General features: G+C 67.1%; 48 protein-coding genes (2 of these 48 running past the window's edge). 27 read left to right on the top strand and 21 right to left on the bottom strand.

Annotation, left to right across the window (positions count from 1 at the left end; translation table 11 throughout):
* Nucleotides 1-3,083, bottom strand: the 5' portion of a protein-coding gene (recC, locus tag EYF70_RS09380; protein ID WP_131145159.1) for an exodeoxyribonuclease V subunit gamma. It extends 361 nt beyond the left edge of the window; only the first 3,083 of its 3,444 coding nucleotides appear in the window; it begins with the start codon at nt 3,081-3,083; the stop codon falls past the left edge of the window.
* Between the two features lie 121 nt (nt 3,084-3,204).
* Complete coding sequence (locus EYF70_RS09375; RefSeq protein ID WP_131145158.1) at nt 3,205-6,390, bottom strand: CHASE domain-containing protein; 3,186 nt, start codon at nt 6,388-6,390, stop codon at nt 3,205-3,207.
* A 165-nt stretch (nt 6,391-6,555) separates the two neighbouring features.
* Between EYF70_RS09375 and EYF70_RS09370 the strand changes: the two genes are divergently transcribed.
* The gene (locus tag EYF70_RS09370) at nt 6,556-7,467 is read left to right on the top strand and encodes an MOSC domain-containing protein (protein WP_229420781.1); all 912 of its coding nucleotides are present in this window, start codon (nt 6,556-6,558) and stop codon (nt 7,465-7,467) included.
* Between the two features lie 15 nt (nt 7,468-7,482).
* Here EYF70_RS09370 and EYF70_RS09365 read toward each other — a convergent pair whose 3' ends face one another.
* On the bottom strand, nt 7,483-7,902 hold the full coding sequence (locus EYF70_RS09365) for a response regulator (RefSeq protein WP_131145157.1): 420 nt from the start codon (nt 7,900-7,902) through the stop codon (nt 7,483-7,485).
* Nucleotides 7,902-9,095 carry a sensor histidine kinase gene (locus tag EYF70_RS09360; protein ID WP_229420780.1) on the bottom strand — a complete coding sequence of 398 codons (1,194 nt, stop codon included), beginning with the start codon at nt 9,093-9,095 and terminating at the stop codon, nt 7,902-7,904. The genes EYF70_RS09365 and EYF70_RS09360 overlap by 1 nt, the downstream gene beginning before the upstream one ends.
* A gap of 531 nt (nt 9,096-9,626) precedes the next feature.
* Between EYF70_RS09360 and EYF70_RS09355 the strand changes: the two genes are divergently transcribed.
* Nucleotides 9,627-9,824 carry a hypothetical protein gene (locus tag EYF70_RS09355; RefSeq protein WP_131145155.1) on the top strand — a complete coding sequence of 66 codons (198 nt, stop codon included), beginning with the start codon at nt 9,627-9,629 and terminating at the stop codon, nt 9,822-9,824.
* 111 nt (nt 9,825-9,935) lie between these two features.
* Here the strand turns inward: EYF70_RS09355 and xth are convergent, their stop codons facing one another.
* Complete coding sequence (xth, locus tag EYF70_RS09350; protein ID WP_131145154.1) at nt 9,936-10,751, bottom strand: exodeoxyribonuclease III; 816 nt, start codon at nt 10,749-10,751, stop codon at nt 9,936-9,938.
* A 124-nt stretch (nt 10,752-10,875) separates the two neighbouring features.
* Between xth and EYF70_RS09345 the strand changes: the two genes are divergently transcribed.
* The 14 genes from EYF70_RS09345 (at nt 10,876) to EYF70_RS09285 (ending at nt 32,345) form a co-directional block, all read left to right on the top strand.
* Nucleotides 10,876-12,912 (top strand): prolyl oligopeptidase family serine peptidase, encoded by a 2,037-nt coding sequence (locus EYF70_RS09345; RefSeq protein ID WP_131145153.1) that lies wholly within the window; start codon nt 10,876-10,878, stop codon nt 12,910-12,912.
* Between the two features lie 694 nt (nt 12,913-13,606).
* Complete coding sequence (locus EYF70_RS09340) at nt 13,607-15,202, top strand: amino acid adenylation domain-containing protein (RefSeq protein ID WP_165497601.1); 1,596 nt, start codon at nt 13,607-13,609, stop codon at nt 15,200-15,202.
* A complete protein-coding gene (locus tag EYF70_RS09335) occupies nt 15,199-16,695 on the top strand; it encodes a hypothetical protein (protein WP_131145151.1) in 1,497 nt (498 codons plus the stop codon). The genes EYF70_RS09340 and EYF70_RS09335 overlap by 4 nt, the downstream gene beginning before the upstream one ends.
* Nucleotides 16,695-16,949 (top strand): phosphopantetheine-binding protein, encoded by a 255-nt coding sequence (locus EYF70_RS09330; RefSeq protein ID WP_131145150.1) that lies wholly within the window; start codon nt 16,695-16,697, stop codon nt 16,947-16,949. Before EYF70_RS09335 ends, EYF70_RS09330 begins: the two co-directional genes overlap by 1 nt.
* Before the next feature lie 247 nt (nt 16,950-17,196).
* Nucleotides 17,197-19,113: a putative bifunctional diguanylate cyclase/phosphodiesterase gene (locus tag EYF70_RS09325; RefSeq protein ID WP_131145149.1), complete on the top strand. Its 1,917-nt coding sequence runs from the start codon at nt 17,197-17,199 to the stop codon at nt 19,111-19,113.
* Between the two features lie 30 nt (nt 19,114-19,143).
* Nucleotides 19,144-24,045, top strand: coding sequence for a HAMP domain-containing protein (locus tag EYF70_RS09320; protein ID WP_131145148.1), 4,902 nt, complete (start codon nt 19,144-19,146; stop codon nt 24,043-24,045).
* 83 nt (nt 24,046-24,128) lie between these two features.
* Nucleotides 24,129-24,989, top strand: coding sequence for a CheR family methyltransferase (locus tag EYF70_RS09315; protein WP_131145147.1), 861 nt, complete (start codon nt 24,129-24,131; stop codon nt 24,987-24,989).
* A gap of 671 nt (nt 24,990-25,660) precedes the next feature.
* The gene (locus tag EYF70_RS09310; RefSeq protein ID WP_131145146.1) at nt 25,661-27,736 is read left to right on the top strand and encodes a methyl-accepting chemotaxis protein; all 2,076 of its coding nucleotides are present in this window, start codon (nt 25,661-25,663) and stop codon (nt 27,734-27,736) included.
* Nucleotides 27,737-27,754: 18 nt separating this feature from the next.
* The gene (locus EYF70_RS09305; RefSeq protein WP_131145145.1) at nt 27,755-28,552 is read left to right on the top strand and encodes a YceI family protein; all 798 of its coding nucleotides are present in this window, start codon (nt 27,755-27,757) and stop codon (nt 28,550-28,552) included.
* Between the two features lie 172 nt (nt 28,553-28,724).
* Nucleotides 28,725-29,318, top strand: coding sequence for a phosphohydrolase (locus EYF70_RS09300; RefSeq protein ID WP_131148994.1), 594 nt, complete (start codon nt 28,725-28,727; stop codon nt 29,316-29,318).
* Between the two features lie 341 nt (nt 29,319-29,659).
* Nucleotides 29,660-30,364, top strand: a complete 705-nt coding sequence (locus EYF70_RS09295) for a PleD family two-component system response regulator (RefSeq protein WP_229420779.1) — start codon at nt 29,660-29,662, stop codon at nt 30,362-30,364.
* Between the two features lie 522 nt (nt 30,365-30,886).
* Nucleotides 30,887-31,051 (top strand): hypothetical protein, encoded by a 165-nt coding sequence (locus EYF70_RS31020; protein ID WP_165497600.1) that lies wholly within the window; start codon nt 30,887-30,889, stop codon nt 31,049-31,051.
* 134 nt (nt 31,052-31,185) lie between these two features.
* Nucleotides 31,186-31,749: a chromate transporter gene (locus EYF70_RS09290; protein WP_131145144.1), complete on the top strand. Its 564-nt coding sequence runs from the start codon at nt 31,186-31,188 to the stop codon at nt 31,747-31,749.
* Complete coding sequence (locus EYF70_RS09285) at nt 31,746-32,345, top strand: chromate transporter (RefSeq protein ID WP_131145143.1); 600 nt, start codon at nt 31,746-31,748, stop codon at nt 32,343-32,345. The genes EYF70_RS09290 and EYF70_RS09285 overlap by 4 nt, the downstream gene beginning before the upstream one ends.
* A gap of 7 nt (nt 32,346-32,352) precedes the next feature.
* Here the strand turns inward: EYF70_RS09285 and EYF70_RS09280 are convergent, their stop codons facing one another.
* The 8 genes from EYF70_RS09280 to ssuE all read right to left on the bottom strand — a co-directional run bounded on the left by EYF70_RS09280 (nt 32,353) and on the right by ssuE (nt 40,142).
* Nucleotides 32,353-32,757, bottom strand: a complete 405-nt coding sequence (locus tag EYF70_RS09280) for a DoxX family protein (protein WP_131145142.1) — start codon at nt 32,755-32,757, stop codon at nt 32,353-32,355.
* An 18-nt stretch (nt 32,758-32,775) separates the two neighbouring features.
* The gene (locus tag EYF70_RS09275) at nt 32,776-34,536 is read right to left on the bottom strand and encodes an amidohydrolase (RefSeq protein WP_131145141.1); all 1,761 of its coding nucleotides are present in this window, start codon (nt 34,534-34,536) and stop codon (nt 32,776-32,778) included.
* Between the two features lie 67 nt (nt 34,537-34,603).
* A complete protein-coding gene (locus EYF70_RS09270) occupies nt 34,604-35,170 on the bottom strand; it encodes a YceI family protein (RefSeq protein WP_131145140.1) in 567 nt (188 codons plus the stop codon).
* A 554-nt stretch (nt 35,171-35,724) separates the two neighbouring features.
* Nucleotides 35,725-36,549: an ATP-binding cassette domain-containing protein gene (locus tag EYF70_RS09265; RefSeq protein ID WP_131145139.1), complete on the bottom strand. Its 825-nt coding sequence runs from the start codon at nt 36,547-36,549 to the stop codon at nt 35,725-35,727.
* Between the two features lie 20 nt (nt 36,550-36,569).
* Nucleotides 36,570-37,382, bottom strand: a complete 813-nt coding sequence (ssuC, locus tag EYF70_RS09260; RefSeq protein ID WP_131145138.1) for an aliphatic sulfonate ABC transporter permease SsuC — start codon at nt 37,380-37,382, stop codon at nt 36,570-36,572.
* 1 nt (nt 37,383) lies between these two features.
* Nucleotides 37,384-38,532 (bottom strand): FMNH2-dependent alkanesulfonate monooxygenase, encoded by a 1,149-nt coding sequence (ssuD, locus tag EYF70_RS09255; RefSeq protein ID WP_131145137.1) that lies wholly within the window; start codon nt 38,530-38,532, stop codon nt 37,384-37,386.
* Between the two features lie 33 nt (nt 38,533-38,565).
* Nucleotides 38,566-39,543: a sulfonate ABC transporter substrate-binding protein gene (locus EYF70_RS09250; RefSeq protein WP_131145136.1), complete on the bottom strand. Its 978-nt coding sequence runs from the start codon at nt 39,541-39,543 to the stop codon at nt 38,566-38,568.
* The gene (gene ssuE, locus EYF70_RS09245) at nt 39,540-40,142 is read right to left on the bottom strand and encodes an NADPH-dependent FMN reductase (protein WP_131145135.1); all 603 of its coding nucleotides are present in this window, start codon (nt 40,140-40,142) and stop codon (nt 39,540-39,542) included. The genes EYF70_RS09250 and ssuE overlap by 4 nt, the downstream gene beginning before the upstream one ends.
* Before the next feature lie 204 nt (nt 40,143-40,346).
* Between ssuE and EYF70_RS09240 the strand changes: the two genes are divergently transcribed.
* The 8 genes from EYF70_RS09240 to EYF70_RS09205 are packed head-to-tail and all read left to right on the top strand — an operon-like array spanning nt 40,347 to nt 46,889.
* Nucleotides 40,347-41,582, top strand: a complete 1,236-nt coding sequence (locus EYF70_RS09240; protein WP_131145134.1) for an acyl-CoA dehydrogenase family protein — start codon at nt 40,347-40,349, stop codon at nt 41,580-41,582.
* A 14-nt stretch (nt 41,583-41,596) separates the two neighbouring features.
* Nucleotides 41,597-42,397 (top strand): methionine ABC transporter ATP-binding protein, encoded by an 801-nt coding sequence (locus tag EYF70_RS09235; protein ID WP_131145133.1) that lies wholly within the window; start codon nt 41,597-41,599, stop codon nt 42,395-42,397.
* A complete protein-coding gene (locus tag EYF70_RS09230; protein ID WP_131145132.1) occupies nt 42,390-43,076 on the top strand; it encodes a methionine ABC transporter permease in 687 nt (228 codons plus the stop codon). The genes EYF70_RS09235 and EYF70_RS09230 overlap by 8 nt, the downstream gene beginning before the upstream one ends.
* A 2-nt stretch (nt 43,077-43,078) precedes the next feature.
* Nucleotides 43,079-43,906: a MetQ/NlpA family ABC transporter substrate-binding protein gene (locus EYF70_RS09225; protein ID WP_131148992.1), complete on the top strand. Its 828-nt coding sequence runs from the start codon at nt 43,079-43,081 to the stop codon at nt 43,904-43,906.
* A gap of 34 nt (nt 43,907-43,940) precedes the next feature.
* Entirely contained in the window at nt 43,941-44,924 is a 984-nt protein-coding gene (locus tag EYF70_RS09220) for an aliphatic sulfonate ABC transporter substrate-binding protein (protein WP_131145131.1), read from the top strand.
* A 2-nt stretch (nt 44,925-44,926) separates the two neighbouring features.
* Nucleotides 44,927-45,790: an ABC transporter permease gene (locus tag EYF70_RS09215; RefSeq protein ID WP_131145130.1), complete on the top strand. Its 864-nt coding sequence runs from the start codon at nt 44,927-44,929 to the stop codon at nt 45,788-45,790.
* On the top strand, nt 45,787-46,512 hold the full coding sequence (locus EYF70_RS09210; protein WP_131145129.1) for an ABC transporter ATP-binding protein: 726 nt from the start codon (nt 45,787-45,789) through the stop codon (nt 46,510-46,512). Before EYF70_RS09215 ends, EYF70_RS09210 begins: the two co-directional genes overlap by 4 nt.
* 50 nt (nt 46,513-46,562) lie before the next feature.
* Nucleotides 46,563-46,889: a putative signal transducing protein gene (locus tag EYF70_RS09205; protein WP_229420778.1), complete on the top strand. Its 327-nt coding sequence runs from the start codon at nt 46,563-46,565 to the stop codon at nt 46,887-46,889.
* A gap of 356 nt (nt 46,890-47,245) precedes the next feature.
* On the opposite strand, the gene epsC is transcribed toward EYF70_RS09205, so the two are convergent.
* On the bottom strand, nt 47,246-48,166 hold the full coding sequence (gene epsC, locus EYF70_RS09200; RefSeq protein WP_131145128.1) for a serine O-acetyltransferase EpsC: 921 nt from the start codon (nt 48,164-48,166) through the stop codon (nt 47,246-47,248).
* Between the two features lie 358 nt (nt 48,167-48,524).
* On the opposite strand from epsC, the gene EYF70_RS09195 reads away from it, so the two are divergent.
* On the top strand, nt 48,525-49,691 hold the full coding sequence (locus EYF70_RS09195) for a multidrug effflux MFS transporter (RefSeq protein ID WP_131145127.1): 1,167 nt from the start codon (nt 48,525-48,527) through the stop codon (nt 49,689-49,691).
* A 189-nt stretch (nt 49,692-49,880) separates the two neighbouring features.
* Here the strand turns inward: EYF70_RS09195 and EYF70_RS09190 are convergent, their stop codons facing one another.
* The 6 genes from EYF70_RS09190 to EYF70_RS09165 all read right to left on the bottom strand — a co-directional run bounded on the left by EYF70_RS09190 (nt 49,881) and on the right by EYF70_RS09165 (nt 54,131).
* Nucleotides 49,881-50,141 (bottom strand): hypothetical protein, encoded by a 261-nt coding sequence (locus tag EYF70_RS09190; protein ID WP_131145126.1) that lies wholly within the window; start codon nt 50,139-50,141, stop codon nt 49,881-49,883.
* Nucleotides 50,142-50,461: 320 nt separating this feature from the next.
* Entirely contained in the window at nt 50,462-51,085 is a 624-nt protein-coding gene (locus EYF70_RS09185; RefSeq protein WP_131145125.1) for a helix-turn-helix transcriptional regulator, read from the bottom strand.
* Nucleotides 51,085-52,296, bottom strand: a complete 1,212-nt coding sequence (locus EYF70_RS09180; RefSeq protein WP_131145124.1) for an MFS transporter — start codon at nt 52,294-52,296, stop codon at nt 51,085-51,087. The genes EYF70_RS09185 and EYF70_RS09180 overlap by 1 nt, the downstream gene beginning before the upstream one ends.
* 87 nt (nt 52,297-52,383) lie before the next feature.
* Nucleotides 52,384-52,830, bottom strand: coding sequence for a thioredoxin TrxC (gene trxC / locus EYF70_RS09175; protein WP_131145123.1), 447 nt, complete (start codon nt 52,828-52,830; stop codon nt 52,384-52,386).
* On the bottom strand, nt 52,827-53,075 hold the full coding sequence (locus tag EYF70_RS09170; protein WP_131145122.1) for a hypothetical protein: 249 nt from the start codon (nt 53,073-53,075) through the stop codon (nt 52,827-52,829). The genes trxC and EYF70_RS09170 overlap by 4 nt, the downstream gene beginning before the upstream one ends.
* Before the next feature lie 465 nt (nt 53,076-53,540).
* Nucleotides 53,541-54,131: a phasin family protein gene (locus tag EYF70_RS09165; protein WP_131145121.1), complete on the bottom strand. Its 591-nt coding sequence runs from the start codon at nt 54,129-54,131 to the stop codon at nt 53,541-53,543.
* A 45-nt stretch (nt 54,132-54,176) separates the two neighbouring features.
* Between EYF70_RS09165 and EYF70_RS09160 the strand changes: the two genes are divergently transcribed.
* Entirely contained in the window at nt 54,177-54,476 is a 300-nt protein-coding gene (locus EYF70_RS09160) for a hypothetical protein (protein WP_131145120.1), read from the top strand.
* A 410-nt stretch (nt 54,477-54,886) separates the two neighbouring features.
* On the top strand, nt 54,887-55,318 hold the full coding sequence (locus tag EYF70_RS09155) for a hypothetical protein (RefSeq protein WP_131145119.1): 432 nt from the start codon (nt 54,887-54,889) through the stop codon (nt 55,316-55,318).
* On the opposite strand, the gene EYF70_RS09150 is transcribed toward EYF70_RS09155, so the two are convergent.
* A protein-coding gene (locus EYF70_RS09150; RefSeq protein ID WP_131145118.1) for an excinuclease ABC subunit UvrA crosses the window boundary here: on the bottom strand, nt 55,303-57,465 show its 3' portion. The gene runs 372 nt beyond the window's last position; only the last 2,163 of its 2,535 coding nucleotides appear in the window; its start codon lies off the right edge, out of view — the gene reads right to left on this strand; its stop codon occupies nt 55,303-55,305. The genes EYF70_RS09155 and EYF70_RS09150 overlap by 16 nt on opposite strands.

Here is a 57,465-nt window from a genome sequence, read left to right as displayed (position 1 = left end):
ACGGGCACGCCCTGCGCCGCGGCGGCCAGCTGGCGCAGCCAGGCGGCCGCCAGCTTGTCGCCCCGCGGCTGGCCGGACTTGTCCAGCGCCTTGGACGACATCTGCGCCAGCCATACCTTGGCGTTGCCGTCGGCGCGCAGGCCGTCGATCCAGTCTTCCAGCACCACGCCGTCCAGTTCCAGGCCGACCGGCAGCTTGGGCGCCGCCTCCGGGAACGCGCCGCGCAACTGCAGCCAGGCGCGGCGCACCGGCAGCAGCGCTTCGATCAGGTTGTCGCGCACGCGGTCGCCGATCACGCCGATCGGCAGCACGCCTTCGCGCTGCAGCCGGGCCGCCCGTTCCACCAGGCTGGCGCGCACGTCCTCCTCGTCCACGGCGCCGTCGTCCTCCAGCATCTCGTCTTCCAGGAAGTAGCGGTCCAGCGCATCGAGCACGAACGGTTCCTCGTCTTCGCCGACCAGCGCCGAGTCGGCGAACCGCACGCCGAAGCGCTGGGCGAAGAAGTATTTCACGGGCTGGCGCAGGAAGGCCACCAGGCCGGCCAGCTTCAGGCGGAAGCGCTCGTCGAGTTCATACGGCGGCAGCGCGGGGGCTTGGCCATCCTGTGGTTCGGCATGCGGCGGCAGTGCCGGCGCCTCGCCCGGCGCGTGGGCCGAGCGCCATTCGGCCGCGTAGGTGAGCAGGCCGCCCCGCTCGAAGTAGCGGCGCGAGAATGGCTGCAGCGCGTGCTCGGTGGTGCGTTCGTGCAGGTCGAGATGCCAGCCGGCCTTCAGGTAGTCGAGCAGTTGCGCCACCAGTACCGACGGCGGCTGCTCGCTGTTGTCGCGGGCGTTGCGGCCGCACCAGCTCACGTACAGCACGTCGCGCGCGGCCAGCACCGCTTCCAGCATCAGGTAGCGGTCGTCGTCGCGGCGCGAGCGGTCGCCGGGGCGCGCCATGCCGGGCAGCGCCAGCAGGTCGAAGTCGGCGCGGCTGGCGCGGCGCGGGAAATCGCCATCGTTCATGCCCAGCAGGCAGACCATCCGGAACGGCACGGCGCGCATCGGCATCAGCGTGCAGAACGTCACCCCGCCGGAGACGAACTGGTGTTCCAGCGACGGTTCGTCCAACGCGCCCAGCCACGCTTCGCGCAGCACCGACAGCGGCACCGGCTCGTCGAAGCCGGCGCCGTCGCACGTCTCCAGCCACGCGTTGAGCGTCGCGCCCAACTCGTTCATGGTCAGCTTGTCGGCTTCGTCGCGGGCATCGAAGAAGGTGACCAGCAGCGCGCGCGCCTGTTCGCCCCACTCGGCCGGCGTGCGGGGCCGGGCCAGCCGGTTGCGCCAGTCCAGCAGGGCTTCGACCAGCTGGGCCAGCGAGCCGGCCAGCGCGGCATCCAGGCCGCCCACCTCACCGTATGGTTCGATGTCGCCGAAGGCGCCGCCCGTGCCGCTGGCATAGCCGAGCAGCATGCGGCGGATGCCGAAGATCCATGCGTTCTGTTCGCCGGTGGGCTCCAGGCCCAGGCCGGCGCGGTGGGCGCGGTCCAGGCCCCAGCGCACGCCCGCCCCTTCGATCCAGCGGCCGAGGATCGGCAGGTCGTCGTCGGCCAGGCCGAAGCGGGCCGCCAGCGCCGGCACGTCCAGCAGGTCGCGCACCTCGCTTTGCCGGCAGCGCTGCTGCGGCAGGCGCAGCAGCCATTCCAGCGCCACCAGCAGCGGGTTTACGCTGCGGTCGTTGACGTCGCCGATCTCGAACGGGATGTGGCGCGCATCTCCGCGCTTGCCACCACCCGTATTGCCGCCCTTGCCACCCCCCTTGTACTGGCCGAAGACGGCGTGGATGGCCGCCGTGAACACGCCGATGTCCGGGACCATGACGACGATATCGCGCGGGCGCAGCGTGGGATCGGCGGCGAAACGGGCCAGCAACTGGTCGTGCAGCACTTCCACCTCGCGCTGCACGCTGTGGGCGATGTGGAACACGATCGAGCGGTCCTCCCCGTCCGGCACGGGGAAATGGTGTTCGGACAGCGGCAGCATGTCGCGCACCGCGCCCTGCAACTGCTGCAGCAGCGTGTCGCCGTCGCCATCGCTGAACAGGTCCACGCGCAGGTGCCCGGCCTCGTCGCCGGAAGCTTCGTCGAATTCATCCAGCATGCGGATATAGTCGCGCCCCTGCCGGCCCCAGCTCGCCAGCAGCGGGTGGCTGTGGGCGTGCAGCGCCTCGATCGGCACGCTGGCCAGGTCGATGCCGTTGCGCTGCGGCTGGCGGCGCCGCGCGGCGCGCAGCAGGTCGCGGCCATCGATGATGTCGCCCCAGTAGAAGCGGCACGGGTTAGGCACGGCCACGATCACCTGGGTGAACCGGGCCAGCGCCGCCAGCGCCTGCAGGGTCTGGTACGGCAGCGCGGAAACGCCGAACAGCACGACGCGGCGCGGCAGCGCGGCCGCCGGCATAGCGCCCGACGCCACGGCGCGGAGGAATTCCGTGTGCACGCCGGCGCGGCCCAGCGTGCGCTCTTCCTCCGGCACGCTGGCGATGATGGCGCGCCACAGCGCGGCCTGCCAGCGCTGGCCTTCCGGCAGCGGGTAATGCAGGCCGCGCGGGCAGCACATCTGGTCGCGCCCGGCCGCCCAGTCTTCCAGCCAGTCGGCGCGGTACACCTGGTACTGGTCGAACAGGTCGGACAGCCGCTCGGCCAGCTGCAGCCGGCGTTCCTGGCAGCCCCCCTTGAGGAAATGGCGCAGCGGCTCGAAGGCATCCTCGCGCAACAGCGCCGGCAGCAGGCGCATCAGCCGCCAGGTGAGCGGGCCCTTGTCGAAGGCGGACGTGCGCGGCACGCGGTCGCGGCCCAGCATGGCGCGGTAGGCTTCCCACAGGAACCGGGCCGGCAGCGCCACGCGGGTGGCGGCGCACACGCCCGCCTGTTCCGCCAGGGCGATCTTGAGCCATTCGGCCACGCCGTTCGACTGCACCAGCAGCACGTCCGATTCCAGCGGTGCCAGGGGGTTGGCCTGCAGCCATTGGAACACGGCGGCACGCAGCTGTTCGAGCTGGTTGCCGTGCAGAATCAGTAAGCCGGGTGCGATGCCTGTTGCCATGGGGTGTACTTGGTGGTCGAAACGCGGGACAGGTGGCTATTATCGCCGATCCCTACCAGCCGGTGCCTTGCAGCAATGGAGATTGCCGACGACGGGTTCAGGGACGAGCTCGGGGACGGGCTCAGCCGGGCTGGCTGCCCAGTTCGCGCAGCAGCGGTTCCAGGTCCACGTCGATATAGCGCTCCAGCCGGTCCAGCATGGGCCCCATGTGGGCGACGATACGCTCGGCGGCGGCTACGTCGTCCTGCGGCTTGAGCCGTTCCAGCGCCACGCACAGTTCGGCGAAGGCCAGCGCGCCGACCGCGCGCGCCGACGACTTGATCCGGTGCCCCAGCTCGCGCAGCCGCTTCATGTCCCGCGCGGCCAGCGCCGCTTCGATCTCGACCATCCCGTCGCGCCCGGATGCCAGGAACATCAGCGCATAGCGGCGCATCTTGTCGGGCCGGTTGCCGAAGGTCTGGCCCAGCACGTCCGGGTCGAACAGCGGCGGCTCGGCCGGCGCGAACGGGGCCATCACATCCGTGGCGCGCCGCGCCGGGATGCCGGCCGCAGCGGCCTGCCCTGCCCCCTGTCCTGCACCTTCGTGCTTTGCCGCCCCATCCGTCGCCTCGCCGGCTGCCCCCGGGCCGGCGCCACCCTGGCTTGCCGTTCCTTCCTTCACCGCCTGGCTTGCCGTGGCCGTGCCTGGCTGCGCCGGACGGCCGTCCACCACGCGCTGGCTCAGCCACTTCGACAACGTGGCCAGCAGCTGGTTCGGCACCACCGGCTTGGTCAGGAAATCGTCCATTCCCGCTTCCTGGCAGCGCAGCTGGTCTTCGCGCCCGGCATTGGCCGTCATGGCGATCACCGTCAGGCCGGACAGCGCCGCGTGGCCGCGGATCCGGCGCGTGGCTTCGAAGCCATCCATCACCGGCATCTGCACGTCCATCAGCACGCAATCGAACTGGCCCTTCTGCAGCAGGTCGATGGCTTCCTGCCCGTTATTGGCGATCACCACCGTGGCGCCGGCTTCCTCGATCAGTTCCTGCCCGACCTGCTGGCTGAACACATTGTCTTCGACCAGCAGGATGGCGGCCCCGCGCAGCGGCGCCAGCAGCTCTTCCTCCAATACCGTGTCGCTGGCCGCCGGCGGCAGCGCCACGCCCTTTTCCAGCTGCGCCGTGAACCAGAACGTGCTGCCCCGCCCCGGCGTGCTTTCCACGCCCACGGTACCGCCCATCAGCTCGGCCAGCTGCTTGCTGATCACCAGCCCCAGGCCGGTGCCGCCATACTTGCGCGTGGTGGACGTGTCGGCCTGGTGGAACGACTGGAACAGGCCGGCCACCTGGGCCGGCGTCATGCCGATGCCCTGGTCCTGCACCTCGAAGCGCACGGTCAGCCGGTTGTCGCGTTCCTCGATCACGCGGGCGCGCAGGAACACCGTGCCGCGCTCGGAAAACTTGATCGCATTGCTGGTGAAATTGAGCAGCACCTGTTCCAGCCGCAGGGGGTCGCCGCGCAGTTGCGCCGGCACGTTGGGCCAGGCCTCGAACACCAGCTCCAGGCCGCGCCGCGACGCCCCGTCGGCCAGCTGGGTGGCAACGTTGCCGAACAGCGCATCGAGCGGGAAATCCAGCATCTCCAGGTCGAGCTTGCCCGCTTCGATCTTGGAAAAGTCGAGGATGTTGTTGATGATGCCCAGCAGGTGCTGGCCCGAGTGGTAGATCTTCTGCAGGTAGTCGCGCTGCCGCGGATCGGCCACCGATTTCAGCGCCAGGTGCGCCATGCCGATCACGCTGTTCATCGGCGTGCGGATTTCATGGCTCATGTTGGACAGGAAATCGCTCTTGGCCCGGCTGGCGGCCTGCGCCGCTTCCTTCAGTTCGTGCAGCTCGGTCACGTCGGTGGACAGCGCGATCACGGCCGGCCCGCGCTCCAGCGCCACGGCCGCCTTCACCGTCCACAGGTGGCGCGTATTGCCCTGCGCATCGACGAAGGTTCCCTCGCTGGTGCGCTTGATGCCGTCGGCCAGCACCTCCCGGTCTTCCAGCCAGTCGCGGGTGGCGATGCGCTTGGGCAGCAGTTCGCTGTCCATCCGGCCGACGATCTGCTCGGCCGGGCGGCCCATCACCTGCGCCATGCGCGCGTTGACATAGATGAAGCGGCGCTCGCCATCCTTCATGTACACGTGCGCGTCGACGTTGTCCAGCACGCTGTCGAGCAGGCGGCGCTGTTCCTGCGCGTTGCGGCGCTGCGATGTCAGCATGAACACATAGCTGTACAGCAGCATCGTGCCGGCAAAGCCGGTCGCCAGCGCGATCCACGGCAGCTGGCGGTCGAAGCGGCTGATCATGTCCGCCTTGGGCGTGTAGAAGCGCGCCTTCCACAGCGCGCCGTTGAAGTCGATCGGCAGCACGGCCACGAAGTAATCGTCGACGATGTCCGGCAGCGTGGCCGGTGCATCCAGCGCGCCGGTATCGTTGTAGAGCAGGCGGTCGTCGCTTTCGATCTGCAGGCGGCGCTGTTCCACGGGGGTGGTGCCGTCGGAATACAGGATCAGGCGCACCTTGCGGTCGGCCGTCTCGTCGATCGCGCCCTGCACCAGCGCCGACACGGAAAAGCCGATGCCCACCGAGCCCAGGTAGGCGGCGCGGCGGCCAGGCACGTCGCCGATCGGCATGCCGCGCCGGTACACCGGCAGGCGCATGCCCAGGCCGATGTGCGGTACCGGGCCCTGCACCTTCACGGGCTGGCCGGAGGCGCTGATCTGGCCGGTATCGCGCGACAGGTCCATGGCCCGCGCGATGGCCGGATTGGCGGTGATGTCGACGCCCATCTTTTCCCGCAGCGGCGGTTCCAGCCAGGCCAGCGGCGCATAGCGGTCGCGCTGCCCCGGCGGGCGGATCTCGAACCCCGGGTAGCCGGCCGGATCCACGCTGCGGTCGGCGCGCACGGCGGCCACGAACGCGGCGCGCTCCTCGGCCCGCACGTCGGGCGCGAAGTTGATCGTTTCGATGGCCGGGAAATGGCGCGACACGTCGAGGCTGGCCACGTATTGCCGGAATTGCAGGCGCGACAGGCTGTCGGACGTCTGGAACAGCGCCACCAGCCCGCGCAGCACGTCCGAATACGCCTTGACGCTGGCACCGATGCTGTACTGGGTGGCGCGCGCCGCGTTATCGAAGCGCACGCGCGCATCGTCTTCCACCGACTTGACCGTGGCCGCATACAGCGTGAGCCCCACCACGGTGGCCAGCAACCACCCGACGCCCCACTGCAGCAGGCGGGGCGCCACGGTTGCCTTCCTGAATTCACCGGTTTTGCGCATTGAATATCGTCGAGTACTTCTTGCAATACAGCAGCATACATTGAAAGGCCGTTGCGGTCATCGCGGCACTGGCCGGGCTGGATCCCGCATCGCCCACGGTAGCGGCCATGGTAACGGCACGGGCGGGCCGGGGGCCGTCCCGCTGCCCGCGGAGGCTGGCGCAACATGCGGCAAACGGCAGTGGCGGCGTGGTTCCCGAACGTTGCCGGACAAAATCGCAAGGCGGGGGAAGGCGTGGCGGACGCGCCACATCGGGCCCCGCACCTGCCGGTAGTGGCCGGCAGTCACGTGCCGGCACGCAGCGCTGCTACACTTGCCGATTCGCCATCTCTCCCGTTCATCCTCTTGCCCGCCCCTCCTCCTTCGCCTCAGCTGGTTTGCCCGCCCGACCTGGCCGATGGCGGCGTTGCCCTCGGCCGCGTACAAGCCCTGATGGTGCGGCCGTCGCTGCGCGACGCGCCACGCGCCGTGCCCTCGGTGGACGCCATCGCTGGCCTTGGCCTGGGGGGCGACGCGCACGCCGACCCGCTGTCGCCGCGCCAGGTGCTGCTGGCCGGCGCTCCGGCGTATGCGCGGCATGGCCTGCCGGCGCATGCGCTGCGCGAAAACCTGCTGCTCGATATCGATACCGCGGCGCTGCTTTCCGGCTCGCTGCTGCGCGTGGGCCCGCAGGCGGTGCTGCGGCTGACGTTTGCCTGCGAAGCATGCGGTTACCTGGACAAACGCCAGCCCGGCGTGGCGGCGGCGATCGGCCGCGCCCGCGGCATGCTGGCCCGGGTGGCGTGCGGCGGCACGATCGGCGCGGGCGATCCCGTGGTCCTGCTGCCGGCGCGGCTTCCCGCCTGGGACGACGACTGGCGCGCCCGCGTCGCGGCGGTACTTGCCCGGGTGCCGCAAGGCATGGTGATCGAATACCGGCAGCTGGCGCGGCTGGCCGGCGTGCAGCCGGTGTATTGCCGCGCCTTCCCCCGGCTGGTGCGCAAGCTGGGCCTCGGCCATGTGGCGGTGCCGATGGCCGGCCAGCCGGAGAAGCCGCGCTGGCACGGGAACGGGTTGTTCGACGCGCCCGCGCCGTGACGGCCCGCTGCCCCGTTACGCCTGGTGTCCGGCGATGCCGCGGGCGAGCAGGCCGATGATCGTTTCGATCCTGTAGGGCTTGGGGGCGAAGCGGTAGAGCCGGTCCCGGCCAGCCAGCATGCCTGGCGGCGCGTGGCCCGACGTCAGCACCACGTGCAGATCCGGGAACCGCCTGCGGATTTCGCAGGCCAGTTCGATGCCGCTCATGTCCGGCATGGTGATGTCGGAAAACACGGCGGTGATGGCCGGATCGGCGGCCAGCACCGCCAGCGCGGCGGCGGCCGAGTAGACCACCGTATTGTCTACGGCATGGAACGCCAGCAGCGCTCCGGCAAGCTCGGCAAGGTCCCGTTCGTCATCGATGACCAGCACCTTGAGCGGGCGGGTGCCGGCCCCGCGCGGCAACGCCCCCCGATCGTCGTCGTCCAGCGGCATCACGCGGCCTGGGGCGTGGAGTTGCTCTTGCCGCCCGCCCCGGCGCCGGCGCCCCCGAATCCGGCCGGCAGGCGCGGTATGGTCACGATGAAGGTCGTTCCACTGGACGGGTCGGACGTCAGGGTGATCGTGCCACCGTGCGCATGAACGATCTCGCGTGAAATATACAGGCCGATACCCAGGCTGGTACGTTCCATGTAGGCGCCCTCTTTCCAGTCCGCATTCGCGGCAATGCGGACCATCGGGTCGAAAATGGTCGGCAGCGTTTCCGCCGGAATGGTCTTGCCCTGGTTGTTCACGAAAATCTGCACGTCGTCGGCATTCGCCTCGACGCGGACCGACACGGGAATCTCCGGATCGCCGTACTGGATCGCATTGCCGATCAGGTTCGACAATACCTGGGCAATACGGCCTTCATCGAAAATCGCGTCGAGTTTCGATGGAGCGTGAAGTTCGACAAGCCGCTCGGGGTGAAACGTGCGCAATTCATTGACGACTTCCTCGCAAATGGCCACCAGGCTGCCCTGCTTGACGCGGATCGGAATTCCCGGACCGAGGTGGGTGCGCGTGAAATCGATGAGATCGTTGATCAGCTTGCTCATCCTTTTCGCGCTGTTGAACATCCTGGTGGCGACCAGCACATATTTCGCCGGGATATCGGTCGCCTGCATCAGGAAACTCGTTCCGGTAACGACCGTGCCCAGCGGATTGCGCAAATCATGGCCGAGAATCGCCAGGAACATGTTTTGAGACTGCTTGACCATGTATTCGTACCGCGCGACCGATTCCGCGACCGCCTGGTCGACGGCTTCGTTGAAGCGCATGATATCGGTCATCTGCGTCGGGTGGGCCGCGCTGGTCTCGGCGGCCCAGAGCATCAGCACGCTGGCGCGCAGCGCCCGGTATTCCGACACGAGCTGGACGACGGTATAGCCGGACAGCAGTCGCGCTTCCGCATGGGTCTCGGCAGCGGTATCCGCGTGGGACCGGGTGCCGAGGCCTTTCGACTTGGCGGCGCGCTCGTGCTCGGTCTGCGCGGTGGCCATGTCGGCCGCGAACGCATGCAGCATCTGCCGGGCATGGTCGCGCAGCTCGGCGTCGTCCATCGTCAGCGCGGGCGGTTCGATCGTTCGCGCGAAATCTTCCCAGGCCTGCAGGATCGGCTCGATGTGCTCGTAAATAAACGTGCTCAACCGATTTTGCTGTGTCATGTTTGAAACCTTGGTATTTCCCGACGCAGCGTCATTCGCATTGAACGGTTAATTCATATTAACACCCGTGCCCATTTATTCACGGAAATAATATCGATGAGCAGAATAACACCCGATCGGCGCGGTCGAGCCAATACAGCGGCATTTTCACCCATATTGCCGCCATCGGGTCGCCTGAAAACCGATGCGGAACGATAATGCCGGCTTTTCCCGACAGCGGATAATTTTCCGCCTGCGAAAATCGACATCCTGAAACCCGCGGATTTACGGCTGGCGAATATGCCGCCACGCCAGGCAAATATGGGGCAACGCCAAAATCGGCGGCCGCGGCGGGCGGCCAGCTCGAGCGGGCACTTCCCTCGCAGCATCTCCGGGACCCATCCTGGCAGGATCCTGAACCGGCTCGGCAGTCGCGTTTTTTCTGAAGTCCGGCGAGTTCCGGCTGCTACGGTAAAATCGGGCATGGTGCCGATCGCGCCATGTCACCGATCACGCAATGGAAGAGGTAATGGTATGGCCAAGAAAGAAGAACTGGATGAAGAAACGCTGGCGTTCATCCAGTGGTGCATCGAAGTAGAGGGTTTCCTGGTGGCCGGTGGCGCCACCGTCGAGCAGGCGCAGGATCATATCGAGGAACAGGTGGAGTGGTTCACCGACCAGTTCTATGACGGGCTGACGCCCGAGGAGGCGGCCAAGGAGGCGCTGGCCTGAGCCGCCGGTTGCCGGAGCATGGGGGAATCCCGGTCCGGAATCCAGCCCATGATCCAGCCTGAACGCCAGTCTGGGATCCAGCCTGGAATGCAGCCGGCAGCTCCATCGCCCTCAGGGCACCTGCCCGGCCTTCACCGTTGCCTTCGGAATCTTCTTCGGATCCAGCTCGATCCACGTGGGCGCATGGTCGCTGGGCTTTTCCCGCCCGCGCACGTCGCGGTCGACCCCGGCCGCCTTCAGGGCCGGCGCCAGCGATGGGCTCAGCAGCAGGTGGTCGATGCGGATGCCGGCATCGCGTCCGAACGCGTTGCGGAAGTAATCCCAGAACGTGTAGATTTTCTCGCCCGGGTACAGGGTGCGCAGCGAGTCGGTCCAGCCCTGCGCCAGCAGGCGCTCGAACGCTTCGCGCGTTTCGGGGCGGAACAGCGCATCGTCGAGCCAGCGCTCCGGCTTGTACACGTCCAGGTCCGTGGGAATGACGTTGAAGTCGCCGGCCATCACCACCGGCGCGCCGGTCGCCAGCAACTGTTCGCCGCGCAGGATCAGCCGCTCCATCCAGCTCAGCTTGTAGTCGAACTTCGGCCCCGGTGCCGGGTTGCCGTTCGGCAGGTACAGGCCGGCGATGACGACATCGTTGACCACCGCCTCGATGTAGCGGCTCTGCTCGTCCGTCGGATCGCCCGCCAGGCCGCGCCCCACCTCCACGGGCTGGGTGCCGCGCGCCAGGATCGCCACGCCGTTCCAGCTTTTCTGCCCGTGCCAGATCACGCCGTAGCCGGCCGCCTCGATGGCCGCGGCGGGAAATTTTTCCTGCGGCGCCTTCAACTCCTGCAGGCAGGCCACGTCCGGCTGCGCTTCTTCCAGCCATTGCAGCAGGGCCGGCAGGCGGGCGCCGATGCCGTTGATGTTGAAGGTGGCGATGCGCATGGGAACTCCGTAAGGCAACAATGAGGAGTTGCGATTGTGACAGCATGGCGCGACATTTGCCACACCCCTGCCGCCCGCTGGGCGTTCGTGTAGAGTACGCCTTCCCGCCATATCAGGAGCAAGCATGAGTTCGTCCCACCCCGAGATTCCCGAAGATCCGCACCAGTGGCTGGAAGAGGTCGGCGGCGAGGCGCCGCTGGACTGGGTCCGGCAGCAGAACGACGTGGCGCTGGGCGAACTGGAAGCGCGCCCCCACTACCCGGCCCTGCACGACCGGCTGAAAACCATCTTCAACTCGCACGAGCGCATCCCCTTCGTGCGCCAGCATGGCGAGTATCTGTACAACTTCTGGCGCGATGCCGACCATGTGCGCGGCATCTGGCGCCGCACCACGCTGGACCGGTACCGCCAGGCGGACCCGCAATGGGACACCGTGCTGGACCTGGACCGGCTGGCCGCCGAGGAAAACGAGAACTGGGTATGGAGCGGCGTGTCGTCGCTGTATCCGCGCGGCGAACGCTTCCTGCTGTCGCTGTCGCGCGGCGGCGGCGACGCCGTCGTGGTGCGCGAGTGGGACATGCCATCGCGCAGCTTCGTGGCCGATGGCTTCCACCTGCCGGAAGCGAAGACCGATATCGCGTGGATCGACGCCGATACGCTGTTCGTGGCTACCGATTTCGGGCCGGGCTCGATGACGACGTCCGGCTACGCCCGCATCGTCAAGGAATGGCGGCGCGGCACGCCCTTGTCCGCCGCGCGCACCGTGTACGAAGCGCTGCCGGACGACCTGGGCGTGGGCGCCTGGCGCGACTTCACGCCCGGCCACGAGTTCCAGTTCGTGATGCGGCAGATCGGCTTCTACAGCAGCGAACTGTTCCTGCGCGAGGGCGACCGGCTGACCAAGGTCGCCAAGCCGGACGATGCCAGTGCCTACACGGTGCGCGACCAGCTGGTCATCGAACTGCGCTCGGCATGGAACGTGGCCGGCCAGGAGTATCCGCAGGGCGCGCTGCTGGCGACCGACTTCCGGCGCTTCATGGCGGGCGAGCGCCAGTTCGACGTGCTGTTCACGCCAACGCCGAGCACGTCGCTCGACGGCGTGGCGTCGACCCGTTCGGCCCTGCTGCTCAACGTGCTCGACAACGTGAAGAACCGCCTCGTCGAGCTGCGCCACGTGGATGGCCAGTGGCAGCGGCGCGATGTCGATGCGCCCGCCTACGGAACGCTGGAAGTGGCGCCGCTGGACGCGATCGCCTCCGACGATTATTTCCTGACCGTCACCGATTTCCTGACGCCGACCACCATGTACCTGGCCCACGCCGGCAGCGACGAACGCACCCCGCTGAAATCGCTGCCCGGCTTCTTCGACGCTTCGCCTTACGAAGTGCGTCAATTCCAGGCGCCGTCGAAGGATGGCACGCTGGTGCCCTACTTCGTGGTGCAGCGCAAGGATGTGAAGGCGGATGGCAGCAATCCCACGGTACTGTACGGCTACGGCGGCTTCGAAGTGTCGCTGAAGCCGTTCTACAGCGGCGTCACCGGCGAAGCGTGGCTCCAGCATGGCGGCGTGTACGTGCTGGCCAACATCCGCGGCGGCGGCGAGTTCGGCCCCCGCTGGCACCAGGCGGCGCTGAAGGAACACCGGCAGCGCGCCTTCGACGATTTCATCGCCGTCGCCCAGGACCTCATCAAGCGCAACATCACCAGCCCGCGCCACCTGGGCATCATGGGCGGCAGCAATGGCGGCCTGCTGGTGGGCGCCGCGCTGACGCAGCGGCCGGACCTGTTCAACGCCGTGGTCTGCCAGGTGCCGCTGCTCGACATGCGCCGCTACAGCAAGCTGCTGGCGGGCGCCTCGTGGATGGGCGAATACGGCGACCCCGACGATCCCGAACAGTGGAAGTTCATCGCCGATTACTCGCCGTACCACAACGTGTTCCCCGACAAGCACTACCCGCGCGTACTGTTCACCACTTCCACCCGCGACGATCGCGTCCATCCCGGCCATGCCCGCAAGATGGTCGCCAAGATGCGCGAACAAGGGCACGACGTGCTGTACTGGGAGAACACCGAGGGCGGCCATGCCGGCGCCGCCAACAACGACCAGCAGGCGAAGATGTGGGCGCTGACGTATGCGTTCCTGCTGGCGCAGTTGAAGTAGGCGCTGTTCGCAGCGGTCCGGCGCCCCTCTCCTGCCTGCCGGACCACTGCCCCCCTCTCCCGGCAACCGTCGCGCTTTTCCTCCGGATCTCGCATCGTCGGCGCGGCCCCTCACCTGCGTGCGCACCGCCGATGGCCGGCACGTCACCGCGACCACGGATGCCGACGGCTGCACCCCGTGGATCGAGCACCATGCCGCCGAAGAGCTGGCGCTGGAACTGGTCGAAGATGGGCACCGGGACCAGATGAACGAATATACGAAAATCTCGCCTGGTCGGCCGGGCGGCCGAACAATGGCTGAAACGCTTCGATATCGACAGCAGCGAGCTGATGACCTACAAGGCAAAGCTGCTGGACGAACCGAAGCTGACCCCGGACAGCACGCTGCCGGACCGGCTTTGATGCCGCGGGCCCCATCCGGCCCCGCAGCGCGGCTGCATAAAGTTGCACACGCCTTCTAGCCTGCGCACGCCGATAATGCGATAGTGGTACAGGTCGGGCGCTGCCTGGACCGGTTTCGTGCCGGCCCGGCACACCTGACCTGGCCTCGAAAACCACACCGTTACACCCGAGCCGCCTCGCTGCATGCCGATCCTGGCGACGGTTCGATGCGCAAGGGCGCGTACCACCTGCCATTGCGGGCTGACGAATGCAGCCGCCCCACCGTTGACCGGCCCCACGCAGGCGAGACCCCGATGAACGAGCCATCGCACACCCGCTTCAACCTGGCGTCCGCCGTGTACCGCCATGCCGTCGCCAGTCCCGGCAGCCCGGCCGTGGTATCGGGCAGTCGTGCGCTGAGCTACGGTGAACTGGCGGCGTGTGCGGCGCGCCTGGCGGCCAGCCTCGCCGGCAGCCGCACGTGGCGGCGGTGCGAAGGGCGCCTGCCCCGGGTGGGGATTCTCGCGTCGCGCGGCGTCGATGCCTGCGTCGCCATCCTCGGCGCGTGCTGGGCGGGCGCCACCTATGTGCCGATCGGCCTGAAACAGCCGGCAGAGCGGATCGCGGCGCTGCTGCGCGACAGCGCGCTCGCCGCCCTCGTCACCGATGACGATGGCGCGAAACTGCTCGGCGAGCGCGTGCTGGCGGCCAGCCCGGCGCTGGTGGTCCACGCCGGCCAGGCCCCGCTTGCCGTCCGCGCGGAGGGCGTCGAGGTGGTGGCACTGGGCGCCCTGCCGCCGGAGTTTGCGGGGGAACCGGCGCCGATATCAGCGGCCGACACGGCCTATATCATCTACACCTCGGGAACGACCGGGGTGCCGAAAGGCGTCATGATCAGCGCCGGCGCCGCGCGCCATTACCTCGCCATGATCACGGCGGAACTGGGCCTGCTGGCCGGCGACCGCGCGCTGGAAACCTGCGAGCCGAGTTTCGATTTCTCGGTGCACAACATGTTCTCGACGTGGGAAGCCGGTGCCGCGCTGCATATCCTGCCGGCCAGCACGGTGATGAACGCCGTGAAGTTCATCCGCGACGGCAAGCTGACCGTGTGGAATTCCGTGCCCTCGCTGGCCGGCATGCTGCGCCAGGTGAAGGCGCTGGCACCGGGCAGCCTGGCCACGCTGCGCATCACGGTGTTCGGCGGCGAACAACTGCCCGCCGCTACAGTGACCGCCTGGCGCGAAGCCGCGCCGCACAGCGCCATCGTCAACCTGTACGGTCCCACCGAGGCAACGGTGTTCTGCCTGGCACAACGGCTCGGCGCGCCGTTGCCGGTGACCCCGGGGCGCGACGTGATCGCCATCGGCATGCCGCTGCCCGGCAACGCGGCCGCCGTCGTCGACGAAGAAGGCCAGCCGCTGCCGGACGACGTTCCCGGTGAGCTGCTGATCGCCGGCCGGCAGCTGGCCGACGGCTATCTCGGCGCGCAGGAGCTGACCGCCGCCCGCTTCCCCTTGCTGGACGGCCAGCGCTGGTACCGCACCGGCGACCTGGCGCTGCGCGACGGCATGGGCCGCTTCCACTGCCTGGGCCGCATCGACAACCAGGTCAAGGTGCTGGGCTACCGTGTCGAACTGGAAGAGATCGAAGCCCACCTGCGCACCGTTGCCGGTGCCGATGTCGTGGCGGCGGTGGCCTGGCCGCTGGCCGATGGGATGGCGCGCGGCATCGTCGGGTTTGTCGGCGCGGCGGACGTCGATGCCGGGGCGATCATCGATGCGCTGCGTACGCGCCTGCCGGCGTACATGCTGCCCGGCCGGGTCATCGCGCTGGCACACATGCCGCTCGGTTCCAGCGGCAAGGTGGACCGGCGCGCGCTGCGCCAATTGCTGGACAGCGCGGGCCCATGACTACGCCGGCCACACCCACCGGGAACGCCCCTGCGGTCGCCGGCGGCGGGGCAGCCGCCCCATCCCGCTTGCGCAGTTTCCTGGCCATCGATGCGCGCGAGCCGCTGGTCGCGCGCGCCCAGGCCCCTGCCGGGCAGCTGCTGATCCTGGTGGTGGCCCTGCTGGCGGTCGCGCCGCATCTCGGCGCCTGGCCCGCCGCCCTGGCTGTCGGCGCGGCGATGGCCGCTACCGCGCGGCCCGGCTGGCGCACGCCGATCCTGTTCGGCGCCACCTGGACCACGGCCTTCCTGGGCACGGCGCTGGGCGAGAACGATACGCTGGACAGCATCGTGGCCGTGCTGGAAACGGAAGGCGGGACCGGATTGTCGCCGCTGGCGCTGGCCATGGGTTTCCTGGCGCTGCTCTTCCTTGGCGCGAACGGCATCCTGCGCCATGTGGCCCGTGCCCCGCGCTCGCTGCTGGCGCGGCGTCCGCTGGCGACGCTGCTGGCGCTGGAGGCGCTGCTGTGCGGCCTGGCCAGCCTCGATGCCGTGCGCGGCACGCCGCGGGTACTGCTGTGGTCCGCGATCGTGGTGCTGACGCCCTACCTGTGGTTCCTGCCGTATGCCATCGTGGACCAGCGCACGCGCGCCCAGGACACCTGGCAGCAGATGGCGTTCCTGCGCCCGTTCTGGAGTCCCTCCTACCTGCCCTTCGGCAAGGGCGCCGCCTTCCTGCGCAAGCACCTGGCCCAGACGCCGCGCGACCTGGCGATCACCCGGCTGAAGGCGGTCAAGCTGCTGCTGTGGGCCAACCTGCTGGTGTTCCTGCGCGCGGCGCTGGCGTGGATCTTCGAAGGGCAGCTGGGCATTCCCCGCGTGGCCGAAGCAGTCGACGCCCACCTTGCCGGCCAGCCGTTTCCCGTGCTGGCCGGCTGGGCCGCGCTGGTACTGTCGACCGCCAGGTTCTCGCTGCAGATCGCCATCTGGGCCCACCTGTTCATCGGCATCGCGCGGCTGGCCGGCTACCGGCTGCCGCGGGGCTGCTGGCGGCCGCTGGAATCGCGCACGCTGATGGATTATTTCAACCGCTTTCATTACTACTTCAAGGAGCTGCTGGTCGACTTCTTCTTTTTCCCCACCTTCTTCAAGGTATTCCGCGCCCATCCGCGCCTGCGCATGTTCTTCGCCACTTTCATGGCGGCCGGTGTCGGCAATGCGATCTGGCACTTTACCCGCGACATCGTGCTGGTCGCCACCGACGGTGCGCCGGCCGCGCTGCGGTCCTACGCCAGCTATGCGTTCTACTGCCTGGTGCTGGCGGTCGCCGTCGGCCTGTCGCAGGTGCGCGTCAGCCTGGGCATCCGGCCGTCACCGACGGCCTTCGGGCGGCTATACTCGTTCCTGTTCGTCTGGTCCTTCGTGGTGTGCATGCACCTGTTCAGCGACGGATCGCGCCAGCACACCCTGGGGGAACGCATGGCGTTCCTCGCCAGCCTTTCGGGAGTCCACTGATGGATGCAAGCGCCAAGCAGGACCTGCGTGACATGTTGGGCAAGATGCTCCAGGGGCACGGCGATGCCGGCGCGTTCGGCGATGGCGAATCGCTGTTCGCCAGCGGCCGGCTGGACTCGTTTTCGATGGTGACGCTGGCCATGCACCTGGAAGAGACCTTCGGCCTCGATTTTTCCGATGTCGAGTTCGATGTCAGCCTGGTCGATTCGGTCGACGACATCGAGGCGCTGGTCGACCGGCAGGCGCCCGGCTGAACGGCGTTTCCGGCCCGGGCAGGCGATGGCGCCGCGCCGTGGTTCCAGGCCGCGCCGGCCAGCCGGTCCGAATCGTGTGCCACGGCCACACCCTCTACAGTAATCTGCTAGATTGTTTCCTGTTGTTATTGCTTTTTTGCTATATTCCGACACGGGCAGTCGGTGATTCTGCTTGACTCGCGCCCGCACAAGCGTATCTTTTACGGCAACAAAATTACAACCAAGACCTAGATCGGGCGGCGTGCTTGTGCATATTCCCAAAGTCCTCCTCGTAAACGACGAGCCCTCCAGCCCGCTTGCGCTGGAGGGGCTCCTGGCACCGGACGCCGATGCGTGCGGCTATGAACTCGTCACCGCGCGCTCCGGCAACGCGGCGCTGCGCGAAGTGCTGCGCCACGATTTCGCCGTGATCCTGCTCGATATCGGCATCCCGGACATGGACAGCTTCGATACCGCCGCCGCGATCCGCTCGCATCCCCGCTCGGCGGCGGTGCCGGTCATTTTCGTCAGCGCCGATGCCGGCGAGGCACACCGGCTGGACGCCTATGAACGGGGCGCCGCCGATTACCTGTGCGCGCCGCTGGAGCCGCAGGTGGTGCAGGCAAAGGTGCGCACCTTCGTCGAACTGACCCGCAAGCACCTGCAATTGCAGGCGCAGGCCGAGGAATCGCGCCGCATCACCGCCGAGCTGCGCTCGCAGCGGCTGCAGGACCTGGAACTGGCCAACCGGGAGCTGGAACTGGAAGTGGCGGAACGCAAGCAGGCCGAGCAGCGGGCGCACGAACTGTCCACCCGGGATCCGCTGACCGGCCTGGTCAACCGCCGCTCGCTGATCCAGCACCTGGAACACGCGGTGGCATCGTGCGACCGCCGGCGCAGCCAGTTCGCGCTGCTGTTCCTCGATCTCGACCAGTTCAAGCAGGTCAATGACGGTTTCGGCCATGACGTGGGCGATGAGCTGCTGCGGCAGGTGGCGGCGCGGCTGTCCGCCGCGGTGCGCGCGTCGGACGTGGTGGCGCGGCTGGGCGGCGACGAGTTCGTCGTGCTCATCGAAGGCAGGGCGCCCGGCGAGAACGCGGCGCGGGTGGCGCGCAAGATCGCCAACGCGCATGCGCGGCCGTTCTCGATCGGCGGGCACCGCGTGCACACCTCCACCAGCATCGGCATCGCCGTCTACCCGCAGGATGGCGCCAGCGCGCGGGCACTGATGAAGAACGCCGACCTGGCCATGTACCGCGCCAAGGAAGAACGCGAGCACCCTGGCGGCCAGGGCCGCAAAGGTGACAGCCAGGGCGGCAAAGGTGATAGCCAGGGTGGCAACATCCGCTTCTTCCATGAGGAGATGAACCGGCGCGAGGACGAGCGCGAACAATGGACGGGCGAGCTGCGCCATGCGCTGTCGCACGACCAGCTCGCGCTGGTGTACCAGCCGCAGGTGGACCTCGCCAGCGGCCGCGTGCGTGGGGTGGAAGCGCAACTGGTGTGGCATCATCCGCGCCTGGGCCAGATCGACGCGGCCGCCTTCGTGCCCGCCGTGCAGGACCGCGGCCTGCTGGAGCGCGTGGATTCGTGGGTGATGGGCGCGGTCTGCGCGCAGGCGGCCGCCTGGCGCGGCGGCGCGGAACCACTCTCCACCGCCCGGGTTGCGCTGAACCTCGTCGCGCCGGCGCTGGGCCCGGACCTGCCGGCGCGCCTGCTGGCCGAATTCCGGCGCCACCTGCTGCCGGCCGGCGCCATCGTGCTGGAAATCTCCGAAGCGCTGCTGGCCGCGCACCATGCCGCGATCGAGCCGCTGTTGCGCCAGCTCCAGGCCGGCGGCGTGCTGCTGGCGCTGGACGACTTCGGCCACGCCGGCACCAGCCTGGCAGCGTGCAAGAAACTGGGGCTGGACATCCTGAAGATCGATCCCGCCTTCGTGCGCAATATCGGCGACGCTTCCGGCGGCACCGACCTGGTGGCCGCCATCGTGCACCTTGCGCGGGCGCTGGCGATGGAAGTGGCCGCGGGCGGCGTCGACCATGCCCACCAGCTGGCCGTGCTGAAGACACTGGGTTGCGACAGCTGGCAGGGCGCGCTATTCTGCGCCCCGCGCAGCGCCGCCGAACTGGCGCAGGCCCTGCCCGGCCTGATATTGACAGACCTGCCTGAACAACATCTTACTTGAACAACATTCCTGAATACTGAGGACTGGTCCATGAACGACATGACCGAATTGCCGGAAGAACTGGATCTGAAGCTGATCCTGCAAACCCTGATGGCATTGAAAAAAGGCGATTTCTCGGCGCGCATGCCATCCGACTGGACCGGCGTATCCGGCAAGATCGCCGATACGCTGAACGACATCATCGAAACCAACGAGCGGATCGTCAAGTCGGTCACCGAAGTGTCGCGCGTGGTGGGCCGTGAAGGCCGGCTGACGCAGCGCGCGCCGGTCACCAACGTGTCCGGCGGCTGGGCCACCATCATCAGCGCGGTCAACACGCTGATCGACGACCTGGTGCGCCCCACCACCGAGATGGCGCGCGTGATCGGCGCCGTGGCCAAGGGCGACCTGTCGCAGACCATGGCGCTGGAAGTGGACGGGCACCCGCTGAAGGGCCAGTACCTGCGCGCCGCCACCACCGCCAACACGATGGTGGAACAGCTGCTGTCGTTCTCCTCCGAGGTGACGCGCGTGGCGCGCGAAGTCGGCACGGAAGGCAAGCTGGGTGGCCAGGCGCAGGTGAAAGGCGTGGCCGGTACCTGGAAGGACTTGACCGATTCGGTGAACTCGATGGCGGGCAACCTGACTTCCCAGGTGCGCAACATTGCCGAAGTGACCACCGCGGTGGCGAACGGCGACCTGTCCAAGAAGATCACGGTGGACGTGCGCGGCGAGATCCTGCAGCTGAAGGACACCATCAACGTGATGGTGGACCAGCTGCGTTCCTTCGCCTCCGAGGTGACCCGGGTGGCGCGCGAGGTGGGGACGGAAGGAAAACTGGGCGGACAGGCCTACGTGCCCGGCGTGGGCGGCACGTGGAAGGACTTGACCGACAACGTGAACTTCATGGCCTCGAACCTGACGGGCCAGGTGCGCAACATCGCGGCGGTGACCACCGCCGTGGCGAACGGCGACCTGTCCAAGAAGATCACGGTGGACGTGAAGGGCGAGATCCTGGAACTGAAGAACACCATCAACGTGATGGTGGACCAGCTGTCCTCGTTCGCTTCCGAAGTGACGCGCGTGGCGCGCGAGGTGGGCACGGAAGGCAAGCTGGGTGGCCAGGCGCAGGTGAAAGGCGTGGCCGGCACGTGGAAGGACTTGACCGACTCGGTGAACTCGATGGCGGGCAACCTGACCGGCCAGGTGAGGAACATCGCCGACGTGACCACCGCCGTGGCGAACGGTGACCTGTCGAAGAAGATCACGGTGGACGTGAAGGGCGAGATCCTGGAACTGAAGAACACCATCAACGTGATGGTCGACCAGCTGAACTCCTTCGCATCGGAAGTGACGCGGGTGGCCCGCGAGGTGGGCACCGAAGGCAAGCTGGGTGGCCAGGCCAACGTGCCCGGCGTGGCCGGCACGTGGAAAGACCTGACGGAGAACGTCAACCAGCTGGCCGGCAACCTGACGGGCCAGGTGCGGAACATCGCCGAGGTGACCACCGCCGTGGCGAACGGCGACCTGTCGAAGAAGATCACGGTGGACGTGAAGGGCGAGATCCTGGAACTGAAGAACACCATCAACGTGATGGTGGACCAGCTGTCCTCGTTCGCTTCCGAAGTGACGCGCGTGGCCCGCGAGGTGGGCACGGAAGGCAAGCTGGGTGGCCAGGCCTACGTGCCCGGCGTGGGCGGCACGTGGAAGGACCTGACCGACAACGTGAACTTCATGGCGTCGAACCTGACCGGCCAGGTGCGCAACATCGCGGCGGTGACCACGGCCGTGGCGCGCGGCGACCTGTCGAAGAAGATCACGGTGGACGTGAAGGGCGAGATCCTGGAACTGAAGGACACCATCAACGTGATGGTCGACCAGCTGTCCTCGTTCGCCTCGGAAGTGACGCGGGTTGCCCGCGAGGTCGGTACCGAAGGCAAGCTGGGTGGCCAGGCCAACGTGCCCGGCGTGGCGGGCACGTGGAAGGACTTGACGGAAAACGTCAACCAGCTGGCGGCCAACCTGACCAACCAGATGCGCGCGATCGGCGAAGTGGCGACGGCGGTGACGCGCGGCGACCTGTCGCGCTCGATCCAGGTGGAAGCGCGCGGCGAAGTCTCGTACCTGAAGGACAACATCAACGAGATGATCCGCAACCTGAAGGAAACCACGCAGAAGAATGCCCAGCAGGACTGGCTGAAGACCAACCTGGCACGCTTCACCCGGCTGCTGCAGGGCCAGCGCGACCTGCAGGCGGTGACCAAGCTGATCCTGTCCGAGCTGGCGCCGCTGGTATCGGCCCACCACGGCGTGTTCTACATGATGGATTCGCAGATGGACGACGCGCGCCTGCGCATGATCGCCAGCTACGGCTACCGTTCCAGCCGCAAGCTGCCCACCTCGTTCCTGCCGGGCGAAGGCCTGGTGGGCCAGTGCGCGCTGGAGAAGGTGCGCATCTGGCTGACCGACGTGCCGCGCGACTACATCGTGGTGTCCTCGGGCCTGGGTTCGGCGCCGCCGACCAATATCGTGGTGCTGCCGATCCTGTTCGAGCAGCAGGTCAAGGCCGTCATCGAGATCGCCTCGCTGGACCGCTTCACGGAAACCCACCTGTCCTTCCTCGACCAGCTGATGGAATCGATCGGCGTGGTGCTGAACACCATCGAGGCGAACAGCCGTACCGAATCGCTGCTGACGCAATCGCAGTCGCTGGCGCAGGAACTGCAGCAGACCAACCAGGAACTGGCCGAGAAGGCCCGCCTGCTGTCGGAACAGAACATCGAGGTGGAGCGCAAGAACCGCGAAGTGGAACAGGCCAAGCTGGCGCTGGAGGAAAAGGCCACGCAGCTGGCGCTGTCGTCGAAGTACAAGTCCGAGTTCCTGGCCAATATGTCGCACGAGCTGCGCACGCCGCTCAACTCGCTGCTGATCCTGGCCCAGCAGCTGGGCGACAATTCGGAAGGCAACCTGTCGTCGAAGCAGGTGGAATTCGCCAAGACCATCCACGGCTCGGGCTCCGACCTGCTCACGCTGATCAACGACATCCTCGACCTGTCGAAGATCGAATCGGGCACCGTCACGCTGGACGTCTCCGAATACCGCTTCGGCAACCTGCGCAACTACGTGGACCGCACCTTCCGGCACATGGCCGAAGCCAAGCACCTGGGCTTCACGGTGGCGCTGCGCGACAACCTGCCCGCCTCGCTGATGACGGACACCACGCGCCTGCAGCAGGTGCTGAAGAACCTGCTGTCGAACGCCTTCAAGTTCACCTCGCACGGCCAGGTCTCGCTCGACATCGGCCTGGTCGACCATGGCTGGAGCCCGGACAACCCGAACCTGGCCAGCGCCGACGCGGTGCTGGCCTTCTCGGTGCGCGACACGGGCGTGGGCATCGCCTCGGACAAGCTGCAGCTGATCTTCGAGGCGTTCCAGCAGGCCGACGGTTCCACCGCCCGAAAGTATGGCGGCACGGGCCTGGGTCTGTCGATCTCGCGCGAGCTGGCGCGCCTGCTGGGCGGCGAGATCCGCGTCGAATCGACGGTGGGCAGCGGCTCCACCTTCACGCTGTACCTGCCGTACAACCGCGCCGGCTTCGTCACCATCGACCAGCCCCGCCCCGCCACCCAGCGCACCCTGCCGCTGCCGCCGAAAGTGATCTACACGCTGCCGGCCGCCGAATCGGCCGAGGAAGCGGCCAACCCGGCGGCATTGGCGGACAGCGATGCGGACAGCGAGGTCTATGGCACCACGCTGGATGACCGCGGCCTGACGGCGCCGGGCGATCCGTCGGTGCTGATCATCGAGGACGATGAGCGCTTCGCCAAGATCGTGCTGGATTTCGCCCGCGAAAAGAATTTCAAGGGCATCGTCACCGCGCGCGGCGACTCGGCCCTGTCGCTGGCGCGCGATTACGCGCCATCGGCGATCCTGCTCGACCTGGACTTGCCGGACATCGATGGCTTCACCGTGCTGGACCGGCTGAAACGCGATCCGGGCACCCGGCACATCCCCGTGCACGTGATGTCGGCCTCGCGCGAGCGGGAACGGGCGCTGCGCTCCGGCGCGATCTCGTTCATGAACAAGCCGGTCAGCAAGGAAGCGCTGACCGAGCAGTTCGCGCGCATCCAGAAATTCCTGCTGGGCGGCAAGCGCAGCCTGCTGGTCGTCGATGACGAGGCAGGCCAGCGCGATGCCATCGTCACCCTGATCGGCGCCACCGATGTCGATATCGCCGCCGTCGGCACCGGCGAGGAAGCGCTGGCGGCGCTGCGCACCAGCCACTTCGACTGCATGGTGCTGGACCTGACCCTGCCCGACATTTCCGGCTTCGACCTGCTCGACATCATCGGCAAGGACCTCACCTTGCGCGACCTGCCGGTGGTGATCAATACGGCGAAAGACCTGAATCGCCGCGAGGTGGCCAAGCTGAAGCGCTATGCCAAGACCATCGTGATCAAGGACGCCCGCTCGCCCGAACGGCTGCTGGACGAGACGGCCCTGTTCCTGCACCGGTCACAGGCCAGCCTGCCGGAACCGCAGCGCCGCATGCTGGAACAGGTGCACGCGCTCGACTCCGGACTGGCCGGGCGCAAGGTGCTGATCGTCGACGATGACCTGCGCAATATCTTCGCGCTGTCCTCGCTGCTGGAACGCGAGCAGATGCAGGTGTCGTTCGCCGAGAACGGCCGCGACGGCATCGAGGTGCTGGAACGCGACCCCACCATCGAGATCGTGCTGATGGATATCATGATGCCGGAGATGGATGGCTACGACACGATGCGGGCCATCCGCCGCATCCCGAAATTCAAGTCGCTGCCGATCATCACGCTGACCGCGAAGGCCATGAAGGGCGACCGCGACAAGTGCATCGCCGCCGGCGCTTCCGACTACATCACCAAGCCGGTGGACGTGGCCCAGCTGCTGTCGCTGATGCGCGTCTGGCTGCATTGATGGTGACGTCGATGGCCCGGCCGGCCGATGTGTCGGCGGATGTGTCGGCGGATGTGTCGGCGGATGCGCCAGCGAGAGCGCCGATGAGTACGCCAGATGCGCGGTTCGAGAAACGCCGCCACGTGCCGGACCCGGAAGTGGAAACACTCGAACTGTCGCTGCTGCTGGAAGCGGTGGCGCAGCGCTACGGCTTCGACTTTCGCAGCCACGACCGGAGCGCGGTCAAGCGCAAGCTGCATGGCCTGATGGCGCGCCGCGGCCTGCGCACGATCTCGCAGTTGCAGGACCGCGTGCTGCACGATGCGGCGGCGTCGAGCGCGCTGCTGCGCGCGCTCGGCGTGGCGCCCGCATCGATGTTCGACGATCCGGACGAGGCGGCCCAGCTGCTTGCCGTGGCCGAACAATGCCTGCCCGGCGCGCCGCTGCCCAAGGTGTGGCTGGCCGATTGCGCCGGCGCCGAGCAGGCCTGGACGGCGGCCGTGCTGCTGGCCGATCGCCAGCTGTTGTGGCGTACCGAGATCTACGCGACGGTGCCCAGCGACGACTTGCTGGAAGAGGCGCTGGGCGCATCGATCCCGCTGGACAGGATGGGCGACTACCAGCGCTGCTACGAACGGGCCGGCGGCAGCGGCCGGCTGTCGGAGTATTTTCACCTCGAGGCGGGGCGGATGGTCCCGGTACCGCAGCTGAAAAGCCGCATCACGTGGGCGCAATACAACCTCGTCACCGATGCCTCGTTCAACGAATTCCAGCTCATCGTGTGCCGCCGTGCCCTGCCCGACTTCGGTCCGCTGCTACGGCGGCGCGTACTGCACCTGTTCCACGACAGCCTGGCCGTGCTGGGCGTGCTGGGTATCGACCGCGAACTCGATGACGGGGACCGGGCGGCCGGCAATTATTGCCAGTTGATTGCCGGGCAATCCTGGTACAAGCGGCTTGCCTGAGGCGGCAGTGCCCGATGCAGTGCCCATCGCGCGCGGAATACATCCAGCGTGAATATGCGGCGTTGAAGGTAAAGCCGCCAAGTTAAGCGTAACCCTACACGTTGGAAGCGCATGCATTCACCCCAACGGCGAAGGGCTGGGGTCAGACCCGCCGGGTCTGACCCCGGTACTTGCACTTGGGGTGGCTTATCTTCGCGGCATTGGCACCCGAGGCATTGCAACGGTCCGCACGGGCAAAAAAAAACCGGCCGCAATCTGAGGAGGGGACCGGTTAAAACGCTTTCTATCGAGAGCGCGGGGATTGACTGGTGCTTGCCGCTTGAATATCCAGTGTTAAAAAAACAATCCTGGATAAATATCCGCGGCCGCGAAAATCGTGCCGGATTGAGGAATCCGGCAACCTGCCGCGCAACAGCAATTGCGCGGTATGGGTACACTTTGCCATCGAACCCCGATATCAGGCTTAGAAGTTCATTAAGGTTATTCTGTCAACCCTGGCACAATGTAAAGTTGGGTATTTCTTACGTGTTTCTACGTAAATGTCGGCGTAATGCAACAGTGAAAACCGGAAGTGAAGAATGTTTATTTAAGTTTCCTTGCAGCATGCCGATAATGGGAAGTCACCGATATTCACCCCAGTTGTCGGGTTATCTTTACTTCCATATTCTTAAATGAAAAACACCACTTTCAATATTCGCAACTGGAGCGTCGGCTCGCGAATCACGGCGATGACGTTCGGCCTGCTGGCATTCACGCTGGCGACCCTGATCCTCCTCATCAGCGTCAGCAACAGCCGGATGCTCGAGGCGCGCTCCATCGCCAGCGTGCAGCAGGAACTGGCCGGGGTGAAGAATATGGTGGAACTGTTCAATACCGCGGTCACCAGTGAAGTCAACGCGTTCGCCAGGGTGCTGGCCACGGAGTTCGATGGCGAGTTCTCGCTCGATCCGGCCACCACGATCGACGTCGGCGGCCGCGCCACGCCGGCGCTGAAGATCGGCGACACCGTACTGAACAACGACTTCACGATTCCGGACCGCTTCACCGCCTCCACCGGTGGCGGCGCGACGATCTTCGTGGCGAGCGGCGACGATTTCGTGCGGGTCTCGACCACCACGAAAAAGGAAGACGGCAGCCGCGCGGTCGGCACGATCCTCGACCACAAGCATCCCGGCTACGCTGTGCTGCGCAGCGGCCAGAGCTACGTCGGCCAGGCTACGCTGTTCGGCAAGCAGTTCATCACCCGCTACGATCCGGTGCGCGACGCCGGCGGCAAGGTGGTGGGCGTGCTGTACGTGGGCGTCGACGTCTCGAAGGAGATGACCACGCTGAAGGAGCGCATCAAATCGATCAAGGTGGGCACCACGGGTTATTTCTACGTGCTCGATTCCACGCCGGGCCCCAACCTCGGCAAGCTGATCGTCCATCCGAAACGGGAAGGCGACGTGATCCTCGATTCGAAGGATTCCGATGGCCGCGCGTTCATCCGCGAAATCATGGAAAAGAAGGAGGGCGTGATCACCTATCCGTGGCTGAACCCGGACGAAACGTCGCCGCGTGACAAGATCGTCGCGTATGCGCCGTTCAAGGAGTGGAACTGGGTCATCGCCGGCGGCGCCTATCGCGAGGAAATCACCGCCGAGGCGACGCGCCTGCGCAACTGGTATATCGGCGCCGGCCTGGTGGCACTGACCGGCTTCTCCCTGATCATGTTTTTTGGCGTGCGCGGCTACATCACGCGCCCGCTGCGCGAAGTCGAACAAGCCGCCGCGCAGATCGCGGCCGGCGACCTGACCGTGCAGCTGACCGTCGATGGCAAGGATGAAATCGCCGGCCTGACGCGGGCGATGAACAGCATCAGCGCCAACCTGTCGGCGGTGGTGGGCCAGGTGCGCAGCGGCGCCGACCAGATCGCGCTGGCATCCGGCGAGATTTCCAGCGGCAACCAGGACCTGTCGTCGCGCACCGAGCAGCAGGCCGGCAACCTGGAGGAAACCGCCAGCTCGATGGAAGAACTGACGGCGACCGTGAAGCAGAACGCGGAAAACGCGCGCCAGGCCAACCAGCTGGCGCAAAGCGCGTCGGACGTGGCCGCGCGCGGCGGTGCGGTGGTGTCGCAGGTGGTCACCACCATGGGCTCGATCGACGCTTCGGCGCGCAAGATCGTCGACATCATCGGCGTGATCGATGGCATCGCCTTCCAGACCAATATCCTGGCGCTGAACGCCGCGGTGGAAGCGGCGCGGGCCGGCGAACAGGGCCGCGGCTTCGCCGTCGTGGCGGGCGAAGTGCGTACGCTGGCCCAGCGCAGCGCGGCGGCGGCGCATGAAATCAAGGGCCTGATCGGCAATTCGGTGGGCCAGGTGGAAGCCGGCAGCAAGCTGGTCGAACAGGCCGGCGCCACCATGCAGGAAGTGGTCGACAGCGTACGCCGCGTCACCGACATCATGGCCGAGATCCGCATCGCCAGCGATGAACAGTCGGCCGGCATCGAGCAGGTCAATACCGCGATCACGCACATGGACCAGGTGACGCAGCAGAATGCGGCGCTGGTCGAGGAAGCCGCCGCGGCCGCAGCGGCGATGCAGGAAGAAGCCGCCGGCCTGGCGCAAGTGGTGCGCCAGTTCAAGCTCGATGAATCGCAGGCCCGCGGGCAGGCAAAAAAAACCCGCGCCGGTAGCGCGGGTGAAGGAATTCAAATCGGGAGAGATTTGAAAGAGCGCGGCTATCTTCTCACGTCGAAATGACAAGGCAATGACATGGCGATGCCCGGCAGGCCTGCGATAGACATCGGCACCTTCGGTGCCCGTGCCCGGCGCCGGCATGCCGGCGCCGCCGCGCTGTCGGCGTGCCTGCTGCTGGCCGCCTGCGCCGCTCCCGAGGCGCCGCCTGTCCCTCCTGCTTCCTCCCCTTCCCCTGCGATTTTCCCAGCAAACTCGCCTGCCGCGCCAACGGCCTCGCAACCGGCCGATCCGTTCGCCGCACTGCTGGCCGGCCACGCCGCCGGTCCGGTGCTGCGCATCGCCGACGACGCGCTGATCGCGGTCACCGTGCGCCGCGGCGGTGCGCTGGCCCGGCTGGGCCACGACCACGTGGTGGCGGCGCGGCGCATCGATGGCCGCGTCGCTCCGGCGGCCGGCCTGGCGGTGCTGCGCTTCCGGCTCGACGAGATGACGGTGGACGAAGCGGCGCTGCGCCAGGAAGCGGGGCTGACCACGCAGCCTTCGGCCGATGCGATCGCCGGCACCCGCGTCAACATGCTGACCAGGGTGCTCGATGCCGAACGCCATCCCTACGTGGAAGTGCGTGCGCAACGGTCCGGCGAGGCCGCTCCCCTGCAGGCCGACGTCACGCTGCACGGGGTGACCCGCCGCTACCCCGTGGCGGCGTCGATCGAGGCCACGCCTCGAGGCTTGACGGCACGCGGCACGCTGGTGCTCAGGCAGACCGATTTCGGCATCACGCCGTTTTCCGTGATGGGCGGCGCGCTGGCCGTGCAGGATGCGCTGGAAATCCGTTTCGTACTGCCCGCTCGCTCCGCGGCGCCGGACGCGGTACGATAGCGTCATGAAATTCAACCAGAACGGCGGCAACCGAAGCAGTGCCGAAGAGCACGAGACGGCGCGCCCCGGCAGCCCCGGCGCCCCGGGGCAAGGCCACTTCGGCAACAATGGTCATGCCGCCACCGCGAACTTCCTGCCCGGTGCCAAACCGGGCACACGCGCCTGGGTTCGCATGCCGTCGGGCAAGCGCCTCGACCTGCTCGACCCGACCCCGTTCGACTGGGACGACGCCGACCTGGCGCTGGGCCTGGCACGCACCTACCGCTGGGGTGGCCATTCGGCCTGGCCGCTGCCCCTGTCGGTGGCCCAGCATTCGCTGACGGTGCTGCAGTTGCGGCGTAACGGCGCCGGCGCCCCGCTCGACCCGCTGACCGAACTGCGCGAACTGCTGCACGATGCGGAGGAAGGCTTGCTGGGCTTCGACTGCATCTCCGTCCTGAAACCCTTCCTTGGCGAAGCATTCCGCGAATTGACACGGCGGCTGGAACGAGCCGTCTTCCTGCGCTACGGCCTGCCCGCCTGGACGCCGGCGCGCTACCTGGCGCACAAGCGCGCGGACCGCCTGGCCGCGGCGAGCGAGGCCGTGCACGCCGTTGGCTGGTCGCCGGACGAAGTGCGCCGCACATTGAAGATCCGCGTGCGGCCGCTGGCCGACGATCCGCTGCAACCGTTGTACGGTGGTACCCCTTGGGAACCCTGGCCGCCGGGACTGTCAGCCGATCGCTTCCTGCAGGAATTGCAGAGGTTGAAAGATTGCACCAGTTGAGAAAAGTCTGCTAACAGGCAGTTTTTAAAGCCAATTTTTTACTTATCCACTTCAGTTGTGGATAACGATGTGGAAAACAGGGGCTTGACAAGCCGGAGAGCCAGTATTGGCGCGGGTTTCAACAAAATGCCCGTTCTTCAGGCAATTTTTTCTTCTTGTGAAATCAAGCACTTACAGATGGGCTCGGCAGCTGGGCGGCACGCCCGGCGCGACACGAAAAAAAAACCGCCGGCACCGCATTCGGCCTGGAACGTGCAGGCGCGGGCAGAACCTTTGACAAAAGTGCCGTCGAGGAATAGTGTCACCGACAGTATCTTAATGAATGCCGCAGCGAGAACATCATGCAAGTCAACGTGGACGAAGCCAGCGAAGGCTGGATGATAGAAGACGACATGCCCGAGCCGCAACCGCAGGTTACCGCCGGGCCGCCGCCGTGGAAAGTGTTGATCGTCGACGACGATGTCGACGTGCACGTGGTCACCAAGTTCTCCCTCAGCAATGCGCACTTCATGGGCCGCCGGCTGTCGTTCCTGCATGCGTACAGCGGCGAAGAGGCCCTGGCGGTGCTGCGCAACCACGAGGACGTGGCGCTGGTGCTGCTCGACGTGATCATGGAAACGGCCGACGCGGGCCTGAAAGTGGCGCGGCGCATTCGCGACGAACTGGGCAATTCGCTGGTGCGCGTGGTGCTGCGCACCGGGCAGCCGGGCCAGGCGCTGGAGCACAGCATCATCCTCGACTACGACATCAACGATTTCTGGTGCAAGACCGACCTCACCACGCGCAAGCTGTTCACCACCGTGATCGCCTCCCTGCGCGGCTACCACAGCCTGCATGAAGCCCAGCTGCGCATCGCCCGCGCCGAGGCCGCCCTGCGCGCCGTGCAGGAACCCGCGCTGGCGGCGCTGGCCGCCGTGCAGGCCGGGCAAGGCTGGAGCGGCGAACTGCGCGTAGGCGAATCCGCTCTGCCGGTGCGCGTCCAGTTGGCGTCCGGTCCGGAACCGGGCCAGTTCACGGTAACCGGCCGCATCCCGGTCGACGAGTAAGCATCTCAACGCACCAGTAGACGAGCGGCGGAAAAGTCACACCCAAACGGGGCGGACTGTATGGGCATACAGTCCTCATCTTGCCGGCTTCATCGGGCAACACGCCTGCAAGTCATGGATTCCGCTCCCGTGCTTTGCGCTAAGTCACGGATTATGCAGCGATTTTTCAACTATCCACACAGGTTGGGGATAACTTTGTTGATAAGCCGCCCTTGACAACGCAAACAGCCCGTAATGACGCCATTTTCCTTAAACTGCCCGTTCAAAAGGCAAACCCGGCGCTCAATGAAATCAAGCACTTACGAGCCCATCGGTGAAACCGCTTCAGCCGGTGCAAAAAAGTCTCTACTTATTCTTTCGACCAATCTTTGTGCATAACCCGGCGAGCGGCGGCGCTGTTGGCGGCCGGCCTGGCGCGATGCCGTGGCAGGCACCCGGTCCTCGCGAAGCGCCAGTGTTAGGTGCCTCGCAGTCCGCACGGCCGGGCCGCGCTATGCTGCGGCTTCTTTCAAGGAGACCATCATGAGCGAACCCCTGAATCCTGGCGACGAAGCAGCACCTGGCACTCCTGGCAGCGGCGAGGATGTATGCCCCGCCTGCCACGGCACCGGCAAGCTGGAAGACGGCAAGTCATGCCAGAACTGCGGCGGCAGCGGCGTGATCCAGGAAGGCATCGGCGGCGGCTGAAGCTCGCCCCCGGCCGACCGGCACGGCACCGGCCCGGATGTAACACGCCCGGATGTAACACGCCCGGATGTAATAGGCCCGGGCGCACCACACCGCGTGGACACACGGCAACGGGGCGCGGATAATAGCGCCCCATGACCGATGCCCCGCCCCGCCCCCGCTCCCTGGCCGACCTGTTCATTGCCTTCACCCTGCTGGCCCTGCAGGGCTTTGGCGGCGTGCTGCCCGTGGTGCAGCGCGAGATCGTCGAGCGGCGGCGCTGGATGACGCAGGAAGAATTCATCGAGGAATGGGCGGTCGCGCAAACGATGCCCGGGCCGAACGTGTGCAACCTGGCGCTCGTCATCGGCAGCCGGTTCTTCGGCCTGCGTGGCGCCGCCGTTGCACTGCTGGGCCTGCTGCTGGTGCCCGCCCTCGTGGTATTGACGCTGGGCTCGGTCTATTCGCACTATGCCGACCAGCCGCGCGTGGCCGGTGCGCTGCGCGGGATGGCCGCGGTGGCGGCCGGCATGGTGGTTGCCATGGGCATCAAACTGGGCGCCACGCTGCGCAAGCATCCGCTGCCGCTGGCCGTCACGCTGCCGCTGGCGGCACTGGGCATCATCGGCCTCGCGGTCCTGCGCCTGCCGATGCTGGCCGCCCTGCTGGTACTGGGCGGCGCCGGCTGCGTGCTGACCTGGTACAGGCTCAAGCCATGACGGCCGACCTCCCGGCCGCACCGCTCCAGATCGTGCTGGCCTGGCACGACTGGCTCGACCTGTTCGCCCACTACCTGGTGATTTCGCTGATGTCGGTGGGCGGCACGATCGCCACCACGGCGGAAATGCACCGCTACCTCGTCGAGCAGCATGGCTGGCTGACGCAGACGCAATTCAACGATTCGATCGCGATCGCCCAGGCGGCGCCCGGGCCGAACGTGCTGTTCGTGGCGCTGATGGGGTGGAACGTGGGCATGAACGCGGGCAGTTACGCCGCCGCGGCATTCGGCGTGATCGTCACCATGGTGGGCGCCCTGCTGCCCTCCAGCGTGCTGATGCTGCTGGCGGCGAACTGGGGCCACCGCAACCGCGAACTGCGCCTGGTGCGCGCCTTCAAGCAGGGCATGGCGCCGCTGGTGATCGCGATGCTGGTATCGACCGGCCTCATCCTGGGTAGCGCCAACGGCAACGTCGCCACCGACTGGCCGCTGTACACGGTGTCGGCGGTGGCCACGCTGCTGATCTGGCGCACCCGCATCCATTTGCTGTGGCTGCTGGCGGCGGGCGCCCTGCTCGGCGCCCTCGGCTTCCTGTAGGGCAGCGTCAGGCGGCGGCCAGCCGGCGGTCGAGCGACCAGCGCCCCGCGCCGGCCAGCGCGATGGTGCCGAACACGATCAGCAGCAGCCAGCCGAACTGGCCCTGCTCGATGCTCCAGTCGGGGTGCACCAGCACCATCGACACGCCGAGCAGGAACAGCACCGGCAGGCAGGCCAGCCGCGTAAACAGCCCGGCGGCGATCAGGAACGGGCACAGCACCTCGGCAAACAGCGCGCACGCCAGCGTGACCCCGCGCCCCAGGTGCAGGGGGTCGTCGATATGCGCCAGTTCCTGCTGCCAGTGCAGAAGCTTCGGCAAGCCATGCACCCACAGCAGCAGAGCGGCACCGGCCAGGCGGGCGAACAGCAGGCCCGCATCCGGCGTGGAGGAACCGATGAAGCGTTTCAGCATCTTCCGCTCCCTGTTCCGTTACCGGTTCTGGTAGCCGCCGTAGAACTTCACGGGGCTCCACTCCGGCGAGACGGCCGGCGCGGCCGGCGCGTACTGGCCGAAGGCATCGCCGGCATAGACCACCTTGCCGTTGACGATCGTCAGCGCCGCTTCCAGGTTGCGGATGCCGTCGACGGGCATGGTGAAGTAATCCTGCGGCAGGATCACCAGGTCGGCATACTGCCCGACCGCGAGCGTGCCCTTGACCTTTTCCTCGCCGCTCATCCACGCGCTGCCGCGCGTCATCAGCCGCAGCGCCTCATGGCGCGACAGGCGGTCCTTGTCCTGCCAGACCTGCAGGCCGCCGGCGGTCTTGCCGGACACGGCCCAGTAGATCGACGGCCACGGGCCATAGCTCGATACCCGCGTGCCGTCGGTGCCCAGGCCCACCGGGATGCCCATCTTCAGCATGGTGCGGATCGGCGGCATCTGGCGGGTTTGCGCGCCGTAGCGCTTCCAGTACGCCTCGCCCTGGAAGTACATGCGGTTCTGCACGGCGATCCCGCCACCGAGCTTCTTCACGCGCGCCAGCTGGGCGTCCGAGATCGTCTCGGCATGGTCGAAGAACCAGCGCAGGCCTTTCAGCCCCAGTTCCTTGTCGACCTTCTCGATGACGGCCAGGTCGCGCTCGATCGATTCGCCGTAGGTGGCATGGATGCGGAACGGCCAGCGGTTCTTCACCAGCAGTTTCAGCACCGCTTCCAGCTCGCCTTCCATGTGCTCCGGCATGTCCGGCCGCGGCTCCAGGAAGTTCTCGAAATCGGCCGCGCTCCACACCAGGTTCTCGCCGCCGCCCTCGGTGTTGTAGCCGTTGGCGTAGAACAGGTGGTCGTTCTTGTTCGGCTTCGTCTGCGTGAGCCAGCGCTGGTAGTCTTCCAGCTCCTTGCCGGGCTTCTGGGCGAACAGGTAGTAAGAGGTGCGCACCGTCAGCTTGCCATCCTTGGCCAGCTCCAGGCTGACGGCATAGTCGTCCGGGTAGGCCTGGCCGCCGCCGCCCGCGTCGATCGCGCTGGTGACGCCGAGGCGGTTCAGTTCGCGGTAGTACTGCAGCGTGGAATTGACCTGCTGGTCGCGCGGCAGCATGCCCGTCTTCGCCAGCGTGGAATACAGGATCAGCGCATTCGGCTTGGCGACCAGCAGGCCGGTCGGCTTGCCGTCCGCCCCCAGTTCGACCACGCCTTCCTTGTACTGCGTTTTCTCGTCGTAGCCGAGGACCTGGATGCCCTTCTGGTTCAGGAAGCCCAGGCCGTACAGGTACAGCAGGAAGACCGGCTTGTCCGGCACCGCCTCGTTGATTTCGGCCAGCGTGGGCAGGCGCTTTTCCTCGAACTGGTATTCGTTCCAGCCGCCGACCACCTTGATCCACTGGCCATCGGGCGTGCGCGCGGCCTGCTCCTTGAGCATCTCCAGCGCGCGCTTGAGCGACGTGACGCCATCCCAGCGCAGCTCGGCGTTGTAGTTCAGGCCTTCGCGGATGATGTGCAGGTGGGAGTCGTTCAGGCCGGGAATCACGGTCCGGCCGCCTGCGTCGATCACGCGGGTGGCGGCGGTCTTCTTCTTCAGCACCTGGGCATTGCTGCCCACCGCCGAGATCTTGCCATTGTCGATCGCCACGGCCTGGACGAACTGGCCTTCCTTGACCATCGTCGCCACCTTGGCGTTGGTGACGATCAGGTCGGTTGCCATGGATGTGTTGGTCCCTGCCGCCGCGATGGCGGCAGCGAGCATCAGTCGCTTCATGCTTTTTTCCTCGTTGAGACTGCAAAAATCTGCCGGGCGACCGCTGCCCGCTGGCCCTGCCTGGCGGTTATTCCTTGATGGCTTCCACGGCCAGGGTCAGCGTGACTTCATCGCTGACGTTCGGTGCGTACTTGCCGGCGTTGAATTCGGAACGCTTGATGGTGGCGGTGGCATTCGCGCCGCACGCATCCTTCTTCGCCATCGGGTGCGGCTGGCACTTGAACGACGTGACCTTCAGGTTCACCGGCTTGGTGATGCCCTTGATCGTCAGGTTGCCATCCACCGAGGCCAGCGCATCGCCGCTGAAGTTGAACCTGGTCGACTTGAAGGTGATGGTGGGGAATTTCTCCACGTCGAAGAAATCGGCGCCCTTGATATGGCCGTTGAAGGTCTCGTTACCCGTGTTCACCGACTTCGTGTCGATGGTGATTTCCGTCGAACCGGTCTTGGCGGCGCGGTCGATGGTGATCTTGCCCTTGGTCTTGTCGAAGCGGCTTTCCTGCGTCGAGAAACCCAGGTGCGAATACGAGAAGCGCGCAAAGGTGTGGGAATCGTCGATCACATAGGTTTCGGGCGCGGCCAGGGCGGCGGTCGAAAAACCGGCGGCAAGTGCGAGGGCGATCAGTTTTTTCATGGTGGTACTCTCCGGTGATGAGTCATACAGGTTGTCGATGCGGCATTATGTCCGCGCCCGGGGAGTAGTGTAAAACGGAAAATTTACCGTTGTGCTATCGAAATTATCGATAGTGCGGCGCCCGCCGGAATAAGCAGCATCATAGGTGGCGCGCGCCCGGCTGCACATCTGCCAAAAGGGAAAGCCTGTCGTTACCTGCCTGGGGGGACAAGTCTGGCGTGTTGGGAAATGGTCGAGCTCGTGTCATGGTGCCAGGCACGGTGACACGAACTCAACCGTGGCACGCACATCGACCATGGCAGGGGGTCAGGCACCATGACACGAACTCGACGGTAAGCGGCGAGTCATCCTGTACTGAACATCACGGCACGCCCGGTGCGGCTGGTTGCTTGCGTCTAAGGTGCCCGCCCCCATGCCGACGGCGCTGAAAGAATTACAGTCGAGTCCGTGTCAGGGGGTCAGGCACCCTGACACGGACTCGACTGTAATGGAGTAGTTCAGCTCGTGTCACGGGGTCAGGCACCATGACACGAGCTCGACTGTAATAGCGTGCATCAGCGCGCCAGCAGCCGGCCCAGCAGCTTTTCTTCCAGGGCGGCGAAGGCGGGATTGCCGCGGGTGCGGGGGCGTGGCAGGTCGACGGCGAGGTCGAGGGTGATGCGGCCTTCTTCGATCAGCAGCACGCGGTCGGCCAGCGCCACCGCTTCCTGCACGTCGTGGGTGACGAGCACGGCGGTGAAGCCGCGCTGGCGCCACAGCGATTCGATCAGCTGCTGCATCTCGATGCGCGTCAGCGCGTCGAGGGCGCCGAGCGGTTCGTCGAGCAGCAGCAGCGACGGTTCATGTACCAGCGCCCGGGCCAGCGCCACGCGCTGCCGCTGCCCGCCGGACAACTGGGCCGGCCAGGCATCGGCCCGGTCCGCGAGGCCGACGGCGGCCAGCGCGCCAGCCGCCGCGTGCAAGCCGGGTTGCTGGCCGCTGCGCAAGCCCAGCGCGACGTTTTCCAGCACGGTCTTCCACGGCAGCAGCCGGGCTTCCTGGAACATCATGCGCAGCGGGGAATCCTCGCCTGTCGCGCCCTGCCGGACATCCTGGCCGACCGCCACGCGCCCGCTGTCGACCGCATCGAGCCCCGCGATCGTGCGCAGCAGCGTGCTCTTGCCGCAACCGCTGCGGCCGACGATGGCAACGAACTCGCCCGCCTTCAGTTCCAGGCCGATGCCATCGAGCACGCGGCGCGCGCCGAACGATTTCGTCAGCCCTTCCAGGTGGACACCGACACCCTGCCGCCGCAGCGGCCGGCGCGCCGGTGCCGCTTCCACGGGCTCGGGAGTAAAGGCGAACGGTTCAGTATCGAGGGGTAAGGTCGCATGCAGCATCGTGCTCTTTCAGTAGTCTTTCAAAGGTAAGCGGGATTCCAGCGGAGCAGCCGGCGCTCCAGCGCGCGGGCCACCAGGTCGGCCAGCTTGCCGAGGATCGCGTACAGCAGGATCCCCACCAGCACCACGTCGGTCTGCAGGAACTCGCGGGCGTTCATCGTCATGTAGCCGATGCCGGCCTGGGCGGAAATGGTCTCGGCCACGATCAGCAGCACCCACACGAGGCCGAGCGAGAACCGCACGCCCACCAGGATCGACGGCAGCGCCCCGGGCAGGATCACGTCGCGGTACAGCGGCCAGCCCTTCAGGCCATAGCTCTTGGCCATCTCGACCAGCCCCGCGTCGGTGGCGCGGATGCCGTGGAACGTGTTCAGGTAGACCGGGAAGAACACGCCCACCGCCAGCAAAAACAGCTTGGCCGTTTCATCGATGCCGAACCACAGGATCACCAGCGGAATCAGGGCCAGCGCGGGAATGTTCCGCACCATCTGCAGCGTGGTGTCCAGCAGCGTTTCGGCGCGGCGGAAGCTGCCCGTCAGCAGGCCCAGGGCCAGTCCGAGGCCGGCGCCGACCGCGAAGCCGGAAGCCGCCCGCCACAGGCTCGTGCTGAGGTGCTCCCACAGCTCGCCGGAGGCGGCCAGCGTCCAGAACGCGGCGGCCACGGCCAGCGGCTCGGGCAGGATGCGGCTCGACAGCCAGCCGGTGCGGGCCGAGACTTCCCACGCCAGCAGCAGGAAGATCGGCAGCAGCCACGGGGCCAGCGCCACGTTCAGGCGCGCCCAGGGACCGGGCCGCGGCACCGCCTGCGGTGCGTGTGCTTGGGCGCTGCTCATCTCACGCCGCCTTCTTCGGCACGATGTCGGTGGCCATCACTTCGCCGAACGGCCCGGTGATCGACACCTCGCCCTGCTCTTTTCCCTTGCCCAGCAGTGGGAACACCAGTTCGGCGAAGCGGTACGATTCTTCCAGGTGCGGATAACCGGAGAAGATGAAGGTCTCGATGCCCAGGTCGGCATACTCGCGGATGCGCGCGGCCACCGTTTCGGCATCGCCCACCAGCGCCGTGCCGGCACCGCCGCGCACCAGGCCCACGCCGGCCCACAGGTTCGGCGACACTTCCAGCTTGTCGCGCCGGCCGCCGTGCAGCGCGGCCATGCGGCGCTGCCCTTCCGAATCCATGCGGGCGAACGATGCCTGCGCCTTGGCGATCACGTCGTCGTCCAGGTGCGAGATCAGCCTCTCGGCCGCCTGCCACGCTTCCTCGTTCGTCTCGCGCACGATCACGTGCAGGCGGATGCCGAACTTCACCGTGCGGCCATGCTCGGCGGCGCGCCGGCGGATATCGGCGATCTTCTCGGCCACGGCGGCCGGCGGTTCGCCCCAGGTCAGGTACACATCCATCTGTTCCGCCGCCAGTTCATGCGCCGCTTCCGACGAACCGCCGAAGTACAGCGGCGGATACGGTTTCTGCACGGGCGGGTACAGCGTTTTCGCGCCTTTCACGCGCAGGTGCTTGCCCTCGAAATCGAAGCCGGCATCGCCGCCCTCGCCGGACAGCGCGCCGCGCCAGATGCGGATGAATTCATCCGAGATCTCGTAGCGCTCGGCATGGTTGGCCGTCAGGCCGTCCGCCGCCAGCTCGGTGGGATCGCCGCCGGTGACCACGTTGATCAGCAGCCGTCCGTTCGACAGCCGGTCGAACGTGGCAGCCATGCGCACCGCCAGGCCGGGCGTGGACAGGCCCGGCCGGACCGCGACGAGGAACTTCAGCTTCTTCGTCGCATGGATGAGCGAGGATGCGACTACCCAGGCATCCTCGCACGAGCGCCCGGTGGGCAGCAGCACGCCGTCGTAGCCCAGCGTGTCGGCCGCCACGGCCACCTGCCGGAGGTAGTCGGCATCGACGGCGCGCGCGCCTTTCGACGTGCCCAGGTAACGGCTGTCGCCGTGGGTGGGAATGAACCAGAACAAATTCAACGACATGAAAACTCCACTATGAAATGACTGAGATGGCGCTTACTTCGCCGATGCCAGCACGGCATCCTTGATGGCGATCGGTTTCGGGATCAGCTTCAGGCTGGCGAAGGCATCGGCGATCTTCTGCTGTTCGCGCAGCACCTGGTCCGACACGGGCTTGACACCGTAGCTGTAGCGCGACGCGGCCAGCGCCACCACGGCAGGTTCGAGTCCCGTCTGGGCGGCCAGGATGGCAGTGACTTCTTTCGCGTTATCGCGCCCCCAGTCGTCGACCTTGCCGATTTCCTCGAGCAGCACCTGCTGCAGGGCGGGATTGGCGCGCGCCCAGTCGCGCGACGCCAGGTAGAACTGGTGATTGGCGACCAGGCCCTTGCCATCGGCCAGCACGCGGGCACCGAGCTGCTTTTGCGCGGCGGCGAAGAACGGATCCCAGATCACCCACGCATCGACGGCACCGCGCTCGAACGCCGCCCGGGCGTCGGCCGGCGGCAGGTAGACCGGCTGGATATCCTTGTACGCCACGCCGGCCTGCTCCAGTGCCCGCAGCAGCAGGTAATGCACGTTGGAGCCCTTGTTCAGCGCCACGCGCTTGCCCTTCAGCTGGACCACGCTCCTGATCTGCGAATCCTTCGGCACGACGATCGCCTCGCTGTGCGGCGACGGCGGCTCGTTGCCCACGTAGACCAGGGCCGCGCCGGCCGCCTGGGCAAAAATCGGCGGCGCCTCGCCGACTGTGCCGAAGTCGATGCTGCCGACGTTCAGGCCTTCGAGCAGTTGCGGGCCGGCCGGGAATTCGGTCCACTGCACCGTCACGCCCTGCGGCGCCAGCCGCTTCTCCAGCGTGCCGCGCCCTTTCAGCAGGGTCAGCGTGCCGTATTTCTGGTAGCCGATGCGCACCACCTTTTTGTCCTGCGCCTGGGCCAGCGGCGCGATCACGGAAGCGCCGGCAATGGCGCTGGCGACCAGCAATCCCAGCGTGCGGCGCCGCAGTGTGCGTTTGGAATGGGTCGTCATCATGCCGCCTGCGAAACGTAAGGGTGATCCTGCAGCGAACGCGCCGCGGCGTTCGCCAGTTGCTCGGCGGCGCTGCGGTAGCCGAGCGCACGGTCCAGCGTGGCCACGCCGGCGGCCACGCGCACGGCGATCTCCGGCGCCAGCAGCACGCCTTCCTGCTCGCTCCACTGCACCTGCTGCGAGGTGGCGTAGATGCTGGTCAGTACCTGGTCCGCTTCCAGCGCATGCAGAACGGGGCGCAGCGCGTAATCGAGCGCCAGCAGGTGGGACTGGCTGCCGCCCGTCGCCACCGGCAGTACGATCTTGCCGGCCAGGCCGTTCTGCGGCAGCAGGTCCAGGAAGGCTTTCAGCACGCCGGCGTAGGCCGCCTTGTAGACAGGAGTGGCGACGATCACGGCATCGGCGTCGGCCACTTCGGCCAGTGCGGCGCGCACCACGGCGTCCGTGGGATCGGCCGCCAGCAGCGCCTGTGCGGGCAGGTCGCGCACGTCCAGGCGGGTGGTGCGGTGGCCGTGCGCCGCCAGCTTGTCGCCGATGTGGTGAAGGAGCCGGCTGGAGGAGGATGGTACCGCGGGGCTGCCGGAAATCAGGAGGATGCTCATGTCTGTTCGCCTTGTTATGACAATTCAATGGTTGCAAGACTAAGGCAGCGCCACGGGTTGCAGAACGAATGCTTTCGCACTTCGATATGTGTTTTTTTCACCATGATTTCTCCGCATATCAAAGCGTGCTTTTCTTCGTGGACGGGTGTTTGACGGTGACGCGATACTCGTGCCCTGTCCGCGCAGTCATCCATCCAGGCATCCATGAACGCACCCGAATCCGTCCTGCCAAATATTCTTCCGCTTGCGGCTCCGCCTGCGGGCCCGCAAGCGACACCGCGTGCCGATCCGCTTGCCGTCGCCGCCGCGCTGGCCGCCGAACTGGCCACCACGGCCATCGAACGCGATGCGGCCGGCGGCCACGCGCGCCACGAGCGCCAGCTGATCCGCGCATCCGGCCTGCTGGCAATGTCGATCCCCACCGACTTCGGTGGCCACGGCGCGGGCTGGGATACCACGCTGCAGGCGGTGCGCATCCTGGCGCGCGCCGACAGCGCGCTGGCCCACGTGTTCGGTTTCCACCACCTGCAGCTGGCCGGCATCCAGCTATATGGCACCCAGCAGCAGCAGCGCCACCTGCTGCATGCCAGCGTCGACGATGGCCTGTTCTGGGGGAATGCGCTCAATCCGCTGGACCGGCGCCTCGTCGCGACCGATGCGAAAGGCGGCTTCCTGCTCGATGGCATCAAGAGCTTCGCGTCCGGCTCGGTGGGCTCGGACTGGCTGACGATCTCCGCCTGGTACGAGCCCACGCAGGCGCCCCTGATCGGCGTGCTGCCGACCGGCGCCGACGGCGTCGACGTGCGCGCCGACTGGGATGCGTTCGGCCAGAAGCAGACCGACAGCGGCACCGTGCAATTCCACAATACGCTGCTGCCGATCGGCCTCGTGCTGCAGCAGCCGGGCCAGCCGGCCACGCCGCTGTCCACCGTGCGCTCGCAAGTGGCGCAACTGATCATGACGAACCTGTACTTGGGCATCGCCGAAGGCGCGTTCGCCGCCGCGCGCGACTATACGGTCGGCGAGGCGCGGCCCTGGTTCGCCGCCGGCGTCGCGACCGCGGCGGACGATCCGTTCATCCAGCACCGCTACGGCGAGCTGTGGACGCTGCTGCGGCCGGCCGTGGTGCTGGCCGATCACGCCGGCCGCGAACTGGAACGCGTGTTCCGCCGCGGGCACGACGTGACGGCGCGCGAACGGGGCGAACTGGCCATCGCCGGCGCCGAGGCGAAAGTGCTGGCGCACCGCGCCGCCATCGAGATCGGCAGCCAGCTGTTCGAGTTGACGGGCGCCCGCTCCACGTCGGCCCGCTTCGGCTTCGACCGCTACTGGCGCAACGCCCGCGTGCACACGCTGCACGACCCGGTCGACTACAAGTACCGCGACCTGGGACGTTACGCGCTGTCCGGCACGCTGCCCGAGCCGGGCCCCTATTCGTGAGCGGGGACAAGACCTTGAACGCGCTTCATCATCTGCCGCCCGCGGCGCCGCTGATCCGCCTGCGCGGCGTGTCACGCTCGTTCGGCACGGACCGGGGCACCGGCGTGGCCGCCGTGCGCGACGTATCGCTCGACATCGGTGCTGGCGAGATCTTCGGCATCGCCGGCCGCAGCGGCGCCGGCAAGTCCACGCTGCTGCGCCTGTTCAACCTGCTGGAGCGGCCCGATGCCGGCACCGTGACGGTCGATGGCGAGGAGCTGACGCGCCTGGGCAAGCACGCGCTGCGTGCGGCGCGCCAGAACATCGGCATGATCTTCCAGGGCTTCAACCTGCTGCAGAACGCCACCGTGGCCGACAACGTGGCCTTCCCCCTGAAGATCCATGGCGGCCATGACCGCGCGGCGATGGCACGGCGCGTGGCCGATTGCCTGGCGCTGGTGCACCTGGAAGACAAGGCGCAGGCCTGGCCCGCCCAGCTCTCCGGCGGCCAGCGCCAGCGCGTGGCGATCGCCCGGGCGCTGGCCAGCGGGCCGGCCGTGCTGCTGTGCGACGAACCCACCTCCGCGCTCGATGCCGAGACCACGCGCAGCATCCTGGCCACGCTGGCCGACGTGAACAGGCGCCTCGGCGTGACCATCGTGATCGTCAGCCACGAGCTCGACGTGCTGGCCGCCCTGTGCCACCGCGTGGCCGTGATCGAGGCGGGCGAAGTGGCCGAGATCGTGCGGCCCGGCACGCCGCACGCGGTCACCGCGCTGGGGCGCGAGCTGCTGCCGCTGTTCGCCAGCGCCACGCGGGAGGCGCTGCATGCGTGACTGGCCCGCTTCGCTGATCAAGTTGCAGGAGCTCCTGCCCGAGCTGTGGACGGCACTGGGACAGACGCTGGCGATGCTGTCGATCGGCCTGTCCGCGGCGGTGCTGCTGGGTGGCCCGCTGGGCGTGCTGCTGTTCCTCGTCTCGCGCGGCCAGCCGCTGCAGAACCGCTACGCGGCGGCCGTGCTGGGCTGGTGCGTGAATACGGTGCGCTCGTTCCCGTTCATCATCCTGCTGGTGGCGCTGGTGCCCTTTACACGCATCATTGCCGGCACCTCGATCGGGCCGCTGGCGGCCAGCGTGCCGTTGTCCTGTGCGGCGATCCCCTACTTCGCCCGCCTGGTCGAACAGAGCCTGCGCGAAGTGCCGCGCGGCGTGATCGAGGCGTCCAATGCGATGGGCGCCAGCGAACTGCAGATCGTCTGGCGCGTGCTGCTGGTGGAAGCCCGCTCCGGCCTGGTGCTGGCCCTGACGGTGCTGGCGATCAGCTTCCTGTCCTATTCGGCGGTGGCCGGCGTGGTGGGCGGCGGCGGCATCGGCGACCTGGCCATCCGCTACGGCTACTACCGCTTTGAAACCGAAATGATGATCGCCACCGTGCTGCTGCTGGTGCTGATCGTGCAAGTGATCCAGTTCACCGGCGCCCGCCTCGCGCGCCGGCTCGACAAACGCCAGGAGTGATGATGACCGACCAACGCCGCGCCGTACTGTTTGCCTTGCTGCTGTGCTCTTTGACGACCCAGCTTGCCGTGCACGCGAAAGATCCCAAGGAAGTAGTAATCGGCACCAGTGCCGGCCCCTATGCCGACCAGGTAAGGCTCGGCATCAAGCCGATCCTGGAACGCCAGGGCTACAAGGTGAAGCTGGTGGAGTTCAACGACTATATCCAGCCGAACTTCGCGCTGGCCGAGGGCTCGCTCGATGCCAACGTGTTCCAGCATGTGATCTACCTGAACCGGTTCGCCGGCGAGCACAAGCTGCCGATCGTGCCGCTGGTGACGGTGCCCACGGCGCCGATCGCCATTTACAGCAAGAAGCACAAGCGCCTCGACGAAGTGAAGGAAGGCAGTACCGTGGCGCTGCCGAACGATCCGACCAACCAGGCGCGCGCGCTGGTGCTGCTCGAGCAGCTCGGCTGGATCAAGCTGCGCCCGGGCGTCGATCCGGTGCGCGCCTCGGAGCGGGACGTGGCGCAGAACCTGAAGAAGATCCGGCTGGTACCCCTGGAGGCCGCGCAACTGCCCCGCTCCCTGCAGGATACCGATTACTCCTTCGTCAATGGCAATTACGCGCTGGCTTCCGGTTTGAAGCTGCGCGATGCGCTGAAGACCGAGAAGATCTCGCCGAACTACGTGAACCTGGTGGCCGTGAAGACAGCGGACAAGGACAAGCAGTTCGCGAAGGACATCGCCGCTGCCTACCGCTCACGCGAATTCCTCGCGGTCACCAACAAGCATTTCGCCGATTACGCCAAGACCGATTACCAGCTCGCCCTCGAAGCGGGCAAGTAACTTCGCACTACATGAACTTCCAGGAAAACCAACCATGAAACGCCGTACCCTGTTGAAATCCGTCACCGGTGCCGCCGCGGTGCTTGCCGTGCCATCGCTTGCGCGCGCCGCCGAACCGCTGAAGGAATTGCGCCTCGATTATGCTTACTACTCGCCGACCAGCCTCGTGCTGAAACGCTTCGGCTGGCTCGAGGAAGCCTTCAGGCCGGCCGGCACCGACATCAAGTGGGTGCTCTCGGCCGGCAGCAACCGGGCTCTCGAATACCTGAACGGCAACAGCATCGACATCGGCTCCTCGGCCGGCCTGGCCGCCCTGCTGGCGCGCGCCAACGGCAACCCGATCCGCACGCCCTACATCTATTCGCGCCCGGAATGGACGGCGCTGGTGGTGCGCAAGGATTCGCCGATCCGTTCGGTGGCGGACCTGAAGGGCAAGAAGGTCGCGGCCACCAAGGGTACCGACCCCTACCTGTTCCTGCTGCGTTCATTGAAACAGGCGGGGCTGAAGCGCGGCGACATCGAACACGTGGCGCTGCAGCATGCGGATGGCCGCACGGCGCTGGAACAGGGCCGCGTGGATGCCTGGGCGGGCCTCGATCCGCACATGGCCGCCAGCGAGCTGGAAGGCGGCGCGCGGCTCATCTACCGCAACGTGGCCTTCAACACCTACGGCTTCCTGAACGTGCGCGAGCAATTCCTGGCGCAGCGGCCGGAAGAAGTCACGCGCGTGCTGGCCGCGTACGAGCGGGCGCGCAAGTGGATCGTCGCCCATCCGTCGGAAGCCGCGCGCATCCTGGCCGAGGAAGCCAAGGTGTCGCTGCCGGTCGCGCTGCTGCAGGTGAAGCTGCGCACCGATTTCTCGCAGCCGCAGCCGGGCGGCGAACACGTGGCCGCGCTGCGGCAGGCCGCGCCGATCCTGCGGCAGGAAGCACTGGTGAAGCCGGGCGTCGACCTGGAGCGCACCATCGCCGAACTGGTCGACACGCGCTTTGCCCGCGCCCTGACCGGGAAAGCGTAACGATGACGCCACCCGCACTGCATTCGAGCATCGACCTGGTGGGCAGGCAGCCTGCCGCCGACCACGCCCCTTCCGCGCCGGTGCCGGCGCCGGCGGTGCGGCGTGGCCGGCCGCACCCGGCATGGGGCCTGCTGCTGCCTGCAATCGCGCTGCTGGGTGTGGAGCTCCTGGTGCGTGGTGGCGCGGTGCCGGCCCACCTGCTGCCGCCGCCATCGGAGATCGCGGCCACGCTCGCGCAACTGGCGCACGCCGACCTGCTGTGGCACGTGCTGGCCAGTTCGTTGCGCGTGGCCGCCGGGTATGCCGCCGGCGCGCTGCTGGGCATCGCCATCGGCGCCGCGGTCGGGCTGAATGCGCGCATCGCCACCCTGCTCGACCCCACTTTCCAGGCCTTGCGCGCGGTACCGTCGCTGGCCTGGGTGCCCCTGCTGCTGCTGTGGCTGGGCATCGACGAAGCGCCGAAGCTGGTGCTGATCGCGATCGGCGCCTTCTTCCCGGTCTATTTGGGCGCCGCATCCGGGATCGCCGGCGTCGACCGCAAGCTGGTCGAAGTGGGCCGCATGTACCGCCTGGGCAGCGTGGCGCTGGCGCGGCGCGTGCTGCTGCCGGCCGCCCTGCCGTCGCTGATGACGGGCTTGCGCAACGGCCTGTCGCTGGCCTGGATGTTCATGGTCGCGGCGGAACTGATCGCGGCCAGCCGGGGCCTGGGCTACCTGCTCAGCGACGGCCGCGAAACGGGCCGCGCCGACATCGTGCTTGCGGCGATCCTGTTGCTGGCACTGCTGGGCAAGGCCAGCGACACGCTGATGCGGCGCCTGGAATCCCGGCTGCTGGCATGGCGCGACGACCTGGCGAGGGCCGCATGAGCCATCCCGCTTACGCACTGCTCGACATCCACGTGATCCGCAAGGCGTTCGGCACGCGCACGGTGTTGCGCGACTTGCGGCTGCGGCTCGCCGAAGGAGAGTTCGTGTCGCTGATCGGCGCCAGCGGCAGCGGCAAGAGCAGCCTGCTGTCCATCGTCGCCGGGCTCGATCGCGACTGGCACGGCAGCGTCGCGCTGGCCGGCGCGCCACTGGACGGCGTATCGGCCGACATCGGCCTGATCTTCCAGGAGCCGCGCCTGTTCCCGTGGCTGACGGTGGCGCAGAACGTGGCATTCGGCGGCACGGCCGATCCGGCTCCCCTGCTGGCCGACGTGGGCCTGGCGGGCCTGGACGACTACCTGCCGCGCCAGCTCTCCGGCGGCCAGGCGCAGCGCGCCGCCATCGCCCGCGGCCTGTACAACCGGCCGCGCGTGCTGCTGCTGGACGAACCGTTTTCCGCCGTCGACGCCTTTACGCGCATCCGCCTGCAGGACTTGCTGAAGCGGCTGGCGCGCGAACATGCGCTGACGGTGCTGATGGTGACCCATGACCTGGATGAGGCGCTGTTCCTCAGCGACCGCATCGTGCTGCTCGACGGCACCGCGGGCGGCCGCTGCGACGAATACCTGCCGCCGCCCGGCCCGCGCCGCCGCGGCGACCCGGCCCAGGCGGCGCTGAAGGGCAAGATCCTCGACGCGCTGTACGCCAGCCACGCTCTGTAGCGCCCTGTTCCGCCGGCGTCGTCCATAATTGGTGGAAACAGGAGACGACGATGGCCAACCTCTTCAGCGATGCGTTCGGCGGGAACGACCGGGTCGGCGATACCGGGATCAAGGACCAGATCAAGGATGACTACGGGATCGCGGCGCGCTGCCTCGACCCCACCCAGGCGCACGTGCTGCGCGGCTGCCTGAACGCGGCCGGCATCGCCGCCGCCGTGGCGGACGACCACCACTCCCAGGTCGACCAGCTGATCTCGCCCGCGCTGGGCGGCGCCCGCGTGCTGGTGCACGAGCGCGACCTGGCCGCCGCCAAGGAAGTGCTGGCCGCGTACGAGCGGGGCGACCTGGCGTTGAAGGACTGGGAAGTGCCGGAGTAGCCGGGCGGACCTTGGCCGGACATTCCCGCAGCAACGGCAGCGGCGCGTCACGCAAAATGTTTCTTCAAAAACGGGGACAGGCTCCGATTAACAGGAATTTTTCCGGGCGCTCACTAGCCTGCCGATGCAGCAGTCCACCCGGTACAACGGAGATTTACCGAAACAAAAGCCTGTCGCCAAGACCGTCAAGCCAAGTTTCATGCGGCATATTGGAAGCGCATGTATTCACCCCAACAGCGAACTACTGGGGTCAGACCCGTCGGGTCTGACCCCGGAATCTGCCTTTGGGGTGGCTGAACTTGACGGCATTGGAGCCTGTCACCGGTTTTCCGGCAACGGTTCCGGCGGCCGGCTGTTCAATCGCTGCGCATCTGCGCCTGGGAGACGTTGCTGTGCGGCGGCACGCTCTGCGTCAGCCACACGTTGCCGCCGATGGTGGAGCCGGCGCCGATGGTGATCCGGCCGAGCACGGTGGCGCCGGCGTAGATCACCACGTCGTCCTCGACGATCGGGTGGCGCGGCGTGCCCTTGATCAGCATGCCCGAAGCATCCGTCGGGAAGCGCTTGGCGCCCAGCGTGACGTGCTGGTACAGCCGCACGCGCTCGCCCAGGATCGCCGTTTCGCCGATCACGACACCGGTGCCGTGGTCGATGAAGAAGCTGGCGCCGATCTGCGCGCCGGGGTGGATGTCCACGCCGGTGAGCGAATGGCTGATATCGCAGATCATGCGTGCCAGGAAGGGCGAACCGAGCCGGTGCAACTGGTGCGCCAGCCGGTAGTACAGGATCGCGATGGTGCCCGGATAGCACAGCATGATCTCGGCGATCGAGGTGGCCGCCGGGTCGCCCGCATAGGCTGCCTGAACGTCCGACACCAGCAGCGCGCGGATCTGCGGCAGGCTGGCGGCGAAGGCTCGGGTGATGTCGTGGGCCTTCTGGGTCAGCGCTTCCTCGCCCATGTCGGCATCGTCGGCGAACTGCAGGCCGCGCCGCACCTGTTCGGTCAGGCGGTTCAGCGTGGTGTTCAGGGTGTCGCCGACAAAATAGTCGATGCTTTCGTCGGTCAGGTTCGGCCGGCCGTAGTGCGTGGGGAACAGCACGGCGGACAGGCCGTTGACGATGGTGGTCAGCGCCTCGCGCGACGGCAGCTCGCGGACGCGGCGCTGGTGGCGGATGTTGTGCGTGGCCTCGCGCGATACGCGCAATGCCGCGACCACGGCATCCAGGTCCCAATGGGCAGGCTTGACGCCGGTGCCGTCGAAGGTATCGATAGTCATGTTCTTCACTTACTCAAATGTCACGCAGGCTGCGCGCAGGCGCATTCTACGAAAATCCGCGCCACCCCGGTTATGCGATAACCTCATATCGATATGGCCGTTCTGCGGCGAGCCGGCCAGACGCGGGAAACGGCTGGAGACGGATGACCACAAATCGCCGACATATCGGCTTGTCTTCGCTCTTCTCGGCTCTTCTCGGCATTTATCGGCTCGCATCGGATCGCATCGCCCGTGCATCGGCGACGAATCCGCGACAAATCGACGACAAATCCGCGACGAACCGGTAACTGTACGGCCGGCAGGCACGGCGCGGCTGGCGTACAATACGCGCCCGAAAAACAATAACGATACTCTCTCCATGAATATCCTGCTGACGGTGCTGCTGGCCGGCCTGACGATGGTGGGGCCGCTGGCCATCGATACGTACCTGCCTTCGTTCCCCGCGATCGCCGGCGAGTTCGGCGCCACGCCGATCGCGATCCAGCAGACGCTGTCGCTGTTCCTGTTCTGCTTTGCCTTCATGATGCTGTTCTACGGCACCCTGTCCGACACGCTGGGCCGCCGCCCCGTGATCCTGTGGTCGCTGGTGCTGTACATCATCGCCTCGGTCGGCGGCGCGGTGGCCGGTTCGCTGGGCTTCCTGCTGGCCTGCCGCGTGCTGCAGGGGCTGTCGTCCGGCGCCGGTTCGGTGGTCGGCAGGGCCATCGTGCAGGACCGCTTCGAGGGCGCCGATGCGCAAAAGATCCTCGGCCACATCATGATGGTGTTCGGCCTCGCACCCGCGCTGGCGCCGATCCTCGGCGGCTGGCTGCAGGTGTCGCTGGGCTGGCGCTCGATCTTCTGGTTCCTGGCCCTGTTCGGCGTGGTGATGCTGTTCGCCGTCTGGCGCTGGCTGCCGGAAAGCCTGCCGCAGGCGAAGCGCCATCCATTCGAGGTGAAGCTCATCGCGGCAAATTACCTGAAGGTGCTGCGCCATCGCCGCTTCCTGCTCCTGTCGGCCGCGCTCGGCGTGGCGTTCGGCGGCTTCGCGCTGTACATCGGCTCGGCTGCCTACTTCATCATGAACATCCTGCACCTGCCGGAAACGGCGTTCGGCTGGCTGTTCATCCCGCTGGTCGCGGGCATGGTAGTGGGGTCGGGATTGTCCGGCAAGCTGGCCCGTTCGCGCACGCAGGCGCAGCTGATCTGGATGAGCTATGCCGGCATGGCCGCGGCGGCACTGGCCAACGTGGCGTACACGTATTTCTTCGTCGCCGAAGTGCCGTGGGCCGTGCTGCCGCTGTTCTTCTATTCGCTGGCGCTGGCGCTGGCGATGCCGCCACTGTCGCTGCTGGCGATGAACCTGTTCCCGGACAACAGCGGCCTGGCGGCTTCCCTGCAATCGTTCATCCAGATGACGCTGTTCGCGCTGGTGTCGGGGCTGGTCGCGCCGCTGCTGTTCGACAGCGCGCTCAAGCTTGCTTGCGGAGTGCTGGGCTGTTTAGTGGTGAGCCTGCTGTGCTGGATCCCCGCGCGGCGCGGCTGATCGGGCCCAGCGCCCCGCGGGCGGAACGAGGGAGAAGTGCGGGGCTGTTTAGTGGTGAGCCTGCTGTGCTGGATCCCCGCACGGCGCGGCTGATCGGGCCCAGCGCCCCGCGGGCGGAACGAGGGAGAAGTGCGGGGCTGTTTAGTGGTGAGCCTGCTGTGCTGGATCCCCGCACGGCGCGGGTGACGTTCAAGGCCAGGGCGCGGGCGTCACATCCAGGTACTGCGGGCCGCCCTGCTCGGGCTCCGGGGCCGCCTGCGGTTCCTGCTTGAGCTTTTGATCGGGCGGCAAGCCCAGGCCCAGGATCTCCTTGCGGCCTTCGACGAAATCGCTGGTCGACAGCCGGTGCTCGGCATCGGGCCAGTTGGCGATCGCCCAGTTCTGCACTTCCTCGTAGCGTTTCCAGACTTCCGCCACGAACTTGCGGCGTTCCTCTTCTTCCAGTGGCATGGTGATCCTCCGTTGTGTTTTTACCACTTTACACGACGGCCGCGAAACCCGGCGCCTGAACCGAAAACCGGCGGCGAAACCGGTGACAGGCTCCGATTATTCTTGACCTTCGAATGGGCCGCTTCCGAAGCCTGCCGCAGGTTTTCGACAATACCGGAGGGAGTTCTTGCTTATTTCCAGAGCCTTCCAGGTTTCGAAAAGAATCGGAGCCTGTCACCGGTTTCGTTTACAGCTTTCGAATGTAACCGTAGCCTGTACCCGGTTTCGATAATAATCGGAGCCTGTCCCCGGTTTTGGGTGCTACCGGGCTGAGCAGCGCCTCACGCCACGGGAACGATGCGGTAGGCGCAGCGCCGGGCGCCGGACAGCTGGTGCTCGGTGCGCTCGACGGCGCAGCCGGGGCCCAGCACGCGCTGGAAGACGTCGAGTTCGGAGCGGCAGAATTGCTGGCAGGCGCGGGCGGCGGCGCAGATCGGGCAGTGGTTTTCCACCAGCAGCAGGCTGCCGTCCGGCTGCGTTTCCACTTCGGCCATGTAGCCTTCCACATCGCGCGCGTGGGCCAGCGCCGCCACCCGTTCCGGCAACGCGGCGGCATCGCCGATGGTGTTGCGGTAGAACGCCTCGCTGGCGGCTTCGCGGGAAACGATCAGCTTGTCGATGGCGCCGTCGCCGAACAGGGTCTTCACCTGGTCGATCAGGGCCACGGTGAGATCGGCATGGCGGTCGGGGAAGCGCGCGTGGCCGGCGTCGGTCAACAGCCAGCGGCGCGACGGCCGCCCTACTTTCTCGGCCACGTCCTGGAACGCCACCAGGCCTTTTTCCTCGGCGGCTTCGAGGTGGCGCCGCGCGCCCATCGACGTGAGCTCCAGCATGTCGGCCAGCTGCTGCGCCGTTTTCGGGCCGCGCGTCTTCAGCAGGAACAGGATACGGTCGGAGGTGTTCATCAATGGATTCCTTTCAATGCCGGCGCCAGTTCGCGGCGCCAGCCATGCAGCCGCCAGCCGGCCCACAGGCTCGCCGCGGCGCCCACCGCCAGCACGAGCCGCGTATCGATCAGGACCAGCACCGAACCGACCAGCGCCATCAGGATGGTGGCCAGGCAGAACGTGGTCGACATCAGGCCCATCACGGCACCCTGCCCGTGCTCGGCGAAACGCTCGGCCGCCCATGGCTGCACGGTCGCGTTGAAGAACGCGTTGGGGATGCCGAACAGCGTGATAGCGACGAGCCCCATCCACAGGTTGCCGACCGCCACGCAAGCGACCGCCAGCGCGATGCCCCAGGCGAACCAGCCGGCCCGGCGGAGCGAATCGCCGCCAGCGTAGTGCCCGGCCACCACGGACGCGGCCGTCATGATGCCGCACATCGCCATGTTGATCAGCGCGATCCGGGCGGCATCATACTGCCCTTCTTCCACCAGCCACAACGGGTAGAACTCGTAGAACGCCGTCACGCCGCAGAAACCGGCCAGCTGGATGAAGAACAGCGTGCGCGGCTCGGCATGGCGCAGCAGGTTCAACGCATGGCGGTGCCTTGCCACCTGCCACACCGACGTGGTTTCGCTGGACGCCGGCTCGCGGGGCAGCGCGATCGCCGCCAGCACGCCGGCCAGCACCAGCGCGGCGATCGCGGCGGCGAATGGCACCACGATGCCGAAGCCGAGCGTCAATCCAGCCAGCATCGGCCCCACCAGCCAGCCCAGGTGGAATGCCCCGTTCACCAGCGACAGGCCGCGCGCCCGCTCGGCGCCCGTGAATTTTTCCGCGATGAGCGCGCGGCAGATCGACCCGTTGCCCTCCAGCAGGCCGGTGGCGAAGCGCGCCAGCACGAACAGCGGATAGGATTCCATCACCAGCGCGACGGCGGTCAGCGCATGGCCGGCCGCGGCGCCGTAGGCGGTGCCCAGCAACAGGGGCCGGCGGCCATAGCGGTCGGACAGCGGCCCCAGCAGCGTAGCGCCGATCAGCAAGCCCAGCGGATTGATGGCCAGCGCGATGCCGAACAGCAGCTTGGGCGGCAAGCCGAGGAAGGCGTTCAGGCCGTTGGCGGTACCGGAAGCGAACAGCGGCGGCAGGATCGGATACGGCAGCGACGCGCCGACGGTGGACAGCAGCGCCAGCAGGCAAGCCGCCGTGAGCAGGAGTGATTTGTGCATGCGCCGACTATACGGCGAACCCGACAATAAGTAAACGACTATATTTACTTATAAGGCGTTCACTGTCTTACCTTGACTTCGGCGCCTTCACCGCGGGCCCTGCAGGTTGCGCTGCACCCAGGCCAGGATATTGCCCGTGTCCATCGCCCCGGGCTGGCGCGCCACTTCCCGGCCGTTGCTGAACAGCGCCAGGGTGGGAATGCTGCGGATACCATGGCGCGCGCCCAGTTCCTGGTTGGCTTCGGTATCGACCTTCACCACGCGCAGGCGTGGCTCCAGCTGCCGGGCAGCCTGCGCATAGAACGGCGCCATCGTGCGGCACGGCCCGCACCACGGTGCCCAGAAGTCGACCAGCACCGGAATATCGCTGCGCTCGACGTGTTTCAGGAAACGCGCGCCGGACAAGTCGACCGGCTGGCCGGTAAACAGCGAAGCCTGGCATTTGCCGCAGGTGGGCGCCTCGCCGAGCCGCTCCTGCGGCACGCGGTTGACGGCGTCGCAATGGGGGCAAACGATGTGCAAGGGTGTGGTCATGAATCTTCCTGGGCTTTGCGGTTCTTGGCGATGCCGCGGATATTGGTGACGGCAAGGCAGCAGTTTAACGCGATCAATGCCCAGGCGTCGTCGTGCACGCCCCAGGCGATCCACATCGCATTGCTGACCAGGAACACGATGAAACCGGACAGGCGCCGGCCAGCCCGTTGCGAAGCCACCAGCCACGCCGCCAGCAGCGAGGCGGCCATGGCCGGCCATTGCAGCAAATCGATCCAGTCTCCCATGCAAGCACTCCATGCTCATCCATCGAATGGCGAGTGTAGCGCCCGGCCGCCTTGCGTGGCGCATGGCAGCGGCACAGGGGAAAGCGATGCGGGAAAGCGATGGCGCGGGCCATGGCACGGTCCGGTCCCGGGCGGATGCCGGGAAAGCATCCAGCGGGAAGCCCGGCGCGAGAAACTTGCGGGGACGACCCCGGGCCGAGGCGCCCGACGTGGGAACAGCTCGATGCGGCGGCTTGACGTGGGCAGCCTGAAGTGCGCAGTTTGAGGCTGGCGGATTGGAGTTGGCGGATTGAAGCTGGCGGATTGAAGCCGGCGGTTGAAGCTGGCGGATTGAAGCCGGCAGATTCGCGCTCTCGGATGGAAGCCGGCAAACTGAAGCCGGCAAACTGAAGCAGGCGGACTGAAACGGCGGTGCGGCATGCCGCACCGCCGGGCACACGAGTGCTCAGCGATTGCGCCAAGCCACTACGACGGCTGCCCTTCCTTGCGCGACTGCCCTGATGCTGCGCGCGCGGCGGCCTGGGCCGCCTGGGCAGCCTGGCTGGCCATGTCCAGGCCGTTCCCCATCGCGGCACGGGCCTGGCGGGTGGCGCTGTCGACCATGCTGTCCAGCGGGTTGGCCAGCTGGCGCATCGTGTCGTGCTGCTGGCGCAGCGTGCGTTCGGTTTCCTCGGACGTCACGCGCGTGACTTCATCGGTAAACTCGCGGGCCGCGCGCGCCGTTTCGTCGGCATGGTCGCCGGCGACGCGGATCAGCGTGGTCTGGCCATCCGCCGCGATCTTCGACAGTTGCTGCTGGTAAGCCCGGAACCGGTCGGCGACCGGCTGGGCGCGCGAAGCCGTGACGGTGAACACTTCGGTGGGCTTGCCTGCCGTGATCACCGCCTGGCTGGTGGTGGCCAGGTCTTCCAGCCAGGTCTGGGCCAGCCGGAGGTGCACTTCATTGACCTGCTGGGCCATCTGGAACAGCGAACGGGACATGTCGTTGAAGAACGCGACCTGGGCCTGCACGTGGCTCTTCGCCGCGGGTGTGATGCTTTGAGAAAAAGGGAACATGGTTGCCTCTTGTCGGATGAATGCAGTGTCAAACCACTGCATGAAATGGATGACGTGAATGCCGCTGCGCCTCACGATACGATTCACGATGCGATCGACGACGCAACTCGCGATGTGACTCGCGGTGTCATTCACGATGCGATTGGCCAGGCGGTTGCCGATGCGACTGTCGATGTGATTACCGATGTGATTACCGATGTGACTACCGATGTGATTACCGACGTGCCTGGCCAGCGTGTTGCCGATACTATTGACGATGCTGTTGACGATACAATTGCCGATACTATTGACGATACTATTGACGATACAACGGACGTTTCACACCACCAGTGGCGGCGCGAATGACAAGGCTACGTGTGCCTCGCGCTCGCGGCATGATCTCGATCAAACGTGCTCACCCTTGCAACGCGATCGGCCGCTATCGTGCGCCGATCCTCTCCGAACGCCGCTATGTTCGAGAAGCGCGTGCCGCGCCGGCGCCCGGCGACGAGCGAGCGGGAAGCGTCGACTGAACCAGCGAGGGGAGCGGAATAAAAGCACGGGCAACAAGCGAGTAACAAGCGGGGCAACGAGTAGATACAACAAGCACAGCAACAAGCACAGCCACAAGTACAGCAACAAGCACAGCAACGAGCACAAAGCAACGAGCACAAAGCAACGAGCATGTTCAGCAAGCAGGAGCAGCAAGGTCAGTCCGCCAGCACAGTCCGCCAGCGCAGCCAGCCGGCACACTCCGGGGTAACGGGAGTACCACGATGAATGTCACGCTGCTTACCCAGCTCGCGGGAGCGCTGCGCTTCGGCGTGGTCCTGGCGATCGCGCTGCATGCGCTGGCACTGGTGCCGCAATGCCGCGCCCATTATTTCCTGCCGCGTTTCGTGAACGTCAGCCTGTATGGCCTCGTGCTGGGCGTGGCCCATGGCGCCGTGCTGGCGCTGGCCGGCGGCGAACTGGCGCTGGACGACGGTCATCGCCGCGCCGACACGGTGGCCTGGTGCCTGGCGGCGGCCGTGCTGCTGAATCTGGTCGTGGCGGCGCAGAACCTGCTGGCGGTGGTGGCGCTGCTGTGGCTCCACCGGCCCAGCGCCGTGGTGGCGCACAGCCTGCGCGGCGCCGTGCAGCCGATGGTGTGGAGCAGCGCGGCACTGGCGGTGGCCGCCTACGCCATGGTTCACGGCTGGCTGTGACGCCTCGCCAGGAAACGTTTCAGGTAGGGTGCCGTGCGGCTGTCGGCAATCGTCGCCACTGTTGACGGCGGCCCCGCGGCGACGATGCGGCCGCCTTCCTCGCCGGCCCCGGGGCCGATGTCGATCACCCAGTCGCTGGCCGCCACCACGCGCATGTCGTGTTCCACGGCGATGACGGTGTTGCCGGCATCGACCAGCTTCTGCAACTGCGCCACCAGCCGTTCCACGTCCGCCGGGTGCAGGCCCGTCGTCGGTTCGTCGAGGATGTACAGCATGCTGCCGCGCGCCGCGCGCTGCAGCTCGGTGGCCAGCTTGATGCGCTGCGCCTCGCCGCCGGACAGTTCGGTGGCGGGCTGGCCCAGCCGCAGGTAGCCAAGGCCGACATCGCGCAGCACTTCCAGTGCACGGCGCAGCGGCGGTTCGTCGGCAAAGAAGTCCCACGCCGCGTCGACCGTCATCGCCAGCACCTCGGCCACGTTGCGCTCGCGGTACGTCACTTCCAGCGTTTTCGCGTTGTAGCGCGCGCCGCCGCAGACCGGGCAAGGCGCGTACACGCTGGGCAGGAACAGCAGCTCGACCATCACGAAGCCCTCGCCCTCGCAATTGGCGCAGCGCCCCTTGGCCACGTTGAACGAGAAGCGGCCGGCATCGTAGCGGCGCGATTTCGCCGTCTTCGTCGCGGCGAACAGCTTGCGCACGTGGTCGAACAGGCCGGTGTAGGTGGCCAGGTTCGAGCGGGGCGTGCGCCCGATCGGCTTCTGGTCGACCCGCACCAGCCGGCGTATGCCTTCCAGGCCGGCGGTGATGTGCCCTTCCAGCGTTTCCGGGGCCTGCTGTTCCAGCTCGTCGCCCTCCTCCGGCGCGGCCTCCGGCTCGTGGCCCAGCGCGCGCGCCACCAGTTCGACCAGCACCTGGCTGACAAGGCTCGACTTGCCGGAGCCGGACACCCCCGTCACGGTCGTCAGCACGCCGAGCGGGAATTCGCACGACAGCCGGTGCAGGTTGTTGCGCGTGACCCCGGCCAGTTTCAGCCAGCCCTGCGGCGGGCGCGGCGCGCGGGCGGGCGGTGCTTCTTCCGGGAACAGGTAGCGCCGGGTCTGCGATGCCGTCACGGCCTTCAATCCCTCCGGCGCGCCGCTGTACAGTACTTCCCCGCCGCCTTCGCCCGCCGCGGGGCCGACGTCGACCAGCCAGTCGGCATGCCGGATCACGTCCAGCGCATGCTCGACGACGAACAGCGAATTGCCGCCCGCCTTCAGCCGGTCGAGCGCGCGCAGCAGGGCCACCGTATCGGCCGGGTGCAGGCCGGCGGACGGCTCGTCCAGCACGTAGACCACGCCGAACAGGTTCGAGCGCACCTGCGTGGCCAGCCGCAGCCGCTGCAGCTCGCCGGGCGACAGCGTGGGCGTGCCGCGGTCCAGCGCCAGGTAGCCCAGCCCCAGGTCCAGCAGCACGTCCAGGCGCGCCATCACGTCCTGGGCGATGCGCTGCGTGACGATCAATTTCTCCGGATGCTCGGCGCGCTGCTTCGCGCTGACCTTCGCGGTGCCCGCGGCATAGGGCGCCATGGTGCGGGCCAGCCGCTGCAGCGGCAGCCGCGCCAGTTCCATGATGTCGTGGCCGGCGAACGTGACGGACAGCGCCTCCGGCCGCAGCCGCCGCCCGCGGCATGCGGGGCACTCGGTGCTGACCATGTAGCGCGCCACGCGCTTCTTCATCGACGCGCTTTCCGTGGTGGCGAAGGTTTGCAGCACGTACTTGCGCGCGCCGGTAAACGTGCCCTGGTAGCTCGGCGTTTCCTTGCGCTTCAGTGCGCGCTTCGTCTCTTCCGGCGTCAGGCCAGCATACACGGGCACGGTGGGCTGCTCGTCCGTGAAGAGGATCCAGTCGCGGGTTTTCTTCGGCAGCTCGCGCCACGGCGTGTCGACGTCGTAGCCCAGCGTGACGAGGATGTCGCGCAGGTTCTGGCCATGCCACGCGGTGGGCCACGCGGCCACGGCGCGCTCGCGGATCGTCAGCGTATCGTCCGGCACCATCGACGCTTCGGTGGCTTCGTACACGCGGCCCAGGCCGTGGCATTGCGGGCAGGCGCCTTCCGGGGTATTGGGCGAGAACGATTCGGCGTACAGCAATTCCTGGCCGGGCGG

Source organism: Pseudoduganella albidiflava, assembly GCF_004322755.1.
Taxonomy (GTDB): domain Bacteria; phylum Pseudomonadota; class Gammaproteobacteria; order Burkholderiales; family Burkholderiaceae_D; genus Rugamonas; species Rugamonas albidiflava.
The sequence above is the reverse complement of the archived record's forward strand: the minus strand, read 5'-3'. Positions and strand labels throughout refer to the sequence as shown.

Bases quoted from the DNA above. Each gene is read 5' to 3' on its own strand.
- EYF70_RS09375 (WP_131145158.1), bottom strand. From the start codon at position 6,390: ATGCGCAAAACCGGTGAATTCAGGAAGGCAACCGTGGCGCCCCGCCTG.
- EYF70_RS09370 (WP_229420781.1), top strand. From the start codon at position 6,556: ATGCGGCAAACGGCAGTGGCGGCGTGGTTCCCGAACGTTGCCGGACAA.
- EYF70_RS09365 (WP_131145157.1), bottom strand. From the start codon at position 7,902: ATGCCGCTGGACGACGACGATCGGGGGGCGTTGCCGCGCGGGGCCGGC.
- EYF70_RS09355 (WP_131145155.1), top strand. From the start codon at position 9,627: ATGGCCAAGAAAGAAGAACTGGATGAAGAAACGCTGGCGTTCATCCAG.
- xth (WP_131145154.1), bottom strand. From the start codon at position 10,751: ATGCGCATCGCCACCTTCAACATCAACGGCATCGGCGCCCGCCTGCCG.
- EYF70_RS09345 (WP_131145153.1), top strand. From the start codon at position 10,876: ATGAGTTCGTCCCACCCCGAGATTCCCGAAGATCCGCACCAGTGGCTG.
- EYF70_RS09340 (WP_165497601.1), top strand. From the start codon at position 13,607: ATGAACGAGCCATCGCACACCCGCTTCAACCTGGCGTCCGCCGTGTAC.
- EYF70_RS09335 (WP_131145151.1), top strand. From the start codon at position 15,199: ATGACTACGCCGGCCACACCCACCGGGAACGCCCCTGCGGTCGCCGGC.
- EYF70_RS09330 (WP_131145150.1), top strand. From the start codon at position 16,695: ATGGATGCAAGCGCCAAGCAGGACCTGCGTGACATGTTGGGCAAGATG.
- EYF70_RS09320 (WP_131145148.1), top strand. From the start codon at position 19,144: ATGAACGACATGACCGAATTGCCGGAAGAACTGGATCTGAAGCTGATC.
- EYF70_RS09315 (WP_131145147.1), top strand. From the start codon at position 24,129: ATGAGTACGCCAGATGCGCGGTTCGAGAAACGCCGCCACGTGCCGGAC.
- EYF70_RS09310 (WP_131145146.1), top strand. From the start codon at position 25,661: ATGAAAAACACCACTTTCAATATTCGCAACTGGAGCGTCGGCTCGCGA.
- EYF70_RS09305 (WP_131145145.1), top strand. From the start codon at position 27,755: ATGCCCGGCAGGCCTGCGATAGACATCGGCACCTTCGGTGCCCGTGCC.
- EYF70_RS09300 (WP_131148994.1), top strand. From the start codon at position 28,725: ATGCCGTCGGGCAAGCGCCTCGACCTGCTCGACCCGACCCCGTTCGAC.
- EYF70_RS09295 (WP_229420779.1), top strand. From the start codon at position 29,660: ATGCAAGTCAACGTGGACGAAGCCAGCGAAGGCTGGATGATAGAAGAC.
- EYF70_RS31020 (WP_165497600.1), top strand. From the start codon at position 30,887: ATGAGCGAACCCCTGAATCCTGGCGACGAAGCAGCACCTGGCACTCCT.
- EYF70_RS09290 (WP_131145144.1), top strand. From the start codon at position 31,186: ATGACCGATGCCCCGCCCCGCCCCCGCTCCCTGGCCGACCTGTTCATT.
- EYF70_RS09285 (WP_131145143.1), top strand. From the start codon at position 31,746: ATGACGGCCGACCTCCCGGCCGCACCGCTCCAGATCGTGCTGGCCTGG.
- EYF70_RS09280 (WP_131145142.1), bottom strand. From the start codon at position 32,757: ATGCTGAAACGCTTCATCGGTTCCTCCACGCCGGATGCGGGCCTGCTG.
- EYF70_RS09275 (WP_131145141.1), bottom strand. From the start codon at position 34,536: ATGAAGCGACTGATGCTCGCTGCCGCCATCGCGGCGGCAGGGACCAAC.
- EYF70_RS09270 (WP_131145140.1), bottom strand. From the start codon at position 35,170: ATGAAAAAACTGATCGCCCTCGCACTTGCCGCCGGTTTTTCGACCGCC.
- EYF70_RS09265 (WP_131145139.1), bottom strand. From the start codon at position 36,549: ATGCTGCATGCGACCTTACCCCTCGATACTGAACCGTTCGCCTTTACT.
- ssuC (WP_131145138.1), bottom strand. From the start codon at position 37,382: ATGAGCAGCGCCCAAGCACACGCACCGCAGGCGGTGCCGCGGCCCGGT.
- ssuD (WP_131145137.1), bottom strand. From the start codon at position 38,532: ATGTCGTTGAATTTGTTCTGGTTCATTCCCACCCACGGCGACAGCCGT.
- EYF70_RS09250 (WP_131145136.1), bottom strand. From the start codon at position 39,543: ATGATGACGACCCATTCCAAACGCACACTGCGGCGCCGCACGCTGGGA.
- ssuE (WP_131145135.1), bottom strand. From the start codon at position 40,142: ATGAGCATCCTCCTGATTTCCGGCAGCCCCGCGGTACCATCCTCCTCC.
- EYF70_RS09240 (WP_131145134.1), top strand. From the start codon at position 40,347: ATGAACGCACCCGAATCCGTCCTGCCAAATATTCTTCCGCTTGCGGCT.
- EYF70_RS09230 (WP_131145132.1), top strand. From the start codon at position 42,390: ATGCGTGACTGGCCCGCTTCGCTGATCAAGTTGCAGGAGCTCCTGCCC.
- EYF70_RS09225 (WP_131148992.1), top strand. From the start codon at position 43,079: ATGACCGACCAACGCCGCGCCGTACTGTTTGCCTTGCTGCTGTGCTCT.
- EYF70_RS09220 (WP_131145131.1), top strand. From the start codon at position 43,941: ATGAAACGCCGTACCCTGTTGAAATCCGTCACCGGTGCCGCCGCGGTG.
- EYF70_RS09215 (WP_131145130.1), top strand. From the start codon at position 44,927: ATGACGCCACCCGCACTGCATTCGAGCATCGACCTGGTGGGCAGGCAG.
- EYF70_RS09210 (WP_131145129.1), top strand. From the start codon at position 45,787: ATGAGCCATCCCGCTTACGCACTGCTCGACATCCACGTGATCCGCAAG.
- EYF70_RS09205 (WP_229420778.1), top strand. From the start codon at position 46,563: ATGGCCAACCTCTTCAGCGATGCGTTCGGCGGGAACGACCGGGTCGGC.
- epsC (WP_131145128.1), bottom strand. From the start codon at position 48,166: ATGACTATCGATACCTTCGACGGCACCGGCGTCAAGCCTGCCCATTGG.
- EYF70_RS09195 (WP_131145127.1), top strand. From the start codon at position 48,525: ATGAATATCCTGCTGACGGTGCTGCTGGCCGGCCTGACGATGGTGGGG.
- EYF70_RS09190 (WP_131145126.1), bottom strand. From the start codon at position 50,141: ATGCCACTGGAAGAAGAGGAACGCCGCAAGTTCGTGGCGGAAGTCTGG.
- EYF70_RS09185 (WP_131145125.1), bottom strand. From the start codon at position 51,085: ATGAACACCTCCGACCGTATCCTGTTCCTGCTGAAGACGCGCGGCCCG.
- EYF70_RS09180 (WP_131145124.1), bottom strand. From the start codon at position 52,296: ATGCACAAATCACTCCTGCTCACGGCGGCTTGCCTGCTGGCGCTGCTG.
- trxC (WP_131145123.1), bottom strand. From the start codon at position 52,830: ATGACCACACCCTTGCACATCGTTTGCCCCCATTGCGACGCCGTCAAC.
- EYF70_RS09170 (WP_131145122.1), bottom strand. From the start codon at position 53,075: ATGGGAGACTGGATCGATTTGCTGCAATGGCCGGCCATGGCCGCCTCG.
- EYF70_RS09165 (WP_131145121.1), bottom strand. From the start codon at position 54,131: ATGTTCCCTTTTTCTCAAAGCATCACACCCGCGGCGAAGAGCCACGTG.
- EYF70_RS09160 (WP_131145120.1), top strand. From the start codon at position 54,177: ATGGATGACGTGAATGCCGCTGCGCCTCACGATACGATTCACGATGCG.
- EYF70_RS09155 (WP_131145119.1), top strand. From the start codon at position 54,887: ATGAATGTCACGCTGCTTACCCAGCTCGCGGGAGCGCTGCGCTTCGGC.